Source organism: Enterobacter cloacae complex sp. 2022EL-00981 (assembly GCF_028737495.1).
Lineage (GTDB): Bacteria > Pseudomonadota > Gammaproteobacteria > Enterobacterales > Enterobacteriaceae > Enterobacter > Enterobacter cloacae.
Genome location: NZ_JAQZRK010000023.1, coordinates 1 through 57671, shown reverse-complemented (window position 1 = coordinate 57671; position 57671 = coordinate 1). Strand labels below are relative to the sequence as shown.

General features: G+C 56.8%; 55 protein-coding genes and 1 tRNA gene (1 of these 56 running past the window's edge). 33 read left to right on the top strand and 23 right to left on the bottom strand.

The features are described 5' to 3' along the window. The 4 genes from ytfR to PUZ33_RS18090 form a co-directional block, all read left to right on the top strand. On the top strand, positions 1–882 hold the 3' portion of the coding sequence (gene ytfR / locus PUZ33_RS18105) for a galactofuranose ABC transporter, ATP-binding protein YtfR (RefSeq protein ID WP_058680811.1). 621 nt of this gene lie to the left of the window's left edge; only the last 882 of its 1503 coding nucleotides appear in the window; its start codon lies off the left edge, out of view; its stop codon occupies positions 880–882. A 10-nt stretch (positions 883–892) separates the two neighbouring features. Beyond that, on the top strand, positions 893–1918 hold the full coding sequence (gene ytfT, locus PUZ33_RS18100) for a galactofuranose ABC transporter, ATP-binding protein YtfT (protein WP_161799150.1): 1026 nt from the start codon (positions 893–895) through the stop codon (positions 1916–1918). Further along, the gene (gene yjfF / locus PUZ33_RS18095; protein ID WP_014830436.1) at positions 1905–2906 is read left to right on the top strand and encodes a galactofuranose ABC transporter, permease protein YjfF; all 1002 of its coding nucleotides are present in this window, start codon (positions 1905–1907) and stop codon (positions 2904–2906) included. The genes ytfT and yjfF overlap by 14 nt, the downstream gene beginning before the upstream one ends. A 218-nt stretch (positions 2907–3124) precedes the next feature. Next, positions 3125–4696 (top strand): methyl-accepting chemotaxis protein, encoded by a 1572-nt coding sequence (locus PUZ33_RS18090; RefSeq protein WP_058680810.1) that lies wholly within the window; start codon positions 3125–3127, stop codon positions 4694–4696. Here the strand turns inward: PUZ33_RS18090 and PUZ33_RS18085 are convergent. Together PUZ33_RS18085 and fbp are read right to left on the bottom strand one after the other, a co-directional pair. Beyond that, positions 4668–5027 carry a helix-turn-helix domain-containing protein gene (locus PUZ33_RS18085; protein WP_058680809.1) on the bottom strand — a complete coding sequence of 120 codons (360 nt, stop codon included), beginning with the start codon at positions 5025–5027 and terminating at the stop codon, positions 4668–4670. The two genes, PUZ33_RS18090 and PUZ33_RS18085, sit on opposite strands and share 29 nt — an antisense overlap. A 145-nt stretch (positions 5028–5172) precedes the next feature. Then, complete coding sequence (gene fbp, locus PUZ33_RS18080; protein WP_013095345.1) at positions 5173–6171, bottom strand: class 1 fructose-bisphosphatase; 999 nt, start codon at positions 6169–6171, stop codon at positions 5173–5175. A 197-nt stretch (positions 6172–6368) separates the two neighbouring features. Here fbp and mpl point away from each other — a divergent pair, with 197 nt between their 5' ends. Then, positions 6369–7742: a UDP-N-acetylmuramate:L-alanyl-gamma-D-glutamyl-meso-diaminopimelate ligase gene (gene mpl, locus PUZ33_RS18075; RefSeq protein WP_013095346.1), complete on the top strand. Its 1374-nt coding sequence runs from the start codon at positions 6369–6371 to the stop codon at positions 7740–7742. 102 nt (positions 7743–7844) lie between these two features. On the opposite strand, the gene yjgA is transcribed toward mpl, so the two are convergent. Next, positions 7845–8396, bottom strand: coding sequence for a ribosome biogenesis factor YjgA (gene yjgA / locus PUZ33_RS18070; RefSeq protein ID WP_008501414.1), 552 nt, complete (start codon positions 8394–8396; stop codon positions 7845–7847). Between the two features lie 95 nt (positions 8397–8491). On the opposite strand from yjgA, the gene pmbA reads away from it, so the two are divergent. Together pmbA and cybC are read left to right on the top strand one after the other, a co-directional pair. After that, positions 8492–9844 carry a metalloprotease PmbA gene (gene pmbA, locus PUZ33_RS18065; RefSeq protein WP_058680808.1) on the top strand — a complete coding sequence of 451 codons (1353 nt, stop codon included), beginning with the start codon at positions 8492–8494 and terminating at the stop codon, positions 9842–9844. Between the two features lie 40 nt (positions 9845–9884). After that, positions 9885–10271, top strand: a complete 387-nt coding sequence (gene cybC / locus PUZ33_RS18060; protein WP_013095348.1) for a cytochrome b562 — start codon at positions 9885–9887, stop codon at positions 10269–10271. Positions 10272–10340: 69 nt separating this feature from the next. Here cybC and PUZ33_RS18055 read toward each other — a convergent pair whose 3' ends face one another. Continuing rightward, entirely contained in the window at positions 10341–10463 is a 123-nt protein-coding gene (locus PUZ33_RS18055) for a Hok/Gef family protein (protein ID WP_128569378.1), read from the bottom strand. Between the two features lie 449 nt (positions 10464–10912). On the opposite strand from PUZ33_RS18055, the gene PUZ33_RS18050 reads away from it, so the two are divergent. The 11 genes from PUZ33_RS18050 to PUZ33_RS18000 all read left to right on the top strand — a co-directional run bounded on the left by PUZ33_RS18050 (position 10913) and on the right by PUZ33_RS18000 (position 19902). Next, a complete protein-coding gene (locus tag PUZ33_RS18050) occupies positions 10913–11251 on the top strand; it encodes a glycine dehydrogenase (RefSeq protein WP_028027887.1) in 339 nt (112 codons plus the stop codon). 10 nt (positions 11252–11261) lie between these two features. Continuing rightward, entirely contained in the window at positions 11262–11624 is a 363-nt protein-coding gene (locus tag PUZ33_RS18045; RefSeq protein WP_006179053.1) for an SFCGS family glycine-rich protein, read from the top strand. A 2-nt stretch (positions 11625–11626) separates the two neighbouring features. Further along, the gene (locus PUZ33_RS18040) at positions 11627–11926 is read left to right on the top strand and encodes a DUF4312 family protein (protein WP_006810338.1); all 300 of its coding nucleotides are present in this window, start codon (positions 11627–11629) and stop codon (positions 11924–11926) included. Between the two features lie 22 nt (positions 11927–11948). Further along, positions 11949–12725, top strand: coding sequence for a DUF4311 domain-containing protein (locus PUZ33_RS18035; protein ID WP_006810337.1), 777 nt, complete (start codon positions 11949–11951; stop codon positions 12723–12725). A 13-nt stretch (positions 12726–12738) separates the two neighbouring features. After that, complete coding sequence (locus tag PUZ33_RS18030) at positions 12739–13380, top strand: DUF4310 family protein (protein ID WP_013095350.1); 642 nt, start codon at positions 12739–12741, stop codon at positions 13378–13380. Positions 13381–13422: 42 nt separating this feature from the next. After that, positions 13423–14556, top strand: coding sequence for an amidohydrolase/deacetylase family metallohydrolase (locus tag PUZ33_RS18025; RefSeq protein WP_058680807.1), 1134 nt, complete (start codon positions 13423–13425; stop codon positions 14554–14556). Continuing rightward, a complete protein-coding gene (locus PUZ33_RS18020) occupies positions 14540–15658 on the top strand; it encodes a DgaE family pyridoxal phosphate-dependent ammonia lyase (RefSeq protein WP_014830445.1) in 1119 nt (372 codons plus the stop codon). The genes PUZ33_RS18025 and PUZ33_RS18020 overlap by 17 nt, the downstream gene beginning before the upstream one ends. Beyond that, a complete protein-coding gene (gene dagF, locus PUZ33_RS18015) occupies positions 15655–16395 on the top strand; it encodes a 2-dehydro-3-deoxy-phosphogluconate aldolase (protein WP_058680806.1) in 741 nt (246 codons plus the stop codon). Before PUZ33_RS18020 ends, dagF begins: the two co-directional genes overlap by 4 nt. Positions 16396–16515: 120 nt before the next feature. Then, positions 16516–17652 carry a lactonase family protein gene (locus PUZ33_RS18010; protein ID WP_062676748.1) on the top strand — a complete coding sequence of 379 codons (1137 nt, stop codon included), beginning with the start codon at positions 16516–16518 and terminating at the stop codon, positions 17650–17652. Between the two features lie 19 nt (positions 17653–17671). Then, positions 17672–19582 (top strand): BglG family transcription antiterminator, encoded by a 1911-nt coding sequence (locus tag PUZ33_RS18005; protein ID WP_058680804.1) that lies wholly within the window; start codon positions 17672–17674, stop codon positions 19580–19582. 77 nt (positions 19583–19659) lie between these two features. Then, on the top strand, positions 19660–19902 hold the full coding sequence (locus PUZ33_RS18000) for a type II toxin-antitoxin system RelB/DinJ family antitoxin (RefSeq protein WP_008501400.1): 243 nt from the start codon (positions 19660–19662) through the stop codon (positions 19900–19902). A 91-nt stretch (positions 19903–19993) separates the two neighbouring features. Here the strand turns inward: PUZ33_RS18000 and nrdG are convergent, their stop codons facing one another. The 5 genes from nrdG to treR all read right to left on the bottom strand — a co-directional run bounded on the left by nrdG (position 19994) and on the right by treR (position 27281). Beyond that, positions 19994–20458, bottom strand: a complete 465-nt coding sequence (gene nrdG / locus PUZ33_RS17995; protein ID WP_057071444.1) for an anaerobic ribonucleoside-triphosphate reductase-activating protein — start codon at positions 20456–20458, stop codon at positions 19994–19996. A gap of 122 nt (positions 20459–20580) precedes the next feature. Continuing rightward, positions 20581–22719, bottom strand: a complete 2139-nt coding sequence (nrdD, locus tag PUZ33_RS17990) for an anaerobic ribonucleoside-triphosphate reductase (RefSeq protein WP_058680803.1) — start codon at positions 22717–22719, stop codon at positions 20581–20583. A 373-nt stretch (positions 22720–23092) separates the two neighbouring features. Next, entirely contained in the window at positions 23093–24736 is a 1644-nt protein-coding gene (gene treC, locus PUZ33_RS17985; protein ID WP_058680802.1) for an alpha,alpha-phosphotrehalase, read from the bottom strand. Positions 24737–24787: 51 nt separating this feature from the next. Then, entirely contained in the window at positions 24788–26206 is a 1419-nt protein-coding gene (gene treB, locus PUZ33_RS17980; protein WP_058680818.1) for a PTS trehalose transporter subunit IIBC, read from the bottom strand. A gap of 127 nt (positions 26207–26333) precedes the next feature. After that, the gene (gene treR / locus PUZ33_RS17975) at positions 26334–27281 is read right to left on the bottom strand and encodes a trehalose operon repressor TreR (RefSeq protein ID WP_020688716.1); all 948 of its coding nucleotides are present in this window, start codon (positions 27279–27281) and stop codon (positions 26334–26336) included. A 391-nt stretch (positions 27282–27672) separates the two neighbouring features. Between treR and mgtA the strand changes: the two genes are divergently transcribed. Further along, on the top strand, positions 27673–30381 hold the full coding sequence (gene mgtA / locus PUZ33_RS17970) for a magnesium-translocating P-type ATPase (RefSeq protein WP_274205355.1): 2709 nt from the start codon (positions 27673–27675) through the stop codon (positions 30379–30381). Positions 30382–30683: 302 nt separating this feature from the next. Beyond that, positions 30684–33068 carry a beta-N-acetylhexosaminidase gene (locus PUZ33_RS17965; protein ID WP_058680801.1) on the top strand — a complete coding sequence of 795 codons (2385 nt, stop codon included), beginning with the start codon at positions 30684–30686 and terminating at the stop codon, positions 33066–33068. 93 nt (positions 33069–33161) lie between these two features. Here the strand turns inward: PUZ33_RS17965 and gbpA are convergent, their stop codons facing one another. From gbpA to arcA, 10 genes are all read right to left on the bottom strand, one after another. Next, on the bottom strand, positions 33162–34616 hold the full coding sequence (gbpA, locus tag PUZ33_RS17960; protein WP_029883482.1) for an N-acetylglucosamine-binding protein GbpA: 1455 nt from the start codon (positions 34614–34616) through the stop codon (positions 33162–33164). A gap of 130 nt (positions 34617–34746) precedes the next feature. Beyond that, the gene (gene ridA, locus PUZ33_RS17955) at positions 34747–35133 is read right to left on the bottom strand and encodes a 2-iminobutanoate/2-iminopropanoate deaminase (RefSeq protein WP_006810315.1); all 387 of its coding nucleotides are present in this window, start codon (positions 35131–35133) and stop codon (positions 34747–34749) included. Between the two features lie 74 nt (positions 35134–35207). Further along, a complete protein-coding gene (gene pyrI, locus PUZ33_RS17950) occupies positions 35208–35669 on the bottom strand; it encodes an aspartate carbamoyltransferase regulatory subunit (RefSeq protein WP_058680799.1) in 462 nt (153 codons plus the stop codon). 12 nt (positions 35670–35681) lie between these two features. Beyond that, the gene (pyrB, locus tag PUZ33_RS17945) at positions 35682–36614 is read right to left on the bottom strand and encodes an aspartate carbamoyltransferase (RefSeq protein ID WP_014830458.1); all 933 of its coding nucleotides are present in this window, start codon (positions 36612–36614) and stop codon (positions 35682–35684) included. Between the two features lie 34 nt (positions 36615–36648). After that, complete coding sequence (locus tag PUZ33_RS17940) at positions 36649–36753, bottom strand: pyrBI operon leader peptide (protein WP_022646880.1); 105 nt, start codon at positions 36751–36753, stop codon at positions 36649–36651. Positions 36754–36853: 100 nt separating this feature from the next. Next, positions 36854–37333: an arginine repressor gene (locus PUZ33_RS17935; protein WP_013095367.1), complete on the bottom strand. Its 480-nt coding sequence runs from the start codon at positions 37331–37333 to the stop codon at positions 36854–36856. Between the two features lie 75 nt (positions 37334–37408). After that, positions 37409–38812 (bottom strand): YfcC family protein, encoded by a 1404-nt coding sequence (locus tag PUZ33_RS17930; RefSeq protein ID WP_058680798.1) that lies wholly within the window; start codon positions 38810–38812, stop codon positions 37409–37411. Positions 38813–38859: 47 nt separating this feature from the next. Continuing rightward, complete coding sequence (gene argF, locus PUZ33_RS17925; RefSeq protein ID WP_013095369.1) at positions 38860–39864, bottom strand: ornithine carbamoyltransferase; 1005 nt, start codon at positions 39862–39864, stop codon at positions 38860–38862. 95 nt (positions 39865–39959) lie between these two features. Next, entirely contained in the window at positions 39960–40871 is a 912-nt protein-coding gene (gene arcC, locus PUZ33_RS17920) for a carbamate kinase (protein WP_058680797.1), read from the bottom strand. 9 nt (positions 40872–40880) lie between these two features. Next, the gene (arcA, locus tag PUZ33_RS17915; RefSeq protein WP_038985625.1) at positions 40881–42101 is read right to left on the bottom strand and encodes an arginine deiminase; all 1221 of its coding nucleotides are present in this window, start codon (positions 42099–42101) and stop codon (positions 40881–40883) included. A 672-nt stretch (positions 42102–42773) separates the two neighbouring features. On the opposite strand from arcA, the gene PUZ33_RS17910 reads away from it, so the two are divergent. The 5 genes from PUZ33_RS17910 to PUZ33_RS17890 all read left to right on the top strand — a co-directional run bounded on the left by PUZ33_RS17910 (position 42774) and on the right by PUZ33_RS17890 (position 49553). Next, positions 42774–43226: a YhcH/YjgK/YiaL family protein gene (locus PUZ33_RS17910; RefSeq protein ID WP_058680817.1), complete on the top strand. Its 453-nt coding sequence runs from the start codon at positions 42774–42776 to the stop codon at positions 43224–43226. 208 nt (positions 43227–43434) lie between these two features. Beyond that, complete coding sequence (yagE, locus tag PUZ33_RS17905; protein WP_058680796.1) at positions 43435–44343, top strand: 2-keto-3-deoxygluconate aldolase; 909 nt, start codon at positions 43435–43437, stop codon at positions 44341–44343. Between the two features lie 14 nt (positions 44344–44357). Further along, positions 44358–46325 (top strand): xylonate dehydratase YagF, encoded by a 1968-nt coding sequence (gene yagF / locus PUZ33_RS17900; RefSeq protein ID WP_058651163.1) that lies wholly within the window; start codon positions 44358–44360, stop codon positions 46323–46325. Positions 46326–46549: 224 nt separating this feature from the next. Continuing rightward, positions 46550–47932, top strand: a complete 1383-nt coding sequence (locus PUZ33_RS17895) for an MFS transporter (protein WP_013095375.1) — start codon at positions 46550–46552, stop codon at positions 47930–47932. A 10-nt stretch (positions 47933–47942) separates the two neighbouring features. Then, positions 47943–49553: a glycoside hydrolase family 43 protein gene (locus PUZ33_RS17890; protein ID WP_252107837.1), complete on the top strand. Its 1611-nt coding sequence runs from the start codon at positions 47943–47945 to the stop codon at positions 49551–49553. A 4-nt stretch (positions 49554–49557) separates the two neighbouring features. On the opposite strand, the gene xynR is transcribed toward PUZ33_RS17890, so the two are convergent. From xynR to argL, 3 genes are all read right to left on the bottom strand, one after another. Next, complete coding sequence (gene xynR / locus PUZ33_RS17885; protein ID WP_274205354.1) at positions 49558–50316, bottom strand: DNA-binding transcriptional repressor XynR; 759 nt, start codon at positions 50314–50316, stop codon at positions 49558–49560. Between the two features lie 136 nt (positions 50317–50452). Further along, positions 50453–51457 (bottom strand): ornithine carbamoyltransferase, encoded by a 1005-nt coding sequence (gene argF / locus PUZ33_RS17880; protein WP_014830469.1) that lies wholly within the window; start codon positions 51455–51457, stop codon positions 50453–50455. Then, positions 51427–51522 (bottom strand): putative translational regulatory protein ArgL, encoded by a 96-nt coding sequence (gene argL, locus PUZ33_RS17875; RefSeq protein ID WP_213014347.1) that lies wholly within the window; start codon positions 51520–51522, stop codon positions 51427–51429. The genes argF (PUZ33_RS17880) and argL overlap by 31 nt, the downstream gene beginning before the upstream one ends. A 99-nt stretch (positions 51523–51621) precedes the next feature. Here argL and rraB point away from each other — a divergent pair, with 99 nt between their 5' ends. From rraB to PUZ33_RS17835, 8 genes are all read left to right on the top strand, one after another. Continuing rightward, a complete protein-coding gene (gene rraB, locus PUZ33_RS17870) occupies positions 51622–52047 on the top strand; it encodes a ribonuclease E inhibitor RraB (RefSeq protein WP_006810300.1) in 426 nt (141 codons plus the stop codon). Positions 52048–52093: 46 nt separating this feature from the next. Then, a complete protein-coding gene (gene miaE / locus PUZ33_RS17865; protein ID WP_058680793.1) occupies positions 52094–52852 on the top strand; it encodes a tRNA isopentenyl-2-thiomethyl-A-37 hydroxylase MiaE in 759 nt (252 codons plus the stop codon). 30 nt (positions 52853–52882) lie between these two features. Then, positions 52883–53605 (top strand): hypothetical protein, encoded by a 723-nt coding sequence (locus tag PUZ33_RS17860; RefSeq protein ID WP_058680792.1) that lies wholly within the window; start codon positions 52883–52885, stop codon positions 53603–53605. A gap of 106 nt (positions 53606–53711) precedes the next feature. Next, positions 53712–53796: transfer RNA gene (locus PUZ33_RS17855), tRNA-Leu, on the top strand. Positions 53797–54314: 518 nt separating this feature from the next. Then, entirely contained in the window at positions 54315–55040 is a 726-nt protein-coding gene (locus PUZ33_RS17850; protein ID WP_196348962.1) for an HNH endonuclease, read from the top strand. 120 nt (positions 55041–55160) lie between these two features. Continuing rightward, positions 55161–55937, top strand: coding sequence for a hypothetical protein (locus tag PUZ33_RS17845; protein ID WP_252107835.1), 777 nt, complete (start codon positions 55161–55163; stop codon positions 55935–55937). A gap of 944 nt (positions 55938–56881) precedes the next feature. Then, positions 56882–57262 (top strand): hypothetical protein, encoded by a 381-nt coding sequence (locus PUZ33_RS17840; RefSeq protein WP_274205353.1) that lies wholly within the window; start codon positions 56882–56884, stop codon positions 57260–57262. A gap of 138 nt (positions 57263–57400) precedes the next feature. Beyond that, positions 57401–57547, top strand: coding sequence for a hypothetical protein (locus PUZ33_RS17835; RefSeq protein WP_023294874.1), 147 nt, complete (start codon positions 57401–57403; stop codon positions 57545–57547). A 15-nt stretch (positions 57548–57562) separates the two neighbouring features. Here PUZ33_RS17835 and PUZ33_RS17830 read toward each other — a convergent pair. After that, the coding region (locus tag PUZ33_RS17830) for an IS3 family transposase (RefSeq protein ID WP_131729156.1) at positions 57563–57671 on the bottom strand (109 nt) is incomplete at its 5' end.

The window sequence follows — 57671 nt, the reverse complement described above, 5'->3', positions numbered from 1 at the left end:
GTGTATGAGGTGAGCGATCGCATTACGGTGCTGCGCAACGGCAGTTTTGTCGGTTGCCGCGACACCCGCGAGCTGCCGCAGATTGAACTGGTCAAAATGATGCTCGGCCGCGAGCTGGAATCCAATGCGCTCCAGCGTGCCGGCCGTACGCTGCTGAGTGAGAAACCGGTCGCCGCGTTCAGTGATTTCGGCAAGAAAGGGGTGATCTCGCCGTTTAACCTGGAGGTGCGCCCCGGTGAAATTGTCGGTCTGGCGGGCCTGTTAGGCTCGGGCCGTACCGAAACCGCCGAGGTGATCTTCGGGATCAAGCCTGCAGACAGCGGCACCGCGCAGATCAAAGGTAAACCGCAAACCCTGCGCTCGCCGCATCAGGCCTCCTGTCTGGGTGTGGGTTTCTGCCCGGAAGACAGAAAAACGGATGGCATTATTGCCGCCGCCTCGGTGCGGGAAAATATCATTCTGGCCTTACAGGCGCAGCGCGGCTGGCTGCGGCCGATCCCACGGAAAGAGCAAAACGCCATTGCCGAGCGCTTTATTCGCCAGCTCGGTATCCGTACCCCGAGCGCAGAACAGCCGATAGAATTCCTCTCCGGGGGCAACCAGCAGAAGGTACTGCTTTCCCGCTGGCTACTGACCAAACCTCAGTTCCTGATCCTCGATGAACCGACCCGCGGCATTGACGTGGGGGCGCACGCCGAAATTATCCGCCTTATTGAAACCCTGTGCGCGGACGGGCTGGCGCTGCTGGTCATCTCGTCTGAACTGGAGGAGCTGGTGGGCTATGCCGATCGCGTCATCATCATGCGCGATCGCAAGCAGGTGGCAGAGATCCCGCTGGATAAACTGTCCGTTCCGGCAATCATGAATGCCATCGCGGCGTAAGGAGTGAATCGTGATGTCTCGTTCGCTTTCGCAAACTGGCGAAACAAAACGCCGCTTCAACTGGCCGACCGGCACGCCGCAAATCGCCGCGCTGCTGGTGGTGTTGCTGGTCGATAGCCTGGTCGCACCGCATTTCTTCCAGATAATCGTGCAGGATGGCCGCCTGTTCGGCAGCCCGATCGATATTTTAAACCGTGCCGCGCCGGTGGCGCTGCTCGCCATTGGTATGACGCTGGTGATCGCCACCGGCGGGATCGACCTTTCTGTTGGCGCGGTGATGGCCATTGCCGGGGCGACGGCAGCCTCAATGACCGTGGCCGGGCACAGCCTGCCAGTGGTGCTGCTGGCGGCGTTGGGCACCGGCGTGCTGGCCGGACTGTGGAACGGCATTCTGGTGGCGGTGCTCAAAATCCAGCCGTTTGTTGCCACGCTGATATTGATGGTGGCCGGGCGCGGTGTCGCGCAGCTCATCACCTCGGGGCAGATTGTTACCTTCAACTCGCCGAACCTGGCGTGGCTCGGGAGCGGCAAGCTGCTCTTCTTCCCCACGCCGGTGATCATTGCGCTGGTGACGCTGGTGGTGTTCTGGATCTTTACCCGCAAAACGGCGCTGGGCATGTTCATTGAAGCGGTCGGGATCAACATTCGTGCGGCACGCAACGCCGGGGTCAATACGCGGCTGATGGTGATGCTCACGTACGTATTGAGCGGCGTGTGTGCCGCCATCGCCGGGGTGATCGTCGCGGCAGATATTCGTGGGGCTGATGCCAACAACGCCGGATTATGGCTAGAGCTGGATGCGATCCTGGCGGTGGTCATTGGCGGCGGATCGCTGATGGGCGGGCGCTTTAACCTGCTGCTCTCGGTAATTGGCGCGCTGATTATTCAGGGGATGAACACCGGGATCCTGCTTTCCGGGTTCCAGCCGGAACTCAACCAGGTGGTGAAAGCGGTGGTCGTACTCTGCGTGCTGATCGTCCAGTCACCGCGCTTTGTCAGCATCATTAAGGGGATCCGTGGCCATGATAAAACGTAATTTACCGTTAATGATCACGCTGGGCGTGTTTGTGCTGGGCTATCTCTACTGCCTGACCCAGTTCCCGGGGTTCGCCTCGACGCGTGTGATTTGTAACATACTGACGGACAACGCCTTTTTAGGCATCATCGCGGTCGGCATGACCTTTGTGATCCTCTCCGGGGGGATTGATCTCTCCGTCGGATCGGTGATCGCCTTTACCGGCGTGTTCCTTGCCAAAGCGATCGGTTTCTGGGGCATCTCGCCGCTGGTGGCGTTTCCGCTGGTGCTGGTGATGGGCTGTGCGTTTGGTGCCTTTATGGGGCTTCTGATTGACGCGCTCAAGATCCCGGCCTTTATCATTACGCTTGCCGGGATGTTCTTCCTGCGCGGCGTGAGTTATCTGGTGTCTGAGGAGTCGATCCCGATCAACCATCCGGTGTACGACACGCTCTCCAGCCTGGCGTGGAAAATCCCCGGCGGGGGCCGCCTGAGCGCGATGGGGCTGCTGATGCTGGGCGTGGTGGTCATTGGTATCTTCCTTGCCCATCGCACCCGGTTTGGTAATCAGGTCTACGCTATTGGCGGCAACGCGACCTCGGCCAATCTGATGGGGATCTCCACCCGCAGCACCACCATCCGCATCTATATGCTCTCCACCGGGCTGGCGACGCTGGCGGGAATTGTCTTCTCCATTTACACCCAGGCGGGTTACGCGCTGGCCGGGGTTGGCGTTGAACTGGATGCGATTGCCTCTGTGGTGATTGGCGGCACGCTGCTCAGCGGCGGGGTGGGAACGGTGCTGGGAACACTGTTTGGCGTGGCAATCCAGGGGCTGATCCAGACCTATATCAACTTTGACGGCACGCTCAGCTCCTGGTGGACGAAAATCGCCATCGGCATTTTACTGTTTATTTTTATTGCCCTGCAGCGCGGTCTGACGGTGCTCTGGGAGAACCGCCAGAGCTCGCCTGTTACCCGCGTGAACACATCAGTAACAGAGCGATAATATGCTGAATTTGCTTAAAGTCTATACACTAAATTATTCAAGTTGCATCAAGGCGGCAAGTCTGCGAATCCCCGGGAGCTTACTCAAGTAAGTGACTGGGGTGAGCTGACGCAGCCAACGCAGAGGCAGCTTGAAGGATGACGTGTATAAACATTTTCCGGTAGCGGCCGATACTTTTTGTTTATGCCCAGAAATATCTCGCTACCGGAAATAACATCATGCTTAAAACGCTATCGATTCGTACCGGCTTGCTCTCTTTACTGGCCGTTATGACCCTTCTGCTGCTGATTGTCAGCGGCATTGGCATTTATGCCCTCACACAGAGTTCTTCGTCACTTCAGCGCATCAACCACCTTCAGGGTGAGCAGATGGTGCAGCTCAATTCTGGCTATACGCTGATCCTTCGTGCGCGCAACGAGGCGGGCCAGGCTGTCAGAATGATGGAAATTGGTCTGCTGGACGATGCCGCGAAATCGGTGAAAAGCATTAATCAGGAGATCGCCCTGGCGCAAAAAACGCTGAAAGGCGTGATCGACGCAGGCGTGGCCGATCCCCAGGGACAGCAGTTGCTGGATAAGGTGGCGGCCAGTCTGGCGGCCTATAACCAACAGGGGATCAACCCAATGCTGAAAGCGCTGAACGAACAGAGCGCAGACAGCTATTACGATCTGCTGGAGAGTAAGCTCATTCCGGTAGCAAAGCAGTTTGATAACGATATGCAGGCGTTCCAGATGTGGAGCGACGCGCGCGGGAAAGCGGAAGTCAGCGCCGTGCAGTCGAGCAAAACGCGGGTTCTGGTCCTGATCGTTGTCGCGGCGCTGCTGACGGCAGGCATCATTGTGCTGGCCTGGCTGGTGCTGCGCCACATGCTGCTCAAGCCGCTCTCGGCGTCGATTGCGCAGCTGGAAAACGTCGCCGCGGGGGATTTAACCAACACGCTGAATGCCCCGGCGAGCCAGGAGTTCAACCGTCTGAACGCTGCCATCGAGGGCATGCGCCAGTCGCTGATGCACTCGGTGCTGCGGGTCCGCGATGCCAGCTCGCAAATTGATACCGGCAGCCGCGAGCTGACGGCGGGAAACAGGGATCTTGCCGAGCGCACGGAGTCCACCGCGACCTCGCTGGAGCAGACCGCCGCTAGCATGGAAGAGATCACCGCCACGGTGAAACTCAACGCGGATAACGCCGAGCAGGCGCACCAGCTGGCGAAATCTGTCTCGGATACTGCCGATCACGGCAGCGAAATGGTCTGCTATGTGATTGAGAAAATGCGCGATATCTCCGGCAGTTCGGCGCGGATTGCCGACATTCTGAGCGTTATTGACGGCATTGCCTTCCAGACCAATATTCTGGCGCTGAACGCCTCCGTGGAAGCGGCGCGTGCGGGCGAGCAGGGGCGCGGTTTTGCCGTCGTTGCGGGCGAGGTACGCAATCTTGCCAGCCGCAGCGCCGATGCGGCAAAAGAGATCCGTTCACTTATCAGCGACTCGCAGACCCACGTTAATGAGGGCAGCGAGCTGGCGCAGCAGGCGGGCGAAACGATGGATGAGATTGCAACCGAAGTGCTGCGCATGACCAAACTGATGCGCGAAATTGCCACCGCGTCTCAGGAACAGAGCCGCGGCATTGAACAGGTGAATATTGCGGTAAATCAGATGGATGAAACCGCGCAGCAGAATGCGGCGCTGGTACAGCAATCCTCTGCCGCGACGCGCTCGCTGGAAGAGCAGTCACGCCAGCTGATGGAAGCCATGTCATCATTTAAACTGACGACGCAGAGTGTCGCATAATATTCCCCGACCCTGGTACATTCTGTACCAGGGTATTATTCTCGGACAAATTAATCGCGCTAATATTATCGTGAATATTACCGAGTAATATTTCCAGCTGGTGAGTTAAGGTTAACGCTTTTTCCGTCGGTTCAAGATATAACCCTTTACGGATAAATAGCGGTTCAGCAAAAAGCTGGCTAAAGCGCTTCAACGCCAGGCTCACGGCCGGGCGTGACATCTCCAGCCGGACAGAGGCCTTCGCCATGCTGTCGCAGCGGACCACTTCAATAAAGACAGGAATAAGATTTAAATCGATGCCGGTATTGGCACGGGAATAGTTTTTCGTCACGGGTACGCTCCAGGAAATATCTGTCAAACTGTTATGGAAATAATGCAGGAGCGAATCTGAATATTAAAGCGCGTTTTTTATAAACACTTATACGGTAAATTATATAAATGTATTGGGGAGCCAGAGCGACTCCCCGGGAGAGGGATTACGCGTCCGGATACTCACGGATAAAACGTTCAACGTCTTCAACCATATGGTTGTTGCCGACGAAGAAGGAACGACGCTGGTGTAGACTTTCTGGCACGATGTCCAGAATACGCTCTTTACCATCGCTCGCCTTGCCGCCCGCCTGTTCCGCCAGGAACGCCATCGGGTTGCATTCATACAGCAGACGCAGCTTCCCGTCCGGGTGGCTGGCGGTGCTTGGGTAGAGGTAAATGCCGCCTTTCAGCAGGTTACGGTGGAAATCCGCAACCAGGGAACCGATATAGCGGGAGGTATAAGGGCGCTGCGTCGCTTTATCTTCTTCCTGGCAGAATTTGATGTACTTCTTCACGCCAGTCGGGAACTTGATGTAGTTACCTTCGTTGATGGAGTAGGTGTTGCCCTTCTCCGGGAAGCGCATACGTTCCTGACACAGGCAGAACACGCCCAGCGACGGATCGTAAGTAAAGGCATGCACGCCACAGCCGGTGGTGTAGACCAGCATGGTGGAGGAGCCATACACGACATAACCGGCAGCAACCTGCTGACTGCCAGGCTGCAGGAAATCTTCTTCTGTCACCGGCGTGCCAACAGGCGTGACGCGGCGGTAGATGGAGAAAATGGTACCGACAGAAACGTTAACGTCGATGTTGGAGGAGCCGTCCAGCGGATCCATCAGAACAACGTATTTCGCGTGTTCACACCCTTCGAATACGACAATTTCATCTTCTTCTTCAGAGGCGATACCCGCAACGATGTCGCGCGCGCGCAGTGCAGCTTTCAGTTTTTCATTTGCGAACAGATCGAGTTTCTGCTGAACCTCGCCCTGAACGTTCTCGGCACCGCTGGCACCCAGGATATCGACCAGACCGGCCTTGTTGATATCACGGTGGATGATCTTAGCGCCCAGCTTTATTGCCGACAGCAAAGCAGTGAGTTCACCGGTAGCATGAGAGAACTCGTGCTGCTTTTCGACAATAAATTCACCTAACGTTTTCATAACACTTTCCCTGCATCTTTGTGAGTAGAGCGATTGTATGTTCACTAAAACGACTAATGCCCAACAATCTTAACAAATATTCAAATAGTAGCGCAGAGGTGAATCGCGCCAGCAATATACGGATTTACCTGAAATGCGTTTCACACCCGCTAACATGTGAGTAAAATGTGCGCCACATTGAAGAAGGATAGTGACGTATGCGCATTCATATATTGGGGATTTGTGGCACTTTCATGGGCGGACTGGCAATGCTGGCGCGCTCGCTGGGCCATGAAGTGACAGGTTCGGACGCCAATGTGTATCCGCCGATGAGCACGCTCCTGGAGAAGCAGGGCATCTCTCTGATTCAGGGTTATGATGCCAGCCAGCTGGATCCCGCGCCGGATCTGGTGATCATTGGCAACGCCATGACGCGAGGTAATCCGTGCGTTGAGGCGGTACTGGAACGCAATATTCCGTTCATGTCTGGCCCACAGTGGCTGCATGATTTCGTCCTGCGCGACCGTTGGGTTGTTGCCGTGGCCGGTACGCACGGTAAAACCACCACCGCTGGTATGGCGACCTGGATCCTTGAAGCCTGTGGTTACAAGCCGGGCTTTGTCATTGGCGGCGTTCCGGGCAATTTCGACGTGTCTGCGCGTCTGGGGGAGAGCCCGTTCTTTGTGATCGAAGCCGATGAGTACGACTGTGCGTTCTTCGACAAGCGCTCCAAGTTTGTACACTACTGCCCGCGCACGCTGATCCTCAACAATCTTGAGTTCGATCATGCGGATATCTTTGACGATCTGAAAGCCATTCAGAAACAGTTCCACCACCTGGTGCGCATCGTTCCGGGTCAGGGCCGTATCATCCTGCCGGAGAACGACATCAATCTTAAGCAGACCATGGCGATGGGCTGCTGGAGCGAGCAGGAGCTGGTGGGTGAGCAGGGCCACTGGCAGGCGAAAAAACTCAACGTGGATGCCTCGGAGTGGGAAGTGTGGCTCGACGGCGAGAAAGTGGGTGAGGTGAAATGGGGCCTGGTTGGCGAACACAACATGCACAACGGCCTGATGGCAATCGCTGCCGCACGCCATGTGGGTGTTCAGCCTGCGGACGCAGCGAATGCACTGGGTTCATTTATCAATGCCCGTCGCCGTCTGGAGCTGCGCGGTGAAGCCCACGGCGTGACGGTGTATGACGATTTCGCGCACCACCCAACCGCTATTCTGGCGACGCTTGCAGCGTTACGCGGCAAGGTCGGCGGTACCGCGCGCATTCTGGCGGTGCTGGAGCCACGCTCTAACACCATGAAAATGGGCATCTGCAAAGACGATCTCGCGCCATCCTTAGGACGTGCCGACGAAGTCTTCCTGCTGCAGCCACAGCATATTCCGTGGCAGGTAGCTGAAGTGGCCGATGCCTGCATTCAGCCTGCGCACTGGAGTGCGGATGTTGATGCTCTGGCGGATATGGTGGTGAAAGCCGCTCAGCCGGGTGACCATATTCTGGTGATGAGTAACGGCGGTTTTGGTGGGATCCATCAGAAGCTGCTGGACGGTCTGGCGAAAAAGGCTGAGGCCGCAGAGTAAAAAAAAGCCCGGTGGCGCTAGCGCTTACCGGGCCTACATTACTCTTCTCCCTCTCCCCTATGGGGAGAGGGCTGGGGTGAGGGGGGAACAGGCGGTTCGATATTACTCTTCGTTCTCAGACAGCTCGCGCAGATACTGGAAAATCAGACGCGCGGACTTCGGCGGCTTATTCCCTTCTTTCTCTTTCTTCGCGTTGCGGATCAATGAACGCAGCTGCTGGCGGTCGGCATCCGGCCACAGGTTCAATACTTCCGGTACCGCATCATCACCCTGTTCAATCAGACGGTCGCGGATCTGCTCCAGCTTGTGGAACAGCGCAACCTGCTGGTTGTGGCGGTTTTTCAGTTTATCCAGCGCCTGGCGGATCGGATCGACGTCGCGCTGACGCAGCATTTTACCGATAAGCTGAAGCTGGCGACGACGGCCTTCTTTTTTGATTTTCTGTGCCAGTTCAATGGCATCACGCAGATCCTGGTCGAGCGGGATCTTATCCAGCGCGTTTTTACCCAGTTCCACCATTTCTGCGCCAAGCTGTTTTAACTCTTCGGCGTCGCGTTTAATTTCACTTTTACTGACCCAGATGATCTCATCATCTTCGTCTTCGATGTCATCACCGGGAACGTCGTCGAGCCAGTCTTCGGGCTGCTTAGTCATGTCAGGCTCCTTAAAAAAAGAGGCTAATGTTACCAGTTAAGACGCGCACTGAAAAACGGTTCTCTGTTAGACTTCAGTTAACTCTCTCTTACAGTATGGCATTTGCGATGAAAGTAACCTCACAAGTTGAAGCGCAGCGTAAGATTCTGGAAGAAGCCGTCTCCACCGCGCTGACGCTCGCTTCAGGTAAATCAGATGGCGCCGAAGTGGCGGTCAGCAAAACCACCGGCATTAGCGTGAGCACCCGCTATGGCGAAGTGGAGAATGTAGAATTCAACAGCGATGGCGCGCTGGGGATCACGGTGTATCACCAGAACCGCAAAGGCAGCGCGTCGTCTACCGATCTCAGCCCCGATGCCATTGCCCGTACCGTGCAGGCGGCGCTGGATATTGCGCGTTACACCTCACCGGATCCTTATGCCGGCGTTGCGGATAAAGATCTGCTGGCCTTTGATGCCCCGGATCTCGATCTTTTCCACCCGGCGGAAGTCACCCCGGACGAAGCCATTGAGCTGGCCGCACGTGCCGAACAGGCGTCTTTGCAGGCGGATAAACGCATCACCAATACCGAAGGCGGCAGCTTCAACAGCCACTACGGCATCAAAGTCTTCGGCAACTCGCATGGCATGCTGCAGGGCTATTGCTCCACCCGTCACTCGCTCTCAAGCTGCGTGATCGCCGAAGAAAACGGCGATATGGAGCGGGATTACGCTTACACCATCGGCCGCGCGCTGGGGGATTTACAGTCCCCTGAGTGGGTGGGCAAAGCGTGTGCTGAACGCACGCTGTCTCGCCTGTCACCGCGTAAGCTCTCCACCATGAAAGCCCCGGTCATTTTTGCCAATGAAGTGGCGACCGGCCTGTTTGGCCATCTGGTGGGCGCTATCGCGGGCGGCTCAGTTTACCGTAAATCGACCTTCCTGCTCGACTCACTGGGCAAACAGATCCTGCCGGAATGGCTGACCATTGAAGAGCACCCGCACCTGCTGAAAGGGCTGGCCTCCACGCCGTTCGACAGCGAAGGCGTGCGCACGGAACGCCGCGATATCGTTAAGGACGGCATTCTGACCCAGTGGCTGCTGACCAACTACTCCGCGCGCAAGCTGGGGCTGAAAAGCACCGGACACGCGGGGGGCATCCATAACTGGCGCATTGCCGGACAGGGCCTGAACTTCGAGCAGTTGCTGAAAGAGATGGGCACCGGCCTGGTGGTGACAGAACTGATGGGCCAGGGCGTGAGCGGCATTACCGGAGACTACTCTCGCGGTGCGGCAGGCTTCTGGGTCGAAAACGGCGAGATTCAGTATCCGGTGAGCGAAATTACCATCGCCGGCAACCTGAAGGACATGTGGCGCAATATCGTTACGGTCGGTAACGATATTGAAACACGTAGCAATATACAGTGTGGTTCTGTATTACTGCCGGAAATGAAAATTGCCGGCCAGTAATACCCGAAAAGCGTTTTAATAATAAAAAAGGAAGTGAGCAATGCGTAAACACCTGTTAGCGATCGTCGCGGCTTCAACGCTGGTTCTTGGCTCTTCTGCGTTTGCTGCCGATCTCGAAGACAACATGGACATCCTCAGTCAAAACCTGAAGGTCGTTCAGAAAACGGACAATGCGGCAGAAATGAAAAGCGCATTGACCAAAATGCGTGAAGCGGCGCTGGACGCGCAAAAAGCGACGCCGCCAAAGCTGGAAAGCAAAGCGGCAGACAGCGCAGAGATGAAGGACTATCGCCACGGCTTTGACGTGCTGGTCGGTCAGATTGACGGCGCGCTGAAACTCGCTAACGAAGGCAAAGTGAAGGAAGCCCAGGCGGCAGCCGACCAGTTTGTCGCGACGCGTAACACGTATCACAAAAAGTATCGTTAATTGGGTGCCTGAGCTGTACGTCCTTTCCCGTATGCGGGGGCGCAGTTAGCGCCCCCGCATCTTTGCTCCCTACTGGCCGGAGCGACACTCCATCCGCGCTGTCACTTCAAGCGAGCCGTTTCGAAAACGGATCTCGCACAGTGTTTTCCTCGTCACCAGCGTTAAGATGATTATTGTCAAAGCAATAATCATCAAAACCCGGATAATTGGGGATTGGCGTTTCATGGATGCCTCCTTGCTTTAAAGCGGGCGAGGTAGCGAACTCCACGGTCCGACGTGTCGTTTCGAGCCCCCGCCCTGATTTTTTATCAGGCGGGGCTTTCCACTTTCCGTCCCATGCCTGAGACGGTCAGTCTCAAGCACCCGCCGCCACTCTAGCGAATCCCCATAAGAAAACCTTATCCACGTCACATTTCTACGAGTCGGCTCGTAATCTTTTCCGCTTCGCTCTTCCCATATTTGCCGTCAGATAACGTGATATTCATCACGCAAATACAGCGATTTATCCAGATTCAGCCTATTTATGTGGCACAGATCACTGCTGCGGCTCGCCTTTCCACTTCGAAGTGGAAAACAACTCGCTACAAACCCGCCATCGCCAACGTTAGTTTTATTCCAGAGCCATTAACGGGGTAAGACCAGTGAGTAACGGAGCGGTAATGAACGACGTTGGGGATCAGGCGGAGCAAACAGAAAAGCTCGCGAACACCATGCTGCAGCAGGTTTATGCCCTGCTGGCCCGGCACAACATCATCCCCAATGCAGTACAGGAACAGATGCTCACCTCCCATGTCCGCGCGATGGCGCACCGGTCCGTGACCGGCGAGCCGCTGCCGGAAGTGGAGGCAGAGCTGTTCGACGAAATTTCACCGGATTCAATGCGGCTCGCCCGTGAAGTGGTAGCGCAGTTTGGCAACCTTCCTGATGAAGAAGCCTGGCTGCTCTCCGTTCACTTTGAAGTCGCGAAAGACAACCTTTAAGGAGCAACACATGGAACAGATTACAGTCGTGATTGGCGATCGCCTGGGTAAAGGCCAGAAAGTGGCTGCCGGTGTGGAAAAAGCGGGTGGACGTGCGGTTGTCGTGCCGGGTATGGCGGCAGATATGAAACTCGGCGACGTCATGAAAGCGGAAAACGCCACCTTCGGCATCTCCTTCTGCGGCAGCGGCGGCGCGGGTGCCATCACGGCGCAAACCAAATATGGCTACAAAGCGAAATACGGCATGCGCTCCGTGGATGAGGGGGTGACCGCCATCAACGAAGGCTGCAACGTGCTGGGCTTTGGCTTTATGGATAAAGAAGAGCTGGGCGAGCGTCTGGTGCAGGCGTGGCAGAAGAAGCACGGCGCATAAGCATGAAAGAACAGTTCACAACCACGGTGAGAGTGAAGGGGAAGGGCGACGCCAAAGCGCGCGCCTTTGCCGACGCACTCAACCACGTTCAGGCCGCGGTGATGAAAGCCTCACCGCATATCTTACTGCGTATTGAGCCACAGGATGTGCAGGTCGTTCAGGCGCAAGAAGCGGTGCGTAAAGAAGCGTTTCTGTTCTTCTTTTTGCGCCGGGAAAGACGCACCTACAGCGTGGAGCTGGATGTGACCGTCAACGTGACCGCCATCAATCTCGACCAGGTGGATTTCGTCACGCAACGCTGATTATTCATAAAAGGGCAGACAGATGTTCTTAATTATATTAATAAAATCGCTCATCATTGGCGGCCTGGTAGGCGTCGGTGTTGGAGCCGGGGCTGCACGCATGTTTCATGCGCCTACCACTCAGGGTATGGGCGCGTTTCGTACGTTGGGGGAACTGAACTCCTGCGAAGGGGATCCGGCTTCTCACTTCTCCTTTGGGTTAGGCTTCTTCTTTAACGCCTGGGCCTCTTCCGTGGCCGCAGGTGCCTTCACACAGGACGTAGACCACCGCATCATCCCAAACTGGGGTGCTGCAGCCTTGATGATCAAAAACCGTAACGTCGGCGAAACGCTGCACGATCCCCGCAAAATGGCGATTGCCTGCGGCATCATCGGCATGATTGTCGTCACCTTCCTTAACCTGACTGCCTCGTCTGTTCCGGCCGCACTGCAGGTCACCGCCGTGAAGGTGCTGGTACCGGCGGCAAACCTGCTGGTGAACACCGTGATGCCGGTGATCTTCTGGCTGGCGGCCATCGACGCGGGTAAAAAATCCGGCTTCTGGGCGACCATCTTCGGCGGCGCAGCGCAACTGATTATGGGTAACGCCGTACCGGGCCTGGTACTGGGGATCCTGATCGGTAAAGGCGTGGAAGAGAGCGGCTGGAACCACGTCACCAAAGTGATGATGGCGGCCATCGTTCTGCTCTTCGTGCTGAGCGGCTTCTTCCGCGGCTTCGACATGAAGATGATTGAATCCTTCCATCTGACCGTGCCGAACTGGCTCGACATGATCCACAACTCGCTCAGCGGTAAATAACAGGAGCCTCTACATGGAACAGAATAAAGGTTTTTGGTATGCCGACTGGTCGTTCCCGATCTTCGTTGGCCTGCTCTCCTCCGGCGTGTTTGCCGGGACGCACATGTACTACCTCTACGGCATCGGCGCGTTTAACGAAGTGGCCTTCGTGGCGATGCTGAAGGCGGGAATTGATACCGGTGTATACGGCGCAGTGGCGGCGTTCGGCGCAAGCTTCCTGTTCGCCCGTATTATCGAAGGATCGCTGGTAGGGATCCTCGACATCGGCGGGGCGATCCAGACCGGCGTGGGTCTGGGTGTGCCAGCACTGCTGCTGGGCGCGGGGATCATGTTCCCGGTGACCAACTTCATTGCCTCGCTGATTACCGGCCTGGTGATTGGTCTGGCGATCGGCTACGTCATCATCCTGGCGCGTAAGTTCACCATCAACCAGAGCAACTCCACCTACGGGGCGGACGTGATGATGGGCGCGGGCAATGCCTCCGGTCGTTTTCTGGGGCCGTTGATTATCCTCAGCGCCATGACCGCTTCCATTCCGATTGGCGTCGGTTCCCTGCTGGGCGCGCTGCTGTTCTACATCTGGCAGAAGCCGATCACCGGCGGTGCCATCCTTGGCGCCATGATTTTAGGCTGGTTGTTCCCGGTCGCCCTTTAATACCTGCGGGCGCGCTGGCGCCCGCCTTATCAGGAGAACCCCATGTTTGATTTACTCCTGCGCCGTGCGCGCCTTAGCGACGATACCCTGACCGATATCGCCATTCAGGACGGGAAAATTGCCGCAACAGGCGACATAGACGCTCCCGCCCGCAAAACGGTGGAGCTGAACGGTGACGTGTTCGTCAGCGCAGGCTGGATCGACTCCCACGTCCACTGCTACCCGAACTCCCCTATTTACCACGACGAACCGGACAGCGTGGGTATTGCCACTGGCGTCACCACCGTGGTGGATGCGGGCAGTACCGGTGCCGACGACGTGGACGATTTCTACGAAATCACCCGCAAAGCCTCAACCGAGGTCTTTGCTCTGCTGAATATCTCCCGCGTGGGGCTGATTGCCCAGAACGAGCTGGCCAATATGGCGAATATTGATGCCGATGCCGTGAAGCAGGCGGTGAAACGCCATCCTGACTTTATCGTCGGGCTGAAAGCGCGCATGAGCAGCAGCGTGGTGGGTGAAAACGGTATTACGCCGCTGGAGCGTGCGAAAGCCATTCAGAAAGAGAACTGCGACCTGCCGCTGATGGTGCACATCGGCAATAACCCGCCTAACCTCGACGAAATTGCCGAGCTGCTGAGCTCGGGCGACATCATTACCCACTGCTACAACGGCAAACCAAACCGCATTCTGACGCCCTCCGGCGAGCTGCGCGCCTCCATTACCTCTGCCCTGAAACGCGGTGTGCGGCTGGACGTAGGCCACGGTACGGCGAGCTTCAGCTTTGAAGTGGCGAAACGCGCTATCGCGATGGGCATTCTGCCGCACACCATCAGCTCGGATATCTACTGCCGCAACCGCATCAACGGCCCGGTGGGCTCGCTGGCAAGCGTGATGTCGAAATTCCTCGCCATCGGCATGTCATTGCCGCAGGTGATTGATTGCGTCACCGCCAACGCCGCCGACGGCCTGCGCCTGTCGCGCAAAGGGCGTATCGAACCCGGCCTCGACGCCGACCTGACGCTGTTCACCCTTAAACGTCAGCCGACGGTGCTGGTGGATGCCGAAAACGACAGCCTGCAGGCTGAACACATTCTGGTGCCGCTTGCCGCGATCCGCGCGGGCAAGGGCTACATGACCGAACAAGGGAGCACGGAACATGCCTTCGATTTATGAGAAGTACCACTTAAAGCAAGTCATCAACACCTCTGGCCGCATGACGGCGCTGGGTGTCTCCACGCCACGCCCGGAAGTGGTGCAGGCGGCGATGGACGGCATGAATCACTATTTCGAGATGAAGGATCTGGTCAACAAAACCGGGGAATACATCGCGAAGCTGCTGGAGGTGGAAGGGGCAACGGTGGTCTCCTGTGCGTCGGCGGGCATTGCCCAGTCCGTGGCGGCGGTGCTGGTAAAAGACAGCGACTGGCTGCTGGAAAACCTGCACGTCACCCCGATTGAGAACAACGAGATCGTGCTGCCGAAAGGCCACAACGTTAACTTTGGCGCGCCCGTGGGCACCATGGTGGCGCTGGGCGGCGGCAAGCTGGTGGAAGCGGGTTACGCCAACGAATGCTCAGCCGATCAGCTGGCGGCGGCGATCACCCCGCGCACGGCGGCGATCCTCTATATCAAATCACACCACTGCGTGCAGAAAAGCATGCTCAGCGTTGAGCAGGCAGCGGTTGTGGCGCGCAAACACGATTTGCCCCTGATCGTCGATGCCGCAGCGGAAGAAGATCTGCATACCTATTACCGCTCCGGTGCCGACCTGGTGATCTACAGCGGCGCGAAGGCAATTGAAGGGCCAACCAGCGGGCTGGTGATCGGCAAGACCCAGTACGTTGAATGGGTGAAGCGCCAGACGGCGGGCATTGGCCGCGCCATGAAGGTGGGTAAAGAGGGGATCCTCGGCCTGACCTGCGCCATCGAACACTATCTGACGGCGACCAAAGAGAGCGGGGCGGAGATGGTGGCGAAGATGACGCCGTTTATCGATGCGCTCAACACCCTTAACGGCGTCACCGCGCGCGTGGTCTGGGACAGTGCCGGTCGCGATATCGCGCGTACCGAGATTAAGTTTGACGAAGCCGTAACCGGCATCGGCACCGGCGAGCTGGTGAATGCCCTGAAGCAGGGCGAATACGCCATTTATTTCCGCGGCTACAAGGCCAACGAAGGGATTATCGAAGCGGACGTGCGCAGCGTGAACGCTGACCAGCTGAACATTGTGTACCGCCGCATAAGCGAAGTGTTAGGACAGGAGAAAAAGGCATGAAACTGACCCCCAATTTTTACCGTGACCGCGTCTGCCTGAACGTGCTGGCAGGCTCAAAAGCGAACGCCAGCGCCATTTACGAGGCGGCGGAAGGTCATGTGCTGGTGGGCGTGCTCTCCAAAAATTACCCGGACGTGGCCAGTGCGGTTGCTGATATGCGCGAGTACGCGGCGCTGATTGATAACGCGCTCTCGGTAGGCCTGGGGGCGGGTGACCCGAACCAGTCGGCGATGGTGAGCGAAATCTCCCGTCAGGTGCAGCCGCAGCACGTTAACCAGATTTTCACCGGTGTAGCCACCAGCCGTGCGCTGCTGGGGCAGAATGAATCGGTGGTCAACGGTCTGGTCTCCCCGACCGGTACCGTCGGGATGGTAAAAATCTCCACCGGCCCGCTGAGCAGCGCGGCACCGGACGGCATTGTGCCGGTTGAAACGGCGATCGCCCTGCTGAAAGACTTTGGCGGCAGTTCAGTCAAATACTTCCCGATGGGCGGCCTGAAGTGCCGTGACGAATATCAGGCCGTGGCGGAAGCCTGCGCCCGTCACGACTTCTGGCTGGAGCCGACCGGGGGAATCGATCTGGATAACTACGAGGCGATCCTGCAGATCGCCCTGGACGCGGGCGTGAGCAAAATCATTCCGCATATTTATAGTTCGATTATCGATAAAGCCAGCGGCGATACGCGTCCGGAAGATGTGCGTACGCTGCTTGCGATGACAAAGAAGCTGGTGAAGTAAAAACTGCCCCTCACCCCAGCCCTCTCCCCAAAGGGGAGAGGGTGTAATCGTCCCCTCTCCCCAAAGGGGAGAGGGTTAGGGTGAGGGGGAAACACACCGCACAAACCTGAAGGAGCCACCATGCACACCCGTACCCTGCTTGTTGCTTCACTCTCTTTACTGGCTAACGCCGCTATCGCCCAGCCGCAGTACGCGTGGGTCGGCACCTATAACCCCAACGGGGAAGGGCTGTACCGCTTTACCGTCGACCCGAACACCGGTGCGCTCGGCGATAAAACGCTGGTGAGTCAGCTGCCGAACGCCGCGCAGCTGGCCGTCTCTCACGATGGCAAAACGCTGTATCTGGCAAGCGAAGTGGAGCAGGGCGTGGTGCAGGCGCTGCGGATAGATGATAACGGCGAGCTGAACGAGCTGAATCAGGTCTCCTCCGGCGGTGCGGGGCCGGTCTATCTTTCGCTCACGCCGAACGGTCAGCATCTGCTGGTGGCGAACTACGTAAGCGGATCGATCGCAGTGCTGCCGATCAAAGCCGATGGCAGCCTGGGTGACGCCACGGATCGGCACCAGGATCAGGGTGAGCCAGGCGCTGCGAAACCGGAGGCGGCAGCAGAAGGCAGTTTTGCCATCAGCGATCATAATGGCCCCCATGCGCACATGATCGCCGCCGATCCGAGCGGGAAATATGTGTTTTCCACCGATCTGGGGCTGGATCGCATCTATCAGTACCGCTTTGACGATCGAGCCGGCAAGCTGACGCCGAACGATCCGCCGTTTATCAGCGCCTCCTCAAAAGGGGCCGGGCCGCGGCACTTTGTCTTTACGCCGAAGGGGGATGCGCTGTGGCTGATTAATGAAGAGGCGTCAACGCTCACCCATTATACGCTGGACAGCAACGGCAGGCTGAAAGAGGGCAAAACGCTCTCCGCGCTGCCAGAAGGTTACAAAGGCACCTGTTTTGCGGCCGGGCTGGTGCTGAGCTCAGATGGTAAACAGCTGTATGTGGCTAACCGTTTGCATAACAGCATCGGGCACTTTACCGTAACAGCGGAGGGCACGCTGACGCATCAGGACGATGTCTGGACGCGTGGCGACTACCCGCGCACCCTGACGCTCGATAAGCAGGGGCGCTGGCTGTACGTCATGAACCAGCGCAGCGACAACATTACCCGTTTCCGCGTCGGTCAGGACGGCAAGCTAAGCTTTGAGTCAGACTATACCCCGGTCGGCAGCCCATCCCAGATGGTCATTTCACCCTGAGCAGTAAGAGGACAACGACGTGCGATTTCCGAACCAACGTTTAGCGCAACTTTTCGATCTGTTGCAAAACGAGACGCTGCCGCAGGACGAGCTGGCGCAGCGGCTGTCGGTCTCCACGCGAACTGTCCGGGCGGATATTTCCGCCCTGAACGCGCTGCTGGCAAGCCACGGCGCGCAGTTTATCCTGAGCCGCGGCAATGGCTACCAGCTCAAAATTGACGATGCGGCGCGGTACCAAGAGCTGCAGGCCTCCCACCCGCGCGCGCTGCGTATCCCCCGCACCGGGCCGGAGCGCGTGCATTATCTGGTGGTACGTTTTCTCACCTCGGCGTTTTCACTCAAGCTGGAAGACCTGGCCGATGAGTGGTTCGTCAGCCGCGCCACGCTGCAGAGCGACATGGTAGAGGTGCGGGAGTGGTTCCACCGCTACAACCTGACGCTGGAAACGCGTCCACGCCACGGCATGAAGCTGTTTGGCAGTGAGATGGCGACCCGCGCCTGTCTGACCGATCTGCTCTGGGAGCTGGCCCAGCAGGACAGCCTGAACCCGCTGGTGACCGACGTGGCGCTCAATGCCGGAGTAGCAGAGCAGATGGTGCCGGTGCTGCACGAGGCGCTGACGCGGCATCACATTCGCCTGACCGACGAAGGCGAGCTGTTTCTGCGACTCTACTGCGCGGTGTCGGTGCGCCGCATCAGTGAAGGTTACCCGCTGCCGGAATTCCACGCCGAAGATGTGGAAGAGAACGTGCGTGACGCGGCGAAAGATATCGCGGTGACCATTCAGCAGCTGGCGGGCAAAGCGCTTTCCCCTTCGGAAGAGAGCTGGCTGTGCGTGCATATCGCCGCGCGGCAAATCCAGGATATCGCGCCGAGCGCCATCAATGCGGATGACGACGAAGCGCTGGTCAACTACATCCTGCGCTATATCAACACCCACTATAACTACAACCTGCTCAGCGACGAGCAGCTGCATGCGGATCTGCTTACCCATATCAAAACCATGATCACCCGCGTGCGGTATCAAATCATGATCCCGAATCCGCTGCTGGATAACATTAAGCAGCACTATCCGATGGCGTGGGATATGACGCTGGCGGCAGTCTCAAGCTGGGGCAAATACACGCCGTATGTGATCAGCGAAAACGAGATTGGCTTCCTGGTGCTGCATATTGGCGTCGGGCTGGAGCGCCACTATAACATTGGCTACCAGCGCCAGCCGCGCGTGCTGCTGGTGTGCGATGCCGGTAATGCCATGGTGCGCATGATTGAGGCGGTGCTGCAGCGCAAATACCCGCAGATTGAGGTCACACGCACGCTTACGCTTCGCGAGTACGAGCAGACGGAATCCATTAGCGAAGACTTTGTGATCTCAACTGCCCGCGTCAGTGAAAAGTCTAAGCCGGTGGTGATGATCGCCCCGTTCCCGACGGACTACCAGCTGGAGCAGATTGGCAAGCTGGTGCTGGTGGACAGAACCCGTCCGTGGATGCTGGACAAATACTTCGACGCTGCGCATTTCCGTATTCTCAATGCCCCTGTGGACCAGCAAACGCTGTTCCGCGAGCTCTGCGTCCAGCTTGAAGAGGAGGGCTTTGTGGGGGCTGAGTTCCTCGACTCGGTCGTTGAACGTGAAGCCATCGTCAGCACCATGCTCGGCGACGGCATCGCGCTGCCGCACTCCCTTGGCCTGCTGGCGCAGAAAACGGTGGTCTATACCGTGCTCGCCCCGCACGGCGTCCAGTGGGGCGACGAAACCGCCCACGTTATCTTCCTGCTCGCCATCAGCAAAAGCGAATACGAAGAGGCGATGGCGATCTACGATATTTTCGTCACCTTCCTGCGCGAACGTGCGATGTCACGGCTGTGTAACTGCGGAAATTTTGCCGAGTTTAAGGCGGTGGCGATGGAGAGTTTGAGCCGGTTTTGAGAGGCGTTATCCAGAATTCGATGTAATGCGAATGTAATGCTAAACTGCATTACACATTCGATTCTCCTGGAGGCATAATGGCTACGCTTAACGTCCGTCTGGATGACAAACTCAAAAACGAGGCTTATGCCGTGCTGGAAAAACTCAATATCACCCCAACAGAAGCCGTGCGACTCCTTTTTCAGTACGTTGCGGAGACGGGACGCATGCCGGTGAAAACGGTCACGATTAGCGACAGCGAAGATGCGCTGATACAGACAGTCCGGGAGCGACTGGCTAATCCGCAAAAGGGAATTAAGGTTAGTCTGGATGACTTATGAACTGGCATTTGACCCGAGGGCGTTAAAGGGAATGATAGTGAAAAAAGAGAAAGCAGCCGTTTATCATGATGCAAACAAACGGCTCTAATGCTCACCGCAAATGATGCACAACCTGGTTACTGCTGCCGCGCCAGATAAGCGCCGGGTCTTTTAAATCCTGTACAAATTTGCCGTCGACCAGCACGTTAATCAGATCCACCACTTCCCTTTGCTGCGCGTTCAGCTCGTCCAGCTTATAGCCCGTCCATACCCAGATATCTTTTCCTGCGCACTCGCGGCGAATGCGTTTCACCAGCTTCAGGATCTCCGGCACGTTTTGCGGGTGCAGCGGATCGCCGCCGGAGAGCGAAATCCCCTGACGTTTGATGCGGGTGTCGTTGAGGTCGTTAATGATCCGGTCTTCCATCCCGGCGGTAAACGGCATGCCGGAATTGAGCCGCCAGGTGCTTTTGTTGTAGCAGCCAGGGCATTCGTGCACGCAGCCTGAGACAAAAAGAGTGCAGCGGGTGCCGGGGCCGTTAACGATGTCGACGGGGTAGTACTGGTGATATCGCATAGAAATGTCCAGAGAATGTATGCGCGCTGATGCCCTCACCCCGGCCCTCTCCCACGGGGAGAGGGGGAAGAGTTCCCTCTCCCTTGAGGGAGAGGGCTAGGGTGAGGGGGAGAACACGGAACTTAACCGATCTGCCCATTCCCTAAATGCTTCACGCGGCGTTTCACCTCTTCCTGCTTACCGGCGTTGAACGGACGCGCATCCGGGCTGCCAAGATAGCCGCACACGCGGCGGGTTACCGATACGCGGGCCGCATCGTGGTTGCCGCATTTCGGGCAGGTAAAGCCTTTACTGGTACACTCAAACTCGCCGGTAAAGCCGCACTCGTAGCACTCGTCGATAGGCGTGTTGGTGCCGTAATACGGCACGTGCTGATAGCTGTAATCCCACACGTCTTCCAGCGCTTTAAGGTTGTGCTGGATGTTCGGGTATTCGCCGTAGCAGATAAAGCCGCCGTTGGCGATAGGGGGATAGGCCGCTTCAAAGTCAATCTTGTCGTACGGGTTAACCTTTTTCTCCACGTCCAGGTGGAAGCTGTTGGTGTAGTAACCTTTATCAGTCACCCCTTCCACAATACCGAACTCGGCGGTGTCCAGACGGCAGAAACGGTCACACAGGTTTTCGCTCGGCGTACTGTACAGGCTAAAGCCGTAGCCGGTCTCTTCTTTCCACTGGTCAACGGCATCGCGCAGGCGCTGAACAATGGCGATGCCTTTCTCGCGCAGCGCGTCGCTGTCATACATATGCGTGTTGCCAAACAGGGCGTTGATGGTTTCGTGAATGCCGATATAGCCCAGCGAGATCGACGCACGACCGTTTTTGAAGATCTCAGACACGTCGTCGTCCGCTTTCAGACGTACGCCGCAGGCCCCTTCCATATAGAGGATTGGCGCGACACGGGCTTTCACCCCTTCCAGGCGGGCGATGCGGGTCATCAGCGCTTTACGTGCCAGCTGTAAACGCTCATCCAGCAGCGCCCAGAAGGTGTCTTCATTACCTTTGGCTTCCAGCGCGATGCGCGGCAGGTTCAGGCTGATCACGCCCAGGTTGTTGCGGCCGTCATGCACCTGCTCACCGTTTTCGTCCTCATACACGCCGAGGAAGCTGCGACAGCCCATCGGGGTTTTAAACGAACCGGTGACTTTCACCACCTGGTCGTAGTTCAGAATGTCCGGATACATGCGCTTGCTCGCGCACTCCAGCGCCAGCTGTTTAATGTCGTAGTTCGGGTCACCAAACTTATGGTTCAGGCCGTCGCGGATGGCGAACACCAGTTTCGGGAACACCGCCGTTTTGCGGTTTTTGCCAAGACCGGAGATACGGTTACGCAGAATGGACTGCTGAATCAGACGCGACTCCCAGCTGGTTCCCAGACCAAAGCCGAACGTGACAAATGGCGTCTGACCATTCGCGGTATGCAGCGTGTTCACCTCGTACTCCAGCGACTGGAACGCGTCATAGCACTCTTTCTCGGTGCGGGAATGGGCGTAGCCGTCAGCATCGGGGATCTGCCACTCTTCCGCCGTTTTACGGTGCTTCTTAAAGCTGGCAGTGACAAACGGGGCCAGCACTTCATCAATGCGGTTAATGGTGGTGCCGCCATAAATGTGGCTCGCGACCTGGGCGATAATCTGCGCCGTGACGGCCGTCGCCGTGGAGATAGACTTCGGCGGTTCAATCTCGGCGTTACCCATTTTAAAACCGTGGGTCAGCATGCCTTTGAGGTCGATCAGCATGCAGTTAAACATCGGGAAGAACGGCGAGTAGTCGAGATCGTGGTAGTGGATCTCACCGCGCTCGTGCGCCGACACCACGTCGCGCGGCAACAGATGCTGACGGGCGTAGTGTTTAGCCACGATACCGGCCAGCAGATCGCGCTGGGTCGGGATCACCTTGCTGTCTTTATTGGCGTTTTCATTGAGCAGGGCGGAGTTGGTCTGCTCGACCAGACCCCGGATTTCCTGATTCAGGCGGCCGCGCTTTTCACGCTGGACGTCGCGGTCGTGGCGGTACTCAATATAAGCGCGCGCTAACTGCTTGTAAGGACCAGACATCAGCTGGTTCTCAACCGCAGTCTGGATCTCGCTGATATCCACCTGGCTGCGTTCGTTCATCTGGCGGCTAACGACGTCTGCGACGGTGGCGCAGTAATCTGCGTCATCGACTCCCGCTGCTTTAGCTGCACGCAGAATGGCTTCCTGAATGCGCTCTGATTTAAACGGCACTTTACAGCCATCACGTTTCATCACATGCGGTGTCATGATCACTCCATTTTAAAAACAGGTTATCCACAGAGGTGGGGAAGTATGCACCGGGTGGATTATCAGCCAGCCCAATGACTTCCCGCGTTCCCGACCCTTGTTATCCACAATCCCGGAGAGCGGAGTCGCCGTGTTGTTGTTGGAATAGTAGACGATAAATACAAGATGTTGGGTCGGCCAGCATTTTAAGTGCTACATATAGTGATTTGCATCAAACATGTTTGCGATTTTTTTGATTCAGAACAAAGTAAAAAGACGAGAGTACAAACGGCGGGCGCTGGAGCGAATGTAAATCCGCAAAGGAAAAATCTGATTAATTATTCAACAAAAACAGTAAAGTAAGCCGGGCGCTGCTGTTACGCCCGGCGGGAGATTACGCCTGTAGCCACCAGACGGCTTCAAACGGACGTAGCGTGGCGGTATGTGGGGCCGGGTAATTACTCATGACGGACTGCCACTCACCGCTGAGAACGCCTGATTCCCATTCATGAGACTGATGGCTGAGGTTAGCCACCACCACCAGGGTTTGCCCCTGCCACTGGCGGCGATAACACCACAGGAACGGATGTTCCGGCAGCAGATCCTGATAATCGCCCCACGTCAGCACCGGCAGGGTTTTGCGCAGGCGAATCAGCGACTGGTAGGTATAAAACACCGAATCGGGATCGTCCAGCACCGCGCGGGCGTTGACCGTCTCGTAGTTGTCGCAGACGCCAATCCACGGCTCACCTTCGGTAAAACCCGCATTGTGCGAGGCATCCCACTGCATCGGCGTGCGCCCGTTATCGCGCGACTTACTCGCCAGAATCGCCAGGAGTTCGTTCGGATCGCGGCCGTTAGCCCGCAGTTCGGCGAACATGTTCAGGCTTTCCACGTCGCGGTAATCGGTGATGCGGCTGAAGTGCGGGTTGGTCATGCCAAGCTCTTCACCCTGATAGATATACGGCGTGCCCTGCATCCCGTGCAGCACCATGCCCAGCATCTTCGCCGCCGGTACGCGGTATTCGCCTTCATCGCCAAAGCGCGACACAATGCGCGGCTGATCGTGGTTACACCAGAACAGCGCGTTCCACGCTTTGTTATGCATCCCCTGCTGCCAGTGGTTGAAGAGGGTTTTCAGCGCCACGAAATCCGGTTTTGCCAGCGTCCATTTTTCGCCGCCGGGGTAATCCACCTTCAGATGATGGAAGTTAAAGGTCATCGACAGCTCGCGCCCGTCGAGAGACGCATACTGCTGGCAGTTCTCCAGCGAGGTGGAGGACATCTCGCCCACCGTCATCAGATTACGCGGCGTAAAGACGTCGCGGCTCATCTCCTGGAGATATTCATGAATGCGCGGCCCATCGGTGTAGAAGCGGCGACCGTCGCCAATATCGTCATTCGGGAAAGCCTGCTCTTTCGAAATCAGATTAATCACATCCAGACGCAGGCCGTCCACGCCGCGATCGGCCCAGAACTCGCACACCTTTTTCAGTTCAGCGCGCACGGCCGGATTCTCCCAGTTGAGATCCGCCTGCTCCGGGGCGAAGAGGTGCAGATAATACTGCTCGCTCTCGGCGTGCCAGCGCCAGGCGTTGCCGCCGAATTTGGAGCGCCAGTTGTTGGGAAGCTGCTCCGGCGTGCCGTCGCGCCAGATATAAAACTGGCGGTACGGGCTGGCTTTATTCAGTGATTCACGGAACCAGGCGTGCTGGGTTGACGTGTGGTTAAACACCATATCCAGCACGATGCGAATGCCGCGTTCATGCGCCTGGGCGACCAGCTCGTCAAAGTCATCCAGCGTGCCGTACGCCGGGTCGATGGCGGTGTAATTCGCCACGTCGTAGCCGTTATCCACCTGCGGGGAGATGTAAAACGGCGTCAGCCAGATGGCGTCAATACCGAGGGTTTTCAGGTAGTCCAGCCGCTGCGTCACGCCGCACAAATCGCCGGTGCCGCTGCCGGTCGTGTCCTGAAAACTTTTTGGGTAAATCTGATAGATGACTCCGTTCTGCCACCAGTGAGGAAGGGTATTCATAATGCGTTCCTGCAAATGCGAAGGGGCGCAACTGCGCCCCGAAAGATGAAGTTAAACAATCTGCAGCGCGCCCTGACGGAACTTACGCTGGTAAACCATGGTGGTGAGCGCCATAGGGACGATGATCGCGATGGCCATCGCCAGGGCAAACACCTGCCAGAAGGCGGGCTGAATGGAGAGAATACCCGGCAGGCCACCAACGCCGATGCCGTTCGCCATCACGCCGTTGAGACCACACACCAGACCCGCCAGACCCGAGCCGATCATGGCGCAGAGCATCGGGAAGCGGTATTTCAGGTTGATACCGTACATCGCCGGTTCGGTGACCCCGAGATACGCGGAGATGGCGGCCGGAACGGAAATTTCACGCTCGTTATGCTTACGGCTGACCAGAATAATGCCCGTTACGGCAGATGCCTGAGCGATGTTAGACAGCGCGATAATCGGCCAGACCGGCGTGCCGCCAAGGCTCTGGATCATCTGCATATCAATCGCCAGCGTGGTCTGGTGTACGCCGGTGATCACCAGCGGGGCGTACAGGAAGCCGAACAGCGCGGCACCAATCGGCGCGAAGCTGCCGGTCATCAGGTGACGGACGGCAAAGGCCACACCGTCGCCGATCATGCGGCCAAACGGACCGATAAAGGCGTGCGCCAGGAACACCGCCAGGATCAGCGAGCAGACCGGCACCACCACCAGATAGAGGTAATCTGGCACGATGCGTTTCAGGCGCGTCTCAATAAAGCCCAGCGCCAGACCCGCCAGCAATGCCGGGATAACCTGCGCCTGATAACCCACTTTGGCGATGGTGAACAGGCCAAAGTTCCATACTTCCGGCGCCTGCTGGCCAAGTAAGTAAGCGTTCATTAACTGCGGAGAGACCAGCGTTACGCCGAGTACGATACCCAGAATCGGGGTACCGCCCATTTTACGCACGGCGGACCAGCAAATCCCCACCGGCAGATAGAAGAAGATCGCTTCGCCAATCAGCCACAGGAAGTCGTAAATGGTTTTCAGCGCCGGGTACATCTGCGCCAGGGTTTTGCCGTCGCTCATCGGCACATCACCGATGACGTTACGGAAGCCTAAAATTAAGCCCCCGCTGATCAGCGCCGGCAGCAGTGGGAAGAAGATCTCTGCGAAGTGGGAGATAAGCTGCTCGTGCCATTTCATATTCTGGCGCGCGGCCTTTTTGGCCTGCTCTTTATCTGCCGCGTTGTGCCCGGTAGTGGCGAGCAGAGCCTGATAGTAATCGCCCACTTCGGTACCAATAACCACCTGGAACTGCCCGGCGTTGGTGAAGCAGCCTTTCACCATCGAAAGCTCTTCTATCGCTTTCGGATTGGCTTTGGCCGGATCGTTCAGCACGAAGCGCAGGCGGGTAATGCAATGGCTGACCGTCGCGATGTTTTCGCGACCGCCCACCAGGACGATCAGCTGATCGATATCTGCTTGTTTGACTTTACTCATCATGAAACCTCATGACAGATGGGAGGGGTGTAATGACCTGAGCGCAAGCCTACTCCTTCAGCGGGACGGCGAAAATGGGAACGTTCCCGAAATCGGGCGAAGATCACAATAAACCGATTTATGGCGGTTATGAAAGATGGACGGGAATGACGATTTGGCGGGGTTCTGCGCGCCCGTTGATCTGCTCAATCAGCTGTGCGGCGGCCTGACGGCCGGACTCAGCGTAGCCCGGATCGACGGTGATGATCTCCGGGTGCAGGAACTTCATCAGCGGGGTACTGCCTACGCTGGCAACCTGCAGCTCGTCGATGCGCTGTTCCTGTAAATATTTGCTCGCACCCAGCGCTAGGGTATCGGTCGCGCACACCAGCGCGGTGGTCTGCGGGGTCAGCACGCTGGCGACCTGTTCATAGCCCTGCTTCATGCCAAGCCCGGGCAGGGAAGCCACGGCAGAGAGGTTGTGCTTTTTGCAAAACGCCAGATAGGCTTCATGACGGCGTTTGCCGGTGGTGACGTCCGCGTGCGGTACGCCAAGATAGCTGATATGACGATGGCCTTTTTCGTACAGGCGCTGCATCAGGGTAATAATCGCCCCTTCATCGTCATAGCAGACGGACGCAAATCCGTGGGCATCGCGTGCCAGCAAGACCAGCGAGGGTTGCCAGGGTTTGAGCATCTCCTCTTTAATGCCGGTAAAACCAAACAGGACCACCCCGTCGATGTTGCGTCGCGCCAGCATCCCCAGATGCTCTTCCACCAGCTGTGGTGAGAACTGGCTCTCCATCATGATTGGATCGTAACCCTGCTCATAGAAGGCGGGCAGCATAGTCTGTACGGCGAGGTTTTCAGAGAGGGAATCCAGACGCGAGACAATAATGGCGACCACTTTATCGCTCTGTCCGCGCATGGCGCGTGCGGAACGGGAAGGGGAAAACCCGTGCTGATTCATCACCGCCTCGACGCGCTCGCGCGTGCGTTCGCTGACACCGCTCTCGTTGTTCAGCACACGCGACACGGTGGATTTCCCCACGCCGCTTAAACGCGCAATGTCTTTAATCGTAAGGCGGTTTTGCATGCTGTATTCCCTGTAACAACGATAACGGTGTCAAATGAGCCTAATGCTATAGCGCTAATTCGCTATGGGCAAAGTCTGGTTTACGTTCGGTTTATTTGAGGGTGGGTATAATACCGCCCGACGCGCCGCTTAGGGTACGGTTAAATCCTTATACTGCGCGGCGTACCCCTTATTTTTACTTACCGGAGGCGACATGGATCCCGATCCCACACCTCTCCTGACCAGGAGAACCCCTTCTTTCCGGTAAGCCAGCCTTGTGCTGTCTCACCGGTGATGTGAGGCAGCAACGTTCTGAACGTTCCTGCTTGAAAATTTAAGTGCCTGTCAGGTACGGCTTTGCCACGCCTGCAGGAATGACTGCGTCCGCCCTGGCGGATGCGGGGGAATGACTATGTTTAAAAATATCACCCGGCAGCTGCAGGCGCTGCTGAGCCGCCACCTGCCACACCGTCTGGTTCAGCGCGATCCACTGCCAAACGGCAAAAATTTCTCCGGCGCCACTATTCCCGCCAGCCTGACCGAGCGTTGCCTTAACGTGGCGGCGATGGATGAGAACGAAGTCTGGCGCGCCTTTAACGGACACCCGGAAGGGCTGAATGCGGCTGAAGTGCAAAAAATCCGGGCCGTGCATGGTGATAACCTTATCCCGGCGCAAAAACCGGCGCCGTGGTGGGTGCATCTGTGGATCTGCTACCGCAACCCCTTCAACCTGCTGCTGACGGTGCTGGGCATTATCTCTTATGCCACTGAAGATCTGTTTGCCGCAGGCGTTATCGCCCTGATGGTGGGGATCTCCACGCTGCTGAACTTTATCCAGGAAGCGCGCTCCACCAAAGCGGCGGATGCCCTGAAGGCGATGGTCAGCAACACCGCGACCGTGTCGCGAGTCATTAACGATCTGGGTGAAAACGCCTGGGTCGAACTGCCCATCGACCAGCTGGTGCCGGGCGATCTGGTGAAGCTCGCCGCCGGGGATATGATCCCGGCGGATTTACGCATCATCCAGGCGCGCGATCTGTTCGTGGCCCAGGCCTCGCTCACCGGGGAGTCCCTGCCGGTGGAAAAGGTGGCGCGGAGCCGCGATCCGCAGCAGATGAACCCGCTTGAGTGCGACACCCTGTGCTTTATGGGCACCACGGTGGTCAGCGGCACGGCGCAGGCGATTGTCACCGCCACCGGCGGCAATACCTGGTTTGGTCAGCTTGCCGGACGTGTGACAGAGCAGGAGAGCGAGCCGAATGCGTTCCAGAAAGGGATTGGCCGTGTCAGCATGCTGCTGATCCGCTTTATGATGGTGATGGCGCCGATTGTGCTGCTGATCAACGGCTACACCAAAGGCGACTGGTGGGAAGCCGCGCTGTTTGCGCTCTCCGTGGCGGTTGGCTTAACGCCGGAAATGCTGCCGATGATTGTCACCTCCACCCTGGCGCGCGGGGCGGTGAAGTTGTCAAAACAGAAGGTGATCGTTAAACACCTCGACGCTATTCAGAACTTTGGCGCGATGGACATTCTCTGCACCGACAAAACCGGCACGCTGACGCAGGATAAAATCGTGCTGGAGAACCACACCGACATCGCCGGTAAAACCAGCGAACGCGTGCTGCACAGCGCCTGGCTGAACAGCCACTACCAGACCGGGCTGAAAAACCTGCTCGATGTCGCGGTGCTGGAAGGGGTGGATGAAGAGTCTGCCCGCTCACTCTCTGGCCGCTGGCAGAAGGTGGATGAGATCCCGTTCGATTTTGAGCGCCGCCGGATGTCGGTGGTGGTCAGCGAGCAGCCGGATGTGCACCAGCTGATCTGCAAAGGCGCGTTGCAGGAGATCCTCAATGTTTCCACCCAGGTGCGCTACAACGGCGACATCGTGCCGCTGGACGACACCATGCTGCGCCGCATCAAACGCGTCACGGATAACCTGAACCGTCAGGGGCTGCGGGTGGTGGCGGTGGCGAGCAAATTCCTGCCTGCGCGCGAGGGGGACTATCAGCGTATCGACGAATCCGATCTGATCCTAGAGGGTTATATCGCATTCCTCGATCCGCCGAAAGAGACCACCGCTCCGGCGCTGAAAGCGCTGAAGGCCAGCGGGATCACCGTGAAAATCCTTACCGGCGACAGCGAGCTGGTGGCCGCCAAAGTATGCCACGAAGTGGGGCTGGACGCGGGTGACGTGGTGGTAGGCAGCGATATTGAACACCTCAGTGACGACGAGCTGGCTCAGCTTGCCCGGCACACCACGCTGTTTGCCCGCCTGACGCCGATGCATAAAGAGCGTATCGTCACCCTGCTGCGTCGAGAAGGGCACGTGGTGGGCTTTATGGGCGACGGTATCAACGACGCGCCCGCGCTGCGTGCGGCGGATATTGGCATCTCCGTGGACGGGGCGGTGGACATCGCCCGCGAAGCGGCAGACATCATCCTGCTGGAAAAGAGCCTGATGGTGCTGGAAGAGGGTGTGATCGAAGGGCGTCGGACTTTTGCCAACATGCTGAAATACATCAAAATGACCGCCAGCTCCAACTTCGGTAACGTCTTCAGCGTGCTGGTAGCGAGCGCGTTTCTGCCGTTCCTGCCGATGCTGCCGCTGCATCTGCTGATCCAGAACCTGATGTACGATGTCTCTCAGGTGGCGATCCCGTTTGATAACGTCGACGACGAGCAGATCCAGAAGCCGCAGCGCTGGAACCCGGCGGATCTGGGGCGTTTTATGCTCTTCTTTGGCCCGATCAGTTCCATCTTTGACATCCTGACTTTCTGCCTGATGTGGTTTGTGTTCCACGCCAATACGCCGGAACATCAGACCCTGTTCCAGTCCGGCTGGTTCGTGGTGGGGCTGCTGTCGCAAACGCTGATTGTGCATATGATCCGCACCCGTCGTATTCCGTTCATCCAGAGCCGTGCCGCCTGGCCGCTGATTGTGATGACGGGGATTGTGATGGCGCTCGGCATCGCGCTGCCGTTCTCACCGTTGGCCAGCTACCTGCAGCTGCAGGCGCTGCCGCTGAGCTACTTCCCGTGGCTGGTGGCGATCCTCGCGGGCTATATGGTGCTGACGCAGATGGTGAAAGGGTTTTATGCGCGTCGGTATGGGTGGCAGTAAAAACATACCCTCACCCTAACCCTCTCCCTGGAAGGGAGAGGGCCGGGGTGAGGGGACTGGCTTTTCTCCCAAATTCAACAACCTGTGATCTCCGTCGGCGCATTCGCTTGACGACAAATTGAGCGCATGTTACCAGAATGTTTTGCCTGTATACCCTAAATAATTCGAGTTGCATGAAGGCGGCAAGGGAGTGAATCCCCGGGAGCTTACATAAGTAAGTGACCGGGGTGAACGAGTGCAGCCAACGCACAGGCAACTTGAAGTATGACGGGGATATTTGGCCCGTCAGATAAGGAACATTCATGTTACGGTACAGCCTCTTAACCGCCGGGCTGCTGCTCGGCGCGTCAGCGTTTGCCGCCCCGGCAGGCGATCTTCCCCTGATGCCCTGGCCTGCGAAGGTTGAACGCCCGACCACTCAGGGCGCGCTGGTGCTCAATAATCAACTCTCCGTAAGCGTCAGCGGAGACGATCTCGGTTACGCCGTTAACCGCCTGCGGCAGCGCATTGCCCTGCAAACCGGCTGGACGCTGCAGCCGCAGGCCGACAAACCCGAAAAACCGACCATTCGCATTGCCATCGCCAAAAAAGTGAAGCCGCAGCCGCTGCCGGACAGCGACGAAAGCTACAGGCTGACGGTGGATGCCAACGGGGTGGATATCGCCGCCAATACCCGTTTCGGCGCGCTGCGTGCCATGGAAACGCTGCTCCAGCTGGTGCAAAACAGCGCGGAAAACACCTCTGTACCGTGGGTGACCATTGAAGATTCCCCGCGCTTCCCGTGGCGCGGGCTGCTGCTGGACTCGGCGCGCCACTTTATCCCGCTGGCGGATATCAAACGCCAGCTCGACGGTATGGCCGCGGCAAAACTCAACGTGCTGCACTGGCATTTAACCGACGATCAGGGCTGGCGCTTCAGCTCAAAGCGCTATCCTAAGCTGACCCAGCTTGCCAGCGACGGGCTGTTCTACACGCCAGAGCAGATGCGCGAGATTGTCCGCTATGCTGCCGATCGCGGTATCCGCGTGGTGCCGGAGATCGATATGCCGGGCCACGCCTCGGCCATTGCCGTGGCCTACCCGGCGCTGATGAGCGCGCCGGGGCCGTACGAAATGGAGCGCCACTGGGGAGTCTTAAAGCCGGTGCTGGATCCGACCAAAGAGGCCACTTACGCCTTTGCTGACGCGATGGTCAGCGAACTGGCAGCGATCTTCCCCGATCCTTATCTGCACATCGGTGGCGATGAGGTGGACGACAGCCAGTGGAAAGCGAACCCAGCCATTCAGCAGTTTATGCGCGACCACAAGCTGGCGGACAGCCACGCGCTGCAGGCGTATTTCAACCGCAAGCTGGAAACGATCCTTGAGAAACACCACCGGCAGATGGTGGGCTGGGATGAGATCTACCATCCCGATCTGCCCAAAAGCATTCTGATCCAGTCCTGGCAGGGGCAGGATGCGCTGGGACAGGTGGCGCAGAACGGCTACAAAGGGATCCTCTCGACGGGCTTCTATCTCGATCAGCCGCAGTCCACCGCTTACCACTACCGCAATGAGATCGTGCCGCAGGCCTTAAACGGCGTGGACGTGATTGCCGACACCGACAGCGCCCAGAGCTGGGCCTTCTCCATGCCGCGTCTGAAAGGCAAGCCGGTCGAAGGCAGCTTTACGCTGGTGAAAGGGGAGTCCGGCTGGCGCGGATTTATTGATTTTGCCGGCAAGTCCCGCCGCGCGGTGGATAACATTGCGTGGCGCGATGACAATCAGGTGACGTTTACCGTTGATACCTGGATGGGCGAAACGCGCCCGGTGGTGTCGGTTGATAACGATAAGCTCACGGGTTATTTCCTGGTGGGGAATGTCCGCTACCCGATCAGCGGCACGCGTCTGGATGAGGTCCCTAAAGGCACTCCGCCGGTGGTGCCGGATATCGCTCATCAGGTTAATCTGCTTGGCGGAGAAGCCGCGCTGTGGGCGGAAAACGTGGTAGCACCGGTGCTGGATATCCGTCTGTGGCCGCGTACCTTTGCGGTGGCGGAGCGGTTATGGTCCGCGCAGGATGTTACCGATGTCGACAACATGTACACCCGCCTGCAGGCGATGGACAGCTGGTCGACGGTCTCGGTCGGGCTGCAGCAGCACACCCAGCAGCAGGTGCAGTTCACGCGCCTTGCCGGGAATGCCGATACGCTGCCGCTGCAAATCCTCGCCCAGGCGGTGGAGCCTGCGCAGTATTACACTCGTCAGCATCTCAAATTCCAGGCCGGAAACTACCATCAGTTTGAGCCGCTCAACCGCTTCGCGGATGCGCTGAACGCTGAAAGCGCCACCGTGCGCCAGATGAACAAATGGGCCGACCGTCTGGTGAGCGACGCCGAGGATACCGAAAGTGCCGACGCGCTGCGCCATGTGTTTAACCGCTGGCAGAGCAATACCAGCGACGCGCTGGCACTGAGTGAAAACAGCTATCAGCTGAAGGCGATCAAGCCGGTGATTCAGGAGGTGGATAAGCTGGCCTCGATTGGCCTGAGGCTCACCGATCTGGTAGCGCGTCAGGGCACGCTGGACGATAAAGAGATCGCCTCAATTCAGAGCGAGCTGGATAACGCGGCGAAGGTTCAGGACGAAGTGGTGATTGCAGCGGTGTACCCGCTGGAGACGCTGCTGCGCGCGACGCGGAATCAGTAGGAAAAACCCCCTCACCCCAACCCCTCTCCCCAAAGGGGCGAGGGGCTCGATCGGTTCCCTCTCCCCTTTGGGGAGAGGGTTAGGGTGAGGGGACTAGTGCTTAAGCACCCACGCCTCTTTCCAGTGTGAACCCGTGCCCGGCTCAAACTGGGTCGCATACTTGCTCCACTGCACGCAGTAGCCGCTGTACGGGAAAGGCTTACACTGGTAGGTCTTACCGTCTTTTGGCTGCAGCACCACGGTGCCTGCTTTGTACGACGCGATGTTATCCGGGAAGATGTAGTCATGCTGACCGGTGCTGTTGTCCGCCGCGGCTTCCTCTTCCAGCATCAGGTTCAGCACATCCTGCGCAAACAGCGTGCCGTCTTTATTGGTGGCGTAGTACTTCAGCATGTGGTGACCCGCCTCAACGCCGGTCAGCGTCAGGGTGACGTCCTGATTCGCGTTATTCATCTCCTGCTTCAGGTACCCTTTTTCCGCCCCGTGATGGTTCATGACGTGGGCTTCGAAATCGACGTTACCGTGAGTATTCACATGGAAGGTGACGGTCGCATTGCCGTTCTCGATTTTGCTGTAGTGCAAATTGCTGACGGCGATGGTTTCATTGACCTCTGCCTTCTGCTCTTCGTATGAAATCGCAACGGACTGCAGGGCGCTGCCCTCTTTGACGAAGACGCTGTTCGCGCCATGGACCGGGCTAATCTCGCCGCCCTCATCCTTCACGCCGACGCGAATGTCCTGGTGCGCGGTGTTAATTTTCTGCGCCAGATCGTACGACCACTGGTTGGCATCCCCCTGCGCGGCCGTGGCGATCGTCATTTCCGTGCGCAGGGACGTCACTTCACCGTGCGCGTCGAAGAAGCGGGCAATGACCTTATCGCCGACGTTCAGGTTATTTCCCGCAATCTGGCCGCTGAGGACTTTGCTCCACTCTGATTCGATGCTGGCACCGTCATCCGGGGTAACATTGCCGCCGTTACCAAAATCAACGTCAATGGCCTGGTAGAAACTGTTTGAGGTATCCGCTATTTCCCAGACGCCATAAATCACCTGGTAACCCGTTCGCGCAGGTACATTACAGGTCATGGCTTTGCGCATCGCGGGGGCCTGGCCATTTCCATTCACGGTACAGAACGGGGTTAATTCAAACTGATCGCGGGTCAGCGGTTTATTCGGATCCCAGTTTTGTTTGGTGATGTAGTAACGCCAGTTAGTGGTTTTGTGCGGCGCGGTGTGATACCAGACAAACTCATGCGGGCCGGCGGTCATGGGGCTTTTCGTCCACGCGTTCAGGCTCTGTTTATCCAGCTGGGAGTAATTCGCAATCCCCGCGCTGGCAAGCTGGCCGTCTGGCGGCATCGCACCGCCCGGGAAGCCGGAGGTTTTCTCCACGCTCTGCGGTTCATACTGAACGGAGCCACAGTCAATGTTTTGACCGAGCTTGCACATATAAGCGCGGCTGGCAGGAGACTCAATATATCCGTGCGCTAAAGCGGATGAGGCAACGGTCAGGGTCGCCATCGCAAGGGCAATTTTTGATAATTTCATTGTTAGTCCATTAATAATAAATACGCAGGGTGATGTTATTAATGGCGGGTGGGGCAGTCATGCTTTGGTGAGAGGAAAAATAACCAAAAAAAATGGACAGCCGAAGCCGCCCATTCTCTGCTGCTATCAATCAGCGACGTACGGCAATCGCTTCGATTTCAATTTTCACGTCTTTTGGCAGACGAGCCACTTCCACGCAGGAGCGCGCCGGGAAAGAGGCGTTATGCTCGGTGAAGAACGCTTCATAAGTGGCGTTAACGGTGGCGAAATCGTTCAGATCTTTCACGAAAACGGTGGTTTTCACGATGTCGCCCACTTTCAGGCCTGCGGATTCCACGATCGCCTGCACGTTTTCCAGCGACTGACGCGCCTGCGCCGCTACGTCGGCTGGCACTTCACCGGTCTTCGGGTTCACCGGGATCTGGCCAGAGGTAATAATCATGCTACCCAGATCAACGCCCTGAACGTATGGGCCGATAGCCGCTGGTGCATTTTCCGTCGCGAGTACTTTGGTCATGATTTCTCCAGAATAACAGCTGATTTAAGAGTCCCGGCCATTATAGGGAGGCCGGGATCCTTTACCAACCTCAATTAGTTGGCCAGCACCACATAATGAGAAAACTCTTTTTCGCAGTATTTGCATTTGAGTGCGATGTCATTGGCGCGTTTTTTCACTGCGAAGCTGGAGGAGACCGGCTCCGCGTGGCTGATGCAGTTGCTGTTCGGGCAAACCAGCACGCTCTCAATCCGCTCCGGCAGGCTTGGGCGTGATTTGCCCACCACGTCGTAATTGTCGATGCGGTTAACGGTGGCGTCCGGCGCGTACAGCGACAGCTGGTTAACCTGCTCGTCGGTCAGGAAGGTATTCTCGATCTTGATCAGGTCCTTGCGGCCCATTTCGCCTGACGGCAGGTTCAGGCCGATGGTGATGCGCTGGTCGGTTTCGGTCAGTTTGAACAGCGTCAGCAGCTTAAAGCCGACCTGCGCAGGGATGTGGTCAATCACGGTGCCACGTTTGATGGCTTCAACCTGGAGTTTGTTATCGTGTGTCATTGTCGTTTCCCCTTACAGAGCCAATTCGCGATTCAGAACCAGTGCCAGTAACGCCTGGCGGGCGAAGATGCCGTTTCCGGCCTGCTGGAAGTACCAGGCGTGCGGCGTTTTATCCACGTCTGTGGTGATCTCATCGATGCGCGGCAGCGGGTGCAGCACCTTCATGTTGTCGCGCGCACCCTCGAGGTCGCTGGCGCGCAGCACAAACTGCGCCTTCACGTTGGCGTACTCGGACGGATCCAGACGCTCTTTCTGCACGCGGGTCATATACAGAATATCCACGTTGCCCATCACCTCTTCGATGCTGGCGTGAAGGCTCCACGGAATGCCTTTTTCATCCAGCATGTCGAGAATGTACTGCGGCATCGCCAGCGCGTCCGGGGCGATGAAGAAGAAGCGGTTGCCGTTGAATTTCGCCAGCGCCTGGGTCAGGGAGTGAACCGTGCGACCATATTTCAGGTCACCTACCATGGCGATGTTCAGGTTTTCCAGACGGCCCTGGGTCTCCTGAATGGTGAACAGATCCAGCAGGGTTTGCGTCGGGTGCTGGTTGGCACCGTCACCGGCGTTCAGCACCGGAATACCGCCGGAGAACTCGGTCGCCAGACGGGCCGCGCCCTCCTGCGGGTGACGCATTACAATCGCGTCAACGTAGGTGCTGATCACTGAAATCGTATCCGCCAGGGTTTCGCCTTTTTTACCCAGCGACGTGTTACTGCTGTCTGAGAAGCCCACCACGCTCGCGCCCAGGCGGTGCATGGAGGTTTCAAAGGAGAGGCGGGTGCGGGTCGACGCTTCAAAGAAGCAGCTCGCAATCACCTTGTGCTTCAGCAGCTCCGGTTGCGGATTGGCCTTCAGTTTTGCCGCGGTTTCCAGAACCAGTTCCAGCTCTTCGCGGCTGAGGTCGTTTATGGAAATGATGTGTTTTTGATAAAGCGGATTCATGTTTATCTCCTGACGCCGGGCAAAAAAAAGCCCCTCAAATGAGGGGCTCTGGGAATAGGTTTAGCAACGGGAAGAAAAACGGCAGGCCAGCGTCTGATTTCAGACGCGGTAAGACGTTATGTCGAACACGCTTGACCATGCTTCCTCCCGGCAAATTGTCGGGCATTATACGCACCCCGATGTCCGGATCAAGCAATTTAATGCACGCTTTACTCAATGCAAACGGTTCTTTATGAATATTAATGCGTTCTGAGTAAATAATTAATTTGCTTATGCACCAGCGCGGTACGCTTCACCACCCGGGGGGCGACCCAGACAATACTGCTTCCGGCAACCACGCCTAAAATTTCCGGTAACTGGTGATAATCCAGAATGCGCGCCACCGCGCGGCCATATCCGGCCACGGTATGAATAAGGATAAATTCGCTATTATGCTCCACGCTGACCACCATTTCGGAAACAGTACGCGCGGCGTCGGGGGCAGGGCGCAGAAGAGGATTCAACGAATAAATCTTTAGCCCTTTGGCATTTCGAATTTTTATGACACCAAGCAACTTGAGCAGACGTGAAACGGTGGACTGGCTGATGGTCTCAAAACCACGCTCCTGCAAATCGCGGCGAATCTCTTCCTGGGAGAGATAGCTCTTTTCTGCGATCAGGCGCTGACAGACCGTCAGCTGTAGCTGTTCTTTTGGAGAGTAATCACCATATTCCGTCATAACTATTTCCCATGTAAGTGGCTGAAACAAAACGCCCGGTGGCGCTACGCTTACCGGGCCTACAACGTCAAAACATCACAATACTGCCCCCAGGCTTAACGCCACCATGATCACCACCGTGAGTATCCCCAGCAGCGGCGCCACCCATTTCAGGTAGCGCACATAGGGCACGCGGGCGATAGCCAGCCCGCCCATAACCACCGCGGAGGTGGGCGTCACCAGGTTAACGATACCGGAGGCTGACTGGTAAGCCGTGACTACCAGGTCGCGGTTGACGTTAGCGAAATCGGCAAGCGGTGCCATGATCGGCATCGTCAGAACGGCCAGGCCGGATGAAGAAGGCACAAGAAACGACAGCACCACTTCCAGCCAGTACATCACGTTGATAAACGCCACCGTGGATAACCCGCTGACCAGCCCTTCCGCGCTGTGCAAAATGGTGTGGGTAATCATGCCCTTATCCATGATGACTACGATACCGCGGGCGATGCCGATAATCAGCGCGACGCCCAGCAAATCTCGTGCGCCGTTAATAAACGTTGAGGTCAGATCCTCTTCGCTCATGCGGGCGATAAGCCCCACGATAATAGCGCTGGCGAGAAACACCGCCGAGATCTCCGCCATCCACCAGCCCAGCACCGCCACGCCGTAAATCATCACCGCGAAGGCGAGGGCGAAAATGACCAGGATGATTTTGCGCACCGGGGTAAATTCCAGCGTCTGTGCGTCTTTGTTACCGAGGAAATGGGCACGGTTCTCTTCCTGTTTGTCTGCGACGATGGAAAGAGACGGATCCTGGCGCACCTTACGGGCGTAACGCATTACCCACGCCACGCAGATGATCCAGCCGATGACCAGCAGCGCCACGCGCAGGGCGATCCCGTTGGTGAAGGGGATCCCGGCGGCGTTGGCGGCGATCACCGTGGCGAAGGGGTTGATGGTAGAGCCGAGCGTGCCGATCCCCGCGCCGAGCAACACGGTGGAGGCCGCGACAACCGGATCAAAACGGGCGGCCAGCATTACCGGCACCAGCAGGGTGTAGAACGGCAGTGACTCTTCGGCCATGCCGTAGATGGTGCCGCCTGCGGCGAACAGCGCCATCAGGATCGGGATCATCCACTCTTCACGCCCGCGTAATCGCGTGGTGACGCGCTCGATCCCGGCGTCGATCGCCCCGGTTTTGGTGACGATCCCGAGAAATCCCCCGATGATCAGGATAAACAGCGCCACGTCGATCGCCCCGGCCTGGCCGGACTCCGGATCGTACAGCCCGGCAATGGGAGCCATCAGTACGGAAACCAGCCCCTGCGGGTGGGCCGCCACGTGCGCGTAGGTCCCGGCAACCGGCACGTCCTTGCCGAGCGCCTCGTTCATTGCCATATGGTACTGTCCGGCCGGAATAATCCACGTCAGCACGGCCACGACGGCAATCAGAAAAAAGAGAATGGTGTAAGCGGAGGGAAACTTAAACTTGCCCATGATGTTCTCCTGAACCCCGGCGCACCCCGTGGCGCGCCGGGCGGTGATTAGTCGCCGAGTGTCGCCACCATGACGGCTTTTATGGTGTGCATACGGTTTTCTGCTTCGTCGAAGACAATAGAGTTTGGTGATTCAAAGACCTCTTCCGTCACCTCCAGCCCTTTCAGGCCGTAGGCCATCTCAATTTCGCGGCCCACTTTGGTGTGTTCGTTGTGAAACGCGGGCAGGCAGTGCATAAACTTGACGTTCGGGTTGCCGGTGGCCTTCATCACCTGCGCATTGATTTGATACGGCTTCATCAGGCTGACGCGCTCGGCCCAGGCTTCCTTCGGCTCGCCCATGGAGACCCACACGTCGGTGTAGAGGAAATCGGCTCCCTGTACACCTTCTTCTACGTCGTCGGTAAGGGTGATGCGTGCGCCCGTTTCTTTGGCGATGGCGCGGCACTGCTCAACCAGCCCCGCTTCCGGCCAGAAGGACTTTGGTGCCACCAGGCGGATATCCATCCCCATCTTGGCCGCACCGACCATCAGCGAGTTGCCCATGTTGTTGCGCGCGTCGCCCAGATAGGCAAAGCTCAGCTCCGGCAGGGTTTTGCCCGGCGAGTGCTCCAGCATGGTCATCAGATCGGCGAGGATTTGGGTGGGGTGGAACTCGTCAGTCAGGCCGTTCCATACCGGCACGCCCGCGTACTCGCCCAGCTCTTCGACGATGGCCTGGCCGTAGCCGCGATACTCGATGCCGTCATACATGCGGCCCAGCACGCGGGCGGTGTCTTTCATCGACTCTTTATGGCCAATCTGCGAGCCGCTTGGGCCGAGGTAGGTGACCTGCGCGCCCTGGTCAAATGCGCCCACTTCAAAGGCGCAGCGGGTACGGGTGGAGGTTTTTTCAAAAATCAGGGCGATGTTTTTCCCGACCAGGGTTTGCTTCTCACGTCCGGCTTTTTTGGCGGCCTTCAGTTCGATGGCGAGGTCGATCAGGTACTGGATCTCCGCCGGGGTATAGTCCAGCAGTTTGAGGAAGTTGCGGTTTTTCAGGTTGATGGTCATGTGGGAAATCCTTTTTAAATCGTTAGCTGTCTGATGCCCTCACCCCGGCCCGTACACCCACGGGGAGAGGGAGAGTCGGGTGAGGGGGAAGTTATTCAGTTACGAATCAACGTGCCTTTCTCGCCCGCGAGGATCTCCGCGCCGTCGGCCAGCGCGCCGATCCCGGCAATCCCGTTGCAGGCCTCAACAAACTCGCGGCAGGCGGCCACTTTCGGCCCCATTGAACCGGCGTCGAACGCCATGCCCTTGAGCAGTTCCGGCGTCACCTGCGCCAGCGGACGCTGGGTTGGTTTGCCCCAGTCGAGGTACACCGCGTCGGCATCGGTGAGGATCAGCAGGGCATCCGCCTCAATCTGGCGCGCCAGCAGGGCGGCGGAGAGGTCTTTGTCGATCACCGCCTCAATGCCGTGATAGCCATTGGCGTTTTCCACCACCGGCACGCCGCCACCGCCGTTGCAGATCACCAGATGGTCGCGCTGGATCAGCGCCGCGATGGCGTCGCTCTCAACGATGCGTTTCGGCTGCGGAGAGGGCACCACGCGGCGGAAGTAGCTGCCGTCGGCCTTGAACACCCAGCCTTTCTCCGCTTGCAGCGTTTTTGCCTGGGCTTCGCTGTAGACCGGGCCGATGTATTTGGTCGGGTTGCTGAAGGCCGGGTCGGCGGCGTCCACCTCCACCTGGGTGAGCAGGACGCTCACCTCGCGCTGGGGCAGGCTGTTTTTCAGCGCCTGCTGGAGCATGTAGCCGATCATCCCCTGGCTTTCGGCACCGAGAACGTCCAGCGGGTAGGGGGCGACTTTGTCGTAGGCGCTGTTCTGCAGCGCCAGCAGCCCGACCTGCGGCCCGTTGCCGTGCACCAGCACCACGCGCCACTGCTCCGTCAGCCCGGTGATGGTACGGGCCGCGAGGTCGATGTTTTTACGCTGGATCTCGGCTTCTAGCGGTTCGCCGCGTTTGAGCAATGCGTTGCCGCCCAGGGCCACAACCAGAGTGGGTTTTCGTTCCATAGTGGCTCCTTAAATTCCGTCGCGTTCCAGTGGGCAGCTCATGCAGCGCGCGCCGCCGCGACCGCGTCCAAGCTCGTCGCCCGGGATAGGCAGCACGGTGATCCCCGCTTTGTCGTATTTCTCGTTGGTCCAGACGTTGCGCTCGTAGCCGATCACCACGCCCGGGCGGATGGTGAGCACGTTGTTGGCGTCGTTCCACTGCTCGCGCTCGGCTTCAAAGGCGTCGCCGCCGGTGGTGATCAGGCGTACCTGATTAATACCCAGCGCTTTCTCGATGGCGTGCAGCAGGTCGGTTTCCTGGGTGCGCAGCAGGCCGCCGCGTCCGTCCGGGGTGAGCGTCCAGCACTGGGCGTCTTTACGCACCACTTCCGGGTAGACGGAGAAGGTGTCCACGTCGATGTGGGTCATGACGGTGTCGAGGTGCATGCAGGAGCGGTGTTTTGGCAGCTCAACGGCAATCACGCGCTCGGCCTGGCGATGTTTAAACAGGCTGTTAGCGAGGAACTCCACGCCCTGCGGGGTGGTGCGTTCAGACATGCCAATTAATACCGCGCCGCGGCCAATCACTAATACGTCGCCGCCCTCCAGGGTGGCGTGGTCATAATTAATATTCTCGTCGCCGAAATACTTAATAAATTCGCCATCGGCGAATGCCGGGTGCCAGCGATATATGGCCCGCAGGTTATTGGTTTCACGCTGGCGGGCCGGTTTGGCCATCGGGTTAATGGAGACGCCGTTATAAATCCAGCACGAGGTATCGCGGGTAAATAAATGGTTTGGCAGCGGCTTCATAATAAAATCATTCGCCGTGTGGGTATCCACCACCATATTTTTAATCGCCGCCGGAATTTCACCGTAGGTTAATCCGCCGCTCAGTCTGCGCGCCAGTTCCCGGTGCGGCATATCTGCCAGCCAGCCGCGCACGTCGCTGGCAAAGGTTGGCCCGAGACGGTAGTCGGAGATTTGCGTCTCCAGCAGCCAGGCTTTCGCCTCTGTAATATCAAGCGTTTGAGTGAGAAGGTCGGTCAACAGCAGGACTTCCACACCCTGCTCGCGCAGCGTGTTTGCGAAAATGTCATGCTCCTCACCCGCCCGCTCAACCGAGAGCACATCATCAAATAACAGCTCCTGACAGTTTGATGGCGTTAAGCGCTTAAGACTTAAATTAGGGCGGTGCAGCATCACGCTACGCAATTGACCAATTTCAGAACCGACATAATGCTTTTCCATAATTATTCCTTTAACTGTTTTTCAGAATAAAAAGGGCATGCGCCATATTCGTGTAATGATATGGCGGCTAAGCTCAATTGATTTCGTGGTCAATAGTAGGCGATTAAATAAACCGTATTGTGACGTTGCTCACGTGAAATTAGGTATTGAGTGGTTTGTTTTCATTTGCATGATTCGCATCAGATAATGATTAATTTGATATTATTAGCCGGTGAATAGCTAAGCAGGATCCGTTGGCATTATTTGAGGTTGTTATTATTTTGTAGAATTTAATGTTTTGATATATTTGGTTATGCTATTGATTTTAAATGGTTTTATTTCCTGTGCGGAATGGCTATGCAGAATAGCCAATTAACTATTTTTGACTTAAGAAAAATCAATAAATAATTATGGAATTTAATAGCAAATAATCAAAATGATAAAGTGTGAAGCTGGCGCGAGTTTTATGATGAAGGCAGTATAATCAGTGAGTTAGCGTCACGGCACCGTCACGACGCGCTGAGGTTATGCATAACAACTGCATAAATGCCTGTGAGGGATTAACAGCAGATTAACACCTTTCCCGATAAACATGCGTTCGCGCAACTCTCCGCGAAAAAGGGCTGGTATGGCAGTTTGAATTCTCGTATAAAAGATAAAAATGAAACAGTGTTTTATTATGAGGGTTTAATTATGATTATCGGCAACATCCACCATCTGCAAGCCTGGCTACCGGAACCCCTGCGTCTGGCCATCGAGCACGTTAAAGCCCACGTCACCGACGCCACCCTGCCGGGCAAACACGACATCAACGGCAACAATCTGTTTTATCTGGTCTCCGAAGACATGACCCAGCCGTTTGCCGAGCGCCGCGCGGAGTACCATGCGCGCTATCTGGACATTCAGATTGTGCTCAAAGGGCAGGAAGGGATGACGTTCAGTACCTTGCCACACGGCACGCCGGACACCGACTGGCTGGCGGATAAAGACATCGCGTTCCTGCCGGAAGGCGAGCAGGAGAAAACCGTGGTGCTGAGCGAAGGGGATTTCGTGGTGTTCTGGCCGGGTGAAGTGCATAAGCCGCTGTGCGCGGTGGGGGCGCCTGCTAAGGTCAGAAAAGTGGTTGTTAAGATGTTGGTGGGGTAATTTGCCCTCACCCTAACCCTCTCCCACAGGGAGAGGGTTAGGGTGAGGGCACCAGACCGCACCCACGCATAATGTGATCCAGCTTAAACTTCCCACACTCCCTCCTCATCTCGCATTTACCTGCGCTTTTTCTGCGTCATAGTATGATTGTTAAATTAATGAACGCCGTTCTATAATGTAGAACAAAATGATTCAGCAAGGAGATCTCATGCCGCAGTCCGCGTTGTTCACGGGAATCATTCCCCCTGTCTCCACCATTTTTACCGCCGATGGCCAGCTTGATAAGCCGGGCACCGCCGCGCTGATCGACGATCTGATCGCGGCAGGCGTTGACGGCCTGTTCTTCCTGGGCAGCGGCGGTGAGTTCTCCCAGCTCAGCGCCGAAGAGCGTAAAACCATTGCCCGCTTTGCTATCGATCACGTCGATCGTCGTGTGCCGGTGCTGATCGGCACCGGTGGCACCAACGCCCGGGAAACCATTGAACTGAGCCAGCACGCCCAGCAGGCGGGGGCGGACGGTATCGTGGTGATCAACCCCTACTACTGGAAGGTGTCTGAAGCGAACCTGATCCGCTATTTCGAGCAGGTGGCCGACAGCGTCACGCTGCCGGTGATCCTCTATAACTTCCCGGCGCTGACCGGGCAGGATCTGACGCCGGCGCTGGTGAAAACCCTGGCCGACTCGCGCAGCAACATCGTCGGCATTAAAGACACCATCGACTCCGTGGCCCATCTGCGCAGCATGATCCACACCGTCAAAGCCGCCCATCCGCACTTCACCGTGCTGTGCGGCTACGACGATCATCTGTTTAATACCCTGCTGCTCGGCGGCGATGGGGCGATCTCGGCCAGCGGCAACTTTGCTCCGCAGGTGTCGGTGAATCTTCTGAAAGCCTGGCGGGATAAAGACGTGGCGAAAGCGGCTGAGTATCATCAGACCTTACTGCAAATACCGCAGATGTATCAGCTGGATACGCCGTTTGTGAATGTCATTAAAGAGGCGATTGTGCTCTGCGGCCGCCCGATTTCTACCCACGTGCTGCCGCCCGCCTCTGCGCTGGACGAGCCGCGTAAGGCGCAGCTGAAAACCCTGCTGCAACAGCTCAAGCTCTGCTGAGCCGGACGATAATCATGACCATCGAGAAAATTTTCACCCCGCAGGATGATGCGTTTTATGCCGTCATCACCCATGCGGCGGGGCCGCAGGGCGCGCTGCCGCTGACTCCGCAGATGCTGATGGAATCCCCCAGCGGCAATCTGTTCGGTATGACCCAGAACGCCGGGATGGGCTGGGACGCCAACAAGCTGACCGGCAAAGAGGTGCTGATTATTGGCACTCAGGGCGGCATCCGCGCCGGTGACGGACGGCCGGTTGCGCTGGGCTACCACACCGGGCACTGGGAGATCGGCATGCAGATGCAGGCCGCGGCGAAGGAGATCACCCGCAACGGCGGGATCCCGTTTGCGGCCTTCGTCAGCGATCCGTGCGACGGGCGCTCGCAGGGCACACACGGGATGTTCGACTCCCTGCCGTACCGCAACGATGCGGCGATTGTGTTTCGTCGTCTGATTCGCTCCCTGCCGACGCGCCGGGCGGTCATTGGCGTGGCGACCTGCGATAAAGGGCTGCCTGCCACCATGATTGCGCTGGCCTCGATGCACAATCTGCCGACCATTCTGGTGCCGGGCGGGGCGACGCTGCCGCCGACCGTGGGGGAAGACGCGGGCAAGGTGCAGACCATCGGCGCGCGCTTCGCCAACCATGAACTCTCCCTGCAGGAGGCCGCCGAGCTGGGCTGTCGCGCCTGCGCGTCGCCGGGCGGCGGATGTCAGTTCCTCGGCACGGCGGGCACCTCGCAGGTGGTGGCCGAAGCGCTGGGTCTGGCGCTGCCGCACTCCGCGCTGGCGCCGTCCGGGCAGGCGGTGTGGCTGGAAATTGCCCGCCAGTCGGCGCGGGCGGTGAGCGAGCTGGATAACCGCGGCATCACCACGCGCGATATCCTCACCGATAAAGCCATCGAAAACGCCATGGTGATCCACGCGGCATTCGGCGGCTCCACCAATTTACTGCTGCACATCCCGGCCATCGCCCACGCGGCGGGCTGCACGATCCCGGACGTAGAACACTGGACACGCGTCAACCGCAGGGTGCCGCGCCTGGTCAGCGTGCTGCCCAACGGCCCGGACTATCACCCGACCGTGCGCGCCTTCCTTGCGGGCGGTGTGCCGGAGGTGATGCTCCACCTGCGCGATCTCGGCCTGCTGCACCTCGATGCCATGACCGTCACCGGCCAGACGGTGGGCGAGAACCTCGACTGGTGGCAAGCGTCCGAGCGCCGTAAACGCTTCCGCCAGTGCCTGCGCGAGCAGGACGGCGTGGATCCGGATGACGTGATCCTGCCGCCCGAGAAGGCAAAAGCGAGAGGGCTGACCTCGACGGTCTGCTTCCCGACGGGCAACATCGCGCCGGAAGGCTCGGTGATCAAGGCCACGGCCATTGACCCGTCGGTGGTGGGTGATGATGGCGTTTACCGTCATACGGGCCGGGCGAGGGTGTTTGTCTCGGAAGCACAGGCGATTAAAGCCATCAAGCAGGAAGAGATTAAACAGGGCGATATCATGGTGGTGATCGGCGGTGGGCCGTCCGGTACCGGCATGGAAGAGACCTACCAGCTCACCTCTGCGCTGAAGCATATCTCATGGGGCAAGACGGTGTCGTTAATCACCGATGCGCGCTTCTCGGGGGTGTCGACGGGCGCCTGCTTCGGCCACGTGTCGCCGGAAGCGCTGGCGGGCGGGCCGATTGGCAAGCTGCGCGACAACGACATCATCGAGATTGCCGTGGATCGTCTGACCCTGACGGGCAGCGTCAACTTTATCGGCACCGCAGAAAACCCGCTGACGCCGGAAGAGGGCGCGCGCGAGCTGGCAGTAAGACAGACGCACCCGGACCTGCACGCTCACGACTTTTTGCCGGATGATACCCGCCTGTGGGCCGCATTGCAGTCGGTGAGCGGCGGCACCTGGAAAGGCTGTATTTATGACACCGATAAAATTATCGAGGTAATTAACGCCGGTAAAAAAGCACTCGGACTTTAATTATTTTCTGAGCGATACCGTCTACGGGAAATATCCCGTGGACGGTTTTCGCGTATCTTAAATTTACCAATTTAAACAATGCTTTGCGATATATCGGTGGCGTCACAAAAGCAAAATATCGTAATTCGGAAATAAGATATGACCATTGCTGGTTAATTGAACAGCTCATTACACTCCATTAACACGATGTTGTGAAATCAGCATACGAAAATAAAGGTGCGATGATGATGCAATTAACCATGAAAGATAAAATTGGCTACGGGCTGGGTGACACCGCCTGCGGCTTTGTCTGGCAGGCCACCATGTTCCTGCTGGCCTACTTTTATACCGACGTGTTTGGCCTGTCGGCGGGCATTATGGGCACGCTGTTTTTGGTCTCCCGCGTGCTCGACGCCGTGACCGACCCGCTGATGGGGCTGCTGGTGGACCGCACCCGCACGCGCTACGGCCAGTTCCGCCCGTTCCTGCTGTGGGGGGCGATCCCGTTTGGCATCGTCTGCATGCTGACCTTCTACACGCCGGATTTCTCCGCGCAGGGCAAAATCATCTACGCCTGCGTAACCTACATTCTGCTGACCCTGGTCTACACCTTCGTTAACGTGCCGTATTGCGCCATGCCGGGCGTGATTACCGCCGACCCGAAAGAGCGTCACGCCCTGCAGTCGTGGCGTTTCTTCTTGGCGGCGGCGGGCTCGCTTGCCATTAGCGGCATCGCGCTGCCGCTGGTGAGCATCATCGGCAAAGGGGACGAGCAGGTGGGCTATTTCGGCGCCATGTGTGTGCTGGGGCTGACCGGCGTGGTGCTGCTCTACGTCTGCTTCTTTACCACCAAAGAGCGCTACACCTTTGAGGTGCAGCCGGGCTCGTCGGTGGCGAAAGACCTTAAGCTGCTGCTGGGCAACGGCCAGTGGCGCATCATGTGCGCGTTCAAGATGATGGCGACCTGCTCTAACGTGGTACGCGGCGGGGCGACGCTCTACTTCGTCAAATACGTGATGGATCACCCGGAGATGGCGACCCAGTTTTTACTCTACGGCAGCCTCGCCACCATGTTTGGCTCGCTCTGCTCCTCCCGCCTGCTGGGCCGCTTCGACCGGGTAAAAGCCTTCAAGTGGATCATCGTCGCCTACTCGCTGATCAGCCTGCTGATTTTCGTCACCCCGGCCGAGCACATCGCGCTCATTTTCGCCCTCAACATCCTGTTCCTGTTCGTCTTTAACACCACCACGCCGCTGCAGTGGCTGATGGCCTCTGACGTGGTGGACTACGAGGAGAGCCGCAGCGGGCGACGCCTCGACGGGCTGGTGTTCTCCACCTATCTGTTCAGCCTGAAGATTGGCCTGGCGATTGGCGGGGCGGTGGTGGGCTGGATCCTGGCGTACGTCAACTACTCCGCCAGCAGCAGCGTGCAGCCGGTGGAGGTGCTGACCACCATCAAAATTCTGTTCTGCGTGGTGCCGGTGGTGCTCTACGTGGGCATGTTCATCATGCTGTCGTTCTATAAGCTCACCGATGCCCGCGTGGAGGCCATCAGCCAGCAGCTGATCAAGCACCGCGCGGCGCAGGGCGAGGCCGTTCCCGACGCCGCGACAGCCGCATCCCATTAACGGAGGCAATATGGAAATCACCAACCCAATACTCACCGGCTTCAACCCGGATCCGTCTTTATGCCGTCAGGGCGAGGACTACTACATCGCCACTTCGACCTTCGAGTGGTTCCCGGGCGTGCGCATCTATCACTCCCGTGACCTGAAAAACTGGTCGCTGGTCAGCACCCCGCTGGACCGCGTGTCGATGCTGGACATGAAGGGCAACCCGGACTCCGGCGGCATCTGGGCGCCGTGCCTGAGCTATGCCGACGGCAAATTCTGGCTGCTCTACACCGACGTAAAGATTGTCGACTCGCCGTGGAAAAACGGCCGTAACTTCCTCGTCACTGCGCCGTCCATCGAAGGGCCGTGGAGCGAGCCGATACCGATGGGCAACGGCGGGTTTGACCCGTCCTTGTTCCACGACGACGATGGCCGTAAGTACTACCTCTACCGTCCGTGGGGGCCGCGCCACCACAGCAACCCGCACAACACCATTGTGATGCAGGAATTCGATCCGCAGACTGGCACCCTCTCGCCGGAGCGCAAAACCCTGTTTACCGGCACGCCGCTCTGCTACACCGAAGGCGCGCACCTGTACCGCCACGCGGGATGGTACTACCTGATGGTCGCCGAAGGCGGCACCAGCTACGAGCACGCGGTTGTGGTGCTGCGTTCAAAAACCATCGACGGGCCGTACGAGCTGCACCCGGAGGTGACGATGATGACCAGCTGGCACCTGCCGGAGAACCCGCTGCAGAAGAGCGGCCACGGCTCGCTGCTGCAGACCCACACCGGGGAATGGTACATGGCCTACCTCACCAGTCGCCCGCTGCGCCTGCCCGGCGTGCCGCTGCTGGCCTCCGGCGGGCGCGGCTACTGTCCGCTGGGCCGCGAGACCGGTATCGCCCGCATTGAATGGCGCGACGGCTGGCCGTACGTGGAAGGCGGCAAGCACGCGCAGTTGACCGTGAAAGGCCCACAGGTGGCGGAACAGCCTGCATCCATTCAGGGCAACTGGCGGGAGGACTTCGACGGCAGCACGCTTGACCCGGAACTGCAGACCCTGCGCATCCCGTTCGACGACACTCTCGGCTCGCTCACCGCGCGCCCGGGCTATTTACGGCTCTACGGCAACGACTCGCTCAACTCGACCTTTACCCAGTCGACCGTAGCGCGCCGCTGGCAGCACTTCGTCTTCCGCTCAGAAACGCGGATGCAGTTCTCGCCGGTTCACTTCCAGCAAAGCGCGGGGCTGACCTGCTACTACAACAGCAAAAACTGGAGCTACTGCTTTGTGGACTACGAGGAGGGGCAGGGGAGAACCATCAAGGTTATTCAGCTCGACCACAACGTGCCGTTATGGCCGCTGCACGAGCAGCCGATTCCGGTGCCGGAGAGTGCGGAGAGCATCTGGCTGCGGGTGGATGTAGATACGCTGGTCTACCGCTACAGCTACTCGTTCGACGGCGAGACGTGGCACACCGTGCCGATAACGTATGAGGCGTGGAAGCTATCGGACGATTACATCGGCGGGCGCGGCTTCTTTACCGGCGCGTTTGTGGGGCTGCACTGCGAGGACATCAGCGGCGACGGCTGCCACGCGGACTTCGACTACTTCACCTACGAGCCGGTTTAACGGCTCAGGCCGGGTAGCCCAGCGCGCGTGAGAGCTGGAGCCCGGCCTGCTGAAGCTGCTCGCGGAAATTAGCCAGCCCGGCATCGTCCACGCGGGAGGTCAGCGTCGACAGGCTCAGGGCGGCAATCACGCGGGACTCGTGGTTCCATACCGGCACCGCCACGCAGCGCACGCCCTGCTCGTTCTCTTCGCTGTCCAGGGCATAGCCCTGCTCGCGGGTCTGCGCCAGGGCGGCCATTAATGCTTCGCGAGAGGCGAGGGTGGAAGGGGTATAGGTGGTGTACTGATAGCCCTCAAGCAGGGCGTTCAGCTCGGTCTCGCCCAGCCAGGCAATCAACACCTTGCCGATGGCGGTGGCGTGAACCGGCAGACGGCGGCCAATGCGCGAATAGGCGATGGCGGCCAGCTTGCCTTCAATCTTCTCGATATAAACCCCTTCACGCCCGTCCAGGATCCCCAGATGGGTGGTCTGCCCGGTCAGCCGAGAAAGCTCCGTCAGCCAGCCTTTCGCCTTCTGACGAATATCGATGGAGCCCACAACGAAATGACCGCGCTCGACCAGCTTCATGCCGACGCGATATTTACCGTTCTCCGGGTTCTGATCGATATAGCCATGAAGCTGCAGGGTTTTCAGCAGTGAGTGGAGGGTACTCTTGCTCAGCCCCATCAGTTTGCTGATGTCGGTGATCTTAAGCTCGGTGGCCTGCTCGTTGAACAGGTCGAGGATCTGCAACGCACGTTCAACAGACTGAATAATCGGCATAATGCTGGTATGTCCACGCTGGAATTAAGGCGAAAACGTACCTTTTTCGGGGTGAAAAATCAATGAAATGGCACCGATGTTCTCCCCCTCTCCCTGTGGGAGAGGGCCGGGGTGAGGGCACCAGACCGCAGAGGACTCAACCCCCAAGCGTCGCCACCATCACCGCCTTAATCGTATGCATCCGGTTTTCCGCCTGGTCAAACACGATGCTCGCCGCCGACTCAAACACCTCGTCCGTCACTTCCATCCCGCCGTGCAGATCGAACTCCTTCGCCATCTGCTTGCCGAGCGTGGTCTGGTCGTCATGGAACGCCGGCAGACAGTGCAGGAACTTCACGTTCGGGTTGCCGGTCAGCGCCATCATCTGCGCGTTCACCTGATACCCGCGCAGCAGCGCAATCCGCTCCGCCCACTTCTCTTTGGCTTCGCCCATCGACACCCACACATCGGTATAGATAAAGTCCGCACCCTTCACGCCCGCCGCCACGTCTTCCGTCAGGGTGATTTTGCCGCCGTGCTTCTCCGCCAGCGCGCTGCACTCCGCCACCAGGCTCTCTTCCGGCCAGCAGGCCTTCGGAGCCACCAGACGCAGATCCAGCCCGGTCAGCGCCGCCGCTTCCAGCATTGAGTTGCCCATGTTGTTGCGCGCGTCGCCCGCGTAGACCAGCGTCATCTCGTTAAACGCCTTGCCCGGCAGGTGCTCCTGCATGGTCAGCAGGTCCGCCAGCAGCTGCGTTGGGTGGAACTCGTTGGTCAGCCCGTTCCACACCGGCACGCCCGCGTACTGCGCCAGCGTTTCGACCACTTCCTGCCCGTGGCCGCGATACTGAATGCCGTCGTACATCCGCCCCAGCACGCGCGCGGTGTCCTTAATTGACTCTTTATGCCCAATCTGGCTGCCGCTCGGCCCTAAATAGGTAACGCGCGCGCCCTGGTCAAATGCGGCAACTTCGAAAGAGCATCGTGTACGGGTTGAGTCTTTTTCGAAGATGAGCGCGATGTTTTTGCCAGTAAGCTTTTGTACTTCCTTGCCATTTTTTTTATCGGCTTTGAGCTGTGCGGCAAGAGTCAGCAGAGAAGTGAACTGTGCAGGGGTAAAGTCGAGCAATTTCAGAAAGTGTTTCTTGTACAGATCAGACATTTTATCCTCACATGGCGAACGCCACTTATTGAATTAAAATTCACTTTATATGTGTAATTATTCATTTGCAACCCCGTTTAACAAATCTTTCTTACAAAGGTGGAGGCAAACACGTCCGTGTGTGAAAATAGAAGTATCTGCCGCACTTTAAAGAGGAATGAGCCATGGCAAACCCGGAACACCTGGAAGAACAACGCGAAGAGACGCGTCTGATTATTGAAGAGCTGCTGGAAGACGGTAGCGATCCGGACGCGCTGTACACCATCGAGCACCATTTCTCTGCGGATGATTTCGACGCGCTGGAAAAAATGGCGGTGGAAGCTTTTAAACTGGGTTACGAAGTGACCGAGCCGGAAGAGCTGGAAGTGGAAGAGGGCGATACCGTCATCTGCTGCGACATCCTGAGCGAAGGCGCGCTGAAGGCGGAGCTGATCGACGCGCAGGTAGAACAGCTGATGAACCTGGCCGAGAAGTTTGACGTGGAGTACGACGGCTGGGGAACCTACTTCGAAGATCCGAACGGTGAAGACGGCGAAGAGGGCGACGACGAAGATTACGTCGACGAAGACGACGACGGCGTGCGTCACTAAGCGTTTCAGGCGGTGGCACGCGCCACCGCTTTTTCAAGGCAGAACCATGGATTACCCACAGATACTCGTCCCTGTACTTAACTTCCTCCAGTGCCCGACCCCGCAAGCATGGATTGATAAAGCCCGCGACCCGGCGAACCTGCCGCTGCTGCTCACCGACCACATGGTGTGCGAGCTCAAGGCCGCCCAGACCGCGCTATTACTCGTGCGTAAATACGTCGCCGACGAAAGCGGTGCTGACGCGCTGCTCGACTGGCTCAAACCCTACGAACTGTTCACCTTCCGCGACGGCCCGGAGCCGGACTTCATCGCCCTGCACAGGCAGATAGGCAAAAGCGTGATGCCCAAAACCGACGACCCGTGGGGCCAGGGGCTCATCGACAGCATGGTGCTGCTGATTAAAGAGGAGCTGCACCACTTCTGGCAGGTGCGCGAGGCGATGCTGGCCCGCGACATTCCGTACGTCAAAATCACCGCCAGCCGCTACGCCAAAGGGATGCTGAAGGACGTGCGTACCCACGAACCGCTGACGCTGATCGACAAGCTTATCTGCGGCGCCTACATTGAAGCCCGCTCCTGCGAACGCTTCGCCGCGCTGGCCCCGTTCCTCGACGACGACCTGCAGAAGTTCTATCTCTCACTGCTGCGCTCGGAAGCGCGCCATTATCAGGACTACCTGACGCTGGCCCAGCAGGTGAGCGACGACGATATCTCACCGCGCATAAAGCTTTTTGGCGAAATTGAAGCCACACTTATCTCGACACCGGACAACGAGTTTCGCTTCCACAGCGGCGTGCCGGTGTAAACCGGCATAACTCAAGGATAAGGATGCGAGATGAATAAAACGTGGACCCGTATTGTGATTGTCGTCATTGCGGCTGCCGCCGTGGCGTTCTGGGTGTTTTTCGACAGGCAGCGCGCCCCGGAACGGCAGATGGATAACGCCCTCAACGCGATGCCCGCCTGGCAGGTGATTAAGGAGCAGGAGCCCGCGCTGCATCAGCGTATCCTCGACCAGATGGCCGCCCTGCAAAAAGCGGGCGAGCCGGAGCAGCAGATTATCGACACCATCCAGCCGCAGATCCTGCATCTGCAGATGACGCGCCTGCAAAACGCCCCGGACGCCAACGTGGTGAACTACATGACCATCAACATGGAGCAGACCGCCGCCATTCAGAAGGTGAGCGACGACGCCTGCTTCCGCTTCCTCTACCCGATGGTGAAGGGCGGCATCAACCCGATGCGCATGCTGGATAAAGACCTGATGGCGCGGCGCATGCAGGCCGACGCCGACATGATGCGCGCGGCCTACGGCAAAAACAGCCACACCGTGACCCCGGCCGAGCGCGAGGCGGCAGTCGAAGATGTGCGGCCGATTATGAAGGCGCTTGCCGATAAGTACGGTGAGGACATCCAGCTGCTGCAGATGCCGGAGAAGGCGGTGGGCAAAGAGAAGCTCTCCTGCGATATGGTGCAGGAGATGTGGGCGAAGGTGCTGGCGCTGCCGGAGCAGAAGGCGGCGAGGGTGATTCGGCTGGCGGTCTCTGAGCTGGACTGACGAAGGGCGCTGGTTTTTTGGGCACTTAGCGCAGGTTTAGCGCGTCGTCGCTTGCATGGCGGCGCGCGACAGGTATAATCCACAACGTTTCCGCATCCCCTTCAGTGCCGAAGTGGCGAAATCGGTAGACGCAGTTGATTCAAAATCAACCGTAGAAATACGTGCCGGTTCGAGTCCGGCCTTCGGCACCAAGTCACTAAATTCCTTTAAAAACAATGAGTTAGTGTGAAAAACCTGCCTCATTTGCATATAAGAAATGTCAGTTTCCTATCAAGTACAAAAGCCACTGTGATTGTTAATGGCTTTGGTATGTTAGCACGCAGTGGCAAGTAGTTACCAGGCTCAACCTTGTATCGCTTTTCCTTTGAAGCCGGAAGACGTGCCGCCGTCTCAAAACTCCATACCAAAACAGATTGATCACACGCATTTAAGCCCGATGTGCGGCCTTATGAGCCACGTAAACAGGTTTATGGTGATAACGTACCTACAAACGATATGTAGGCTCTATCAGCGTTTCAACCATGTTCCCGCAAGGGTACACGGTTATCCTGATAAGGTGTGATCCCTCTGCCAGTCTGATGAGGTCGCTACGCTTGTTGCTGTATCACCAACGGGGCTTTATGGCTTCTATTGTCCAAAATCAGAGAGTTGCACAAGTTATGCTCGATAGTTAATCTAAGATAAATCTTAGATTGCAAGAGGTTTTTTGATGTCTTCAAAATCAAATCGAACATACAAGTATGGCGACCAACCGATAAGAATCACTACTGTTCAAGTGATTGAGGAACAGTTCGGAGGGGCGGCAACGGCGAAGCAAGTGGATGCTTATCTGAAAGAGCGATTTCCGCATTATAAAGACGACACCCACTTGAATCTCATTGTCAACTCAGTCAACTGCAATCGTAGCTACTGGAGTTTCAACAAAACAGCCAGGCGAACTGATGATGTAACCCATCGGCATCATGAATATGACCGATTGTTCAAGCGAGGGAAGATCTTTGAAATCTATCAACCCTCTATTCATGGTATTTGGGAGTTGTATCAGGATCAGCAAGGTAAATGGTGTTACCGTAAGGTGAAATCTGAGTTTGAAAAGGCTGTTGATGATGCGTCAGAACTGCCCCCGTCAGAACGCAAAGAGATTTTAGACGCTGAGAATAAAACTCCTGAGCTAATCGAGGTTACAACACGAGTTTATAAGCGAAGCCCCTATGTAGTAGCCGAAGTTCTTTCAAGGGCTAATGGCAAGTGTCAAAGCTGTAAGAGTGACGCTCCTTTTCTCAAAGTAGACGGCACACCATTTCTTGAGGTTCATCACATTGAGTGGCTTTCGAATGGTGGGGAGGATTCCGTTGAAAATGCGATTGCATTGTGCCCGAACTGTCACAGACAGGCGCATTATGGCGTTTTGGAGTTAGTACCAGTTAACAAATAAACTGAACATGCTTGTGACAGTATGAATAGGGTAAGTATCTTGGGGATTCTATGAGACCTTATTTAATATCTTGCTAAGCAGGGAATGTAAATATCGACATTTTTATATTATGGGAAACTTATGAAAAGTATCTGTAAGTTATGTCTCGAAGAGAAAGAACTACTGGAATCTCATAGCATACCAAGAAGCTATTTCAAACGATTGAAGAAGAATGATTCGCAGTTGATTATATTTCAAAAAGGTAGTAAACCAAAACGAGAAAATGTTGATCCTAAAGAGCCACTTCTATGCTTCGAATGTGAGCAGTTTATCAGCCATGAGTACGAATCGTATGGAACAAGACTGTTGAGAAACCATCATAATATACGTAAAAACTCTGACCATATTATCATCAACTCTTTCGATTATAAGCGATTTTATCTTTTCTTACTAAGTATACTATGGAGAGCCTCTATCTCTAAAAGTGTGCATTATTCAACTGTTAATGGAGTTCCTGAGTTGGATGACTTGATGAGGCATTGCATTAAAAATAAACAGGTGAGAATAAATAAACTTAGTCATTTGAAGGTGGATAACTTCATCCGTATTTGTGTATTTAGATTGATCGATACAACGAATAATATTCCTGATCACGTTATTAAATCTATTCTTAGTAACTTTGCTTTTATAAAAAGTGATGAGGCTGACAGCGTACTATGGTATTTCGTTGTGGAGGGATTCGCTATATTCTATGTTTTCTCTGCTTCTAAAGATTATCATGATGTCATTAGAATGAGATTAAAATCACAGTTAACTTCTGGTAGTTATCAGAAGATCTTTAAGATTGATATTTTTAAAGACGCTCTCTTCTCCGAGATTTTTATTGATTTACTTACTGCCGCGAATGAACAGAAATGATGATTTAATAATCACAGTGTTCTGAATACTCTACAGACGTCTTAATACATTTGCATTGTTCAAACGGGCTGATCGTCATAGATAGTATTGCTGTAAATACACGCCTTAGTATTGTCAGTCTCCTGTTAGTCTATCAAGATTAGCGTGATAAGTTCTACGTGAGTTTGTTGGGTCATGAGCTCCAGTGTTATCAGTAATACCCTGTTTTTATGTGTGACTTCTTATAAATCCATTTTATTGATCACATGTCTATAAGTCCGGTGTGTAGCTTTATGAGCTACATAACATAAACAGGTGCAGAGTGGCAATCACTGCGATCATCCGTACCCATGTACTTGTAATATGCAGGTACTACAAGTACCTCGCTTATGCTCAGCTTGTTACTTGTACCATTAACGGGGCTTTGTGGATGGTATTGTCTAAACTAAAGTACATCCAATAAGGCGGAGGAAGATGATGAGCATCACGTATAAAATCACATACGAACACAGAGACGGGAAAGAAACCAGAGCGGAGACGGTGTTACTTCGCTCTGACCACGAGCCAACACAAGATGAAGTCCAGGACGCAGTCAGAAGGGATTCCGCCAGATTTCACTCTGGCAGAGGGGGGACGAAGATTGCTGGATTCTCTATTATTTCAGTTGTATCTGAACCTTAATCCATAATGGCTTACCCCTCATTAGCCTGATTTGGAATGTTAAGAGAAAAAACAAAACACTCAAGTTGCTCTGAGGTTAAATATGTTTAATAACAAACTGTTGACGGTGGATCATGTGTATTAAAGGATTATCACTTTTTTTCTGTGCCATTTGCGTCGGTTGTAGCGGGGGTTCTCAGCGGCAAGAGCACTTAGATGTGCCTACTTATTCGGAGAGTTATGATCAGAGCTTAGGATGGCTTGTAACCGCTCGTTACAGAGACGTAAGTAACGCGGATATTGTAATGTCACTGATTGGGGACTTTTGCAAAAGCAAAGGGAAGGAAGCAACTCTATATAAGACGAATGCTGGTACTTCATCCTCCATTCAAGATATTTGGGCTTGTCAGACTCCCCCATTGTTAAATGATACAGATGTACTAAGCGGGATTTATTGCCATTTCATTGCTAACGCGCCCCGCTACTCGGTAGATTTCACGAACTCCCAGAAGGAAATTGCAGAAAAAAGATTTGTTAAAACTTTCATTAAAAAGGGGATTGAATATCCAGTTGGTAGCTTTTACGAAAAGTACCTGAATAACTTTTCTGTGTGGGCAGTAGCCAAACACAAAGAGAGCGCTACTACTGATGAGGTACGTGAGTGGTTTGACACACATTGCCAGTAGGCAAAACGCTGATGCTGTTGCACCACCCATTGTCATACCATCAATGGGCAATAAGGCTTTATTGTCCAAAATCTGTTAGTTGCGCATTTTCTGCACCCTGAATACTCTGCGATTAATCCTAATAACTCAAGGGTGAGCATGGCTATCGGGAACAGACAGATTCAAGATGAATCACCTGAGGAAGAGTTAGAGCGCTTGCTGGAAGAACTTGCACTGACGCATGAGCAACGAGAGTTTATTGAGTCCATGCTACAAGAGGACGGGGATAGTACCAATGGGGAGTGAATCGCCACGGATAATCTAGACACTTCCGAGCCGTTGATAATACTGGTTTTCATATTCTGTCGGTGACATCTGTTCGCTAGAACCATGCCGACGCTTACTGTTATAAAACATTTCGATGTAATCA

Coding starts and splice junctions, on each gene's coding strand:
- cybC (WP_013095348.1), top strand. CDS start 9,885: ATGCGTAAACACCTGTTAGCGATCGTCGCGGCTTCAACGCTGGTTCTT.
- yagE (WP_058680796.1), top strand. CDS start 43,435: ATGCCGCAGTCCGCGTTGTTCACGGGAATCATTCCCCCTGTCTCCACC.
- PUZ33_RS17860 (WP_058680792.1), top strand. CDS start 52,883: ATGAATAAAACGTGGACCCGTATTGTGATTGTCGTCATTGCGGCTGCC.
- nrdG (WP_057071444.1), bottom strand. CDS start 20,458: ATGCGATATCACCAGTACTACCCCGTCGACATCGTTAACGGCCCCGGC.
- pyrB (WP_014830458.1), bottom strand. CDS start 36,614: ATGAATCCGCTTTATCAAAAACACATCATTTCCATAAACGACCTCAGC.
- arcA (WP_038985625.1), bottom strand. CDS start 42,101: ATGGAAAAGCATTATGTCGGTTCTGAAATTGGTCAATTGCGTAGCGTG.
- xynR (WP_274205354.1), bottom strand. CDS start 50,316: ATGCCGATTATTCAGTCTGTTGAACGTGCGTTGCAGATCCTCGACCTG.
- pmbA (WP_058680808.1), top strand. CDS start 8,492: ATGGCATTTGCGATGAAAGTAACCTCACAAGTTGAAGCGCAGCGTAAG.
- PUZ33_RS18045 (WP_006179053.1), top strand. CDS start 11,262: ATGGAACAGATTACAGTCGTGATTGGCGATCGCCTGGGTAAAGGCCAG.
- gbpA (WP_029883482.1), bottom strand. CDS start 34,616: ATGAAATTATCAAAAATTGCCCTTGCGATGGCGACCCTGACCGTTGCC.
- yagF (WP_058651163.1), top strand. CDS start 44,358: ATGACCATCGAGAAAATTTTCACCCCGCAGGATGATGCGTTTTATGCC.
- PUZ33_RS17840 (WP_274205353.1), top strand. CDS start 56,882: ATGTCACTGATTGGGGACTTTTGCAAAAGCAAAGGGAAGGAAGCAACT.
- PUZ33_RS18010 (WP_062676748.1), top strand. CDS start 16,516: ATGCACACCCGTACCCTGCTTGTTGCTTCACTCTCTTTACTGGCTAAC.
- PUZ33_RS17930 (WP_058680798.1), bottom strand. CDS start 38,812: ATGGGCAAGTTTAAGTTTCCCTCCGCTTACACCATTCTCTTTTTTCTG.
- argF (WP_014830469.1), bottom strand. CDS start 51,457: ATGTCTGATCTGTACAAGAAACACTTTCTGAAATTGCTCGACTTTACC.
- argL (WP_213014347.1), bottom strand. CDS start 51,522: ATGAATAATTACACATATAAAGTGAATTTTAATTCAATAAGTGGCGTT.
- pyrI (WP_058680799.1), bottom strand. CDS start 35,669: ATGACACACGATAACAAACTCCAGGTTGAAGCCATCAAACGTGGCACC.
- treC (WP_058680802.1), bottom strand. CDS start 24,736: ATGAATACCCTTCCTCACTGGTGGCAGAACGGAGTCATCTATCAGATT.
- mgtA (WP_274205355.1), top strand. CDS start 27,673: ATGTTTAAAAATATCACCCGGCAGCTGCAGGCGCTGCTGAGCCGCCAC.
- PUZ33_RS18025 (WP_058680807.1), top strand. CDS start 13,423: ATGTTTGATTTACTCCTGCGCCGTGCGCGCCTTAGCGACGATACCCTG.
- nrdD (WP_058680803.1), bottom strand. CDS start 22,719: ATGACACCGCATGTGATGAAACGTGATGGCTGTAAAGTGCCGTTTAAA.
- argF (WP_013095369.1), bottom strand. CDS start 39,864: ATGACCATCAACCTGAAAAACCGCAACTTCCTCAAACTGCTGGACTAT.
- mpl (WP_013095346.1), top strand. CDS start 6,369: ATGCGCATTCATATATTGGGGATTTGTGGCACTTTCATGGGCGGACTG.
- PUZ33_RS17850 (WP_196348962.1), top strand. CDS start 54,315: ATGTCTTCAAAATCAAATCGAACATACAAGTATGGCGACCAACCGATA.
- miaE (WP_058680793.1), top strand. CDS start 52,094: ATGGATTACCCACAGATACTCGTCCCTGTACTTAACTTCCTCCAGTGC.
- fbp (WP_013095345.1), bottom strand. CDS start 6,171: ATGAAAACGTTAGGTGAATTTATTGTCGAAAAGCAGCACGAGTTCTCT.
- PUZ33_RS18000 (WP_008501400.1), top strand. CDS start 19,660: ATGGCTACGCTTAACGTCCGTCTGGATGACAAACTCAAAAACGAGGCT.
- PUZ33_RS17835 (WP_023294874.1), top strand. CDS start 57,401: ATGGCTATCGGGAACAGACAGATTCAAGATGAATCACCTGAGGAAGAG.
- PUZ33_RS18090 (WP_058680810.1), top strand. CDS start 3,125: ATGCTTAAAACGCTATCGATTCGTACCGGCTTGCTCTCTTTACTGGCC.
- dagF (WP_058680806.1), top strand. CDS start 15,655: ATGAAACTGACCCCCAATTTTTACCGTGACCGCGTCTGCCTGAACGTG.
- rraB (WP_006810300.1), top strand. CDS start 51,622: ATGGCAAACCCGGAACACCTGGAAGAACAACGCGAAGAGACGCGTCTG.
- PUZ33_RS17965 (WP_058680801.1), top strand. CDS start 30,684: ATGTTACGGTACAGCCTCTTAACCGCCGGGCTGCTGCTCGGCGCGTCA.
- PUZ33_RS17940 (WP_022646880.1), bottom strand. CDS start 36,753: ATGGTCAAGCGTGTTCGACATAACGTCTTACCGCGTCTGAAATCAGAC.
- PUZ33_RS18040 (WP_006810338.1), top strand. CDS start 11,627: ATGAAAGAACAGTTCACAACCACGGTGAGAGTGAAGGGGAAGGGCGAC.
- PUZ33_RS17935 (WP_013095367.1), bottom strand. CDS start 37,333: ATGACGGAATATGGTGATTACTCTCCAAAAGAACAGCTACAGCTGACG.
- PUZ33_RS17845 (WP_252107835.1), top strand. CDS start 55,161: ATGAAAAGTATCTGTAAGTTATGTCTCGAAGAGAAAGAACTACTGGAA.
- PUZ33_RS18020 (WP_014830445.1), top strand. CDS start 14,540: ATGCCTTCGATTTATGAGAAGTACCACTTAAAGCAAGTCATCAACACC.
- yjfF (WP_014830436.1), top strand. CDS start 1,905: ATGATAAAACGTAATTTACCGTTAATGATCACGCTGGGCGTGTTTGTG.
- treR (WP_020688716.1), bottom strand. CDS start 27,281: ATGCAAAACCGCCTTACGATTAAAGACATTGCGCGTTTAAGCGGCGTG.
- arcC (WP_058680797.1), bottom strand. CDS start 40,871: ATGGAACGAAAACCCACTCTGGTTGTGGCCCTGGGCGGCAACGCATTG.
- yjgA (WP_008501414.1), bottom strand. CDS start 8,396: ATGACTAAGCAGCCCGAAGACTGGCTCGACGACGTTCCCGGTGATGAC.
- PUZ33_RS18055 (WP_128569378.1), bottom strand. CDS start 10,463: ATGATTATTGCTTTGACAATAATCATCTTAACGCTGGTGACGAGGAAA.
- PUZ33_RS17890 (WP_252107837.1), top strand. CDS start 47,943: ATGGAAATCACCAACCCAATACTCACCGGCTTCAACCCGGATCCGTCT.
- PUZ33_RS17895 (WP_013095375.1), top strand. CDS start 46,550: ATGATGCAATTAACCATGAAAGATAAAATTGGCTACGGGCTGGGTGAC.
- ridA (WP_006810315.1), bottom strand. CDS start 35,133: ATGACCAAAGTACTCGCGACGGAAAATGCACCAGCGGCTATCGGCCCA.
- PUZ33_RS18030 (WP_013095350.1), top strand. CDS start 12,739: ATGGAACAGAATAAAGGTTTTTGGTATGCCGACTGGTCGTTCCCGATC.
- PUZ33_RS17910 (WP_058680817.1), top strand. CDS start 42,774: ATGATTATCGGCAACATCCACCATCTGCAAGCCTGGCTACCGGAACCC.
- PUZ33_RS18035 (WP_006810337.1), top strand. CDS start 11,949: ATGTTCTTAATTATATTAATAAAATCGCTCATCATTGGCGGCCTGGTA.
- treB (WP_058680818.1), bottom strand. CDS start 26,206: ATGAGTAAAGTCAAACAAGCAGATATCGATCAGCTGATCGTCCTGGTG.